Here is a 56,655-nt window from a genome sequence, read left to right as displayed (position 1 = left end):
AAAAAAACTATGAAAAACACACTGGGGACAGCCCGAGCGGCCGGGGCAAAGCCCCTTTGAGCGGAAAAAGCTACCGCCTGTTCTGGCTATTTTTCACAGCCTCTTGTCATTTGCGACTGCAAACATAGTAACTCTGTGGGAGCAGTTTATTTCAGGTTCTTTATCCACTCGGTGAGGTCTTTCAGTAACTGTGGGGATATGGTCTGTTCTATTTCCCGGTATTCGGCGGGGTTGCCTGTCTTGCATTCCTGGAACAGGTGGTTGAGGCCGGGGTATTCAATGAAGCGGTTGTCCTTTCCCTCGTGCAAGGCGTTCTTTATGCCGTCAAGGTTGAGCGGCGAAACCACCTGGCAGTCTTTGTCGCCGCCAGCGGCAAAAACGGGGCAGCGTGTAGCGGCGATGTCGCTAGCCGGGTCATAGTTGACAAACCATGTGAGCCATGGATTGTTCTGCATGAGCACCATGTTGCGGTACTGCTTGGTGTCGGCAGTGCCAGGCATGCCGTTGAGACGCATGATGCAGTTGGCCTGTGCAGTGAGGGCAGTGTCACCCTTCACTCCCACGCCGGCGAGCGAAACGACGAAATCGGCCTTTTCCCATGCGCCCAAGATGAACGCGATGTTGGCACCCTCGCTATGGCCTAAAATGCCGATTTTACCGAACTTTTTCAGCAATTTCAGTTTTTCATATCCAGCTTCGGCGTCGTGGGCAAAATTGAGTGTTGTAGCGCTCTTTACATCTCCGCCGGTTGACTTGCCTGTGCAGCGGTCGTCATATCGCAGCGAGGCGATGCCGTTGCGAGCCAGGTAGTCGGCAATCACGAGGAATGGCTTGTGGTCTAGCAGCTCCTCGTCGCGGTTCTGGAGTCCGCTGCCGGTGATCATGAGCACCACGGGGACATCGGCAGGATTCTTCTTCTCATATCCCACGGGGTAGGTTAGAGTTCCGCTCAGGGTCGCCAGGTCGGCAATGTTGGAAAAAGTCACCTCCTCGGTCTTGTAGGGGAACGGCGCAACCGGAGTTTGCGGGCGGTTGAGCACCTGTGCACCTCGTTTGAGGTCGAGAGGAAACGACTGGCCCATCTGCATGAAAGTGCCTTTGAGCACATCACCGTCGCGGTGTGCGACGTAAGACGCGCCGATTGCGGGTATGGCTATCGACACCGAGTCGTCGCTGCAATGCGACACGCTGGCCTTGATGCCCTTTGCGCCCTGGTCGAGGCTGTCGAAGGAGCATTGCACACCGCCCTGGTCGTCGGAGGAAAGGGTAATGGCCAGGGTGAGCGACGCTGCACCCACAGAGAGTTTCCCGGTCCATGTGCCCATGATTGCCTGCTGGGCCTGGCAGCACAAAACCGCCAGCACGGCAGTGAGGATAGCAAAAAGATGTTTCATAACACACTAATTAATATGGCGCAAATTTAAAGAAAAAATTGAGATTGTGCCAAGTTATGATGTTATAATCTGGCGCAATCTTGGTTTTTTTGTGAGATTGCGCCAGATTATAAGATAATACAAGGGCGATTCCCGGGAGTTCCGGGGATTCCGGATTTTCCGGAAATGCCGGAAATGCCGGGAGTCCGGGGAGTTATCGTTTTGCTGTGAGTTTGTAACCTCCCACGTAGAGCAGGAGCACCACGTTCATGAGCAGTGCGTAGATGATTGCGGGGATGGCGATTTTGTCGTCGCTCATCACGGTTGTGGCGATGAGGATGGCCTGCGCGGCGTTCTGCATGCCCACCTCGATGACGATGGTGCGGCGGCGCTGGCCGTCAAGGCGCAAGCCCCACGACAGCAGCAATGCTCCGCCGATGGCGAGGACGAGAAGCACGAATGTGCTCATTCCCAGCAGGGTGAAATTGTCGATGATGGCTTGCTTGTTCTGCACGAAGAAGATACCAGCCAGGAGCATGAGTGCGGGGAAGGCGCACTTGCTGAGCACGCGGTGGATGGCATCGGCTCCACGGGGCGCAAACTTCTGCACGGCAGCGCCTATGAGCATGGGCAGGAACACTGCCACGATGTTCTGCATGATGAGTTTCATCACGGGCAGTTCAATCACTTGCTCGGCACCGTCGTTGCAGTGAGCCACGGTCATGGCAAGGATGAACGGTATTGTGAACAGGGTGAGCACGCTGCTCACGGCAGTGAGAGTCACGCTCAACGCCACGTCGCCGCCAGCAATCATCGAGAACACGTTAGACGAGCTGCCGCCGGGACAGCATGCGATGAGCACAAGGCCCACGAAGAACAGCGGCTCGAGGTGCAGTGCCGTTGCCAGGCCGAAGGCAATGGCAGGGAGCAGCACCAGCTGGCCTATCATTCCGGCAACCACAGCGCGCGGCTGCTCGGCGAGTTGCTTGAAATCTTTAACTTTGAGTGTGAGGCCCAGTTCGAACATGAGCACACACAGGATGGGAATTACTATAAAAATCATTGGGGATATAAAGAAAAGTAACCGGTGGCCGATGAAGGCCACCGGTGGGTATGTTTGATTGTGGATTAACCTACGCTTGCACCGGGCTTGACGGGACCTGTTGGACCGATGATGACGAGGCGACCGCCTGCGTCCTCGGCACTGAGGATCATGCCCTGCGACTCAACGCCCTTGAGCTTGCGCGGGGGGAAGTTGGCAATGAAGCACACTTGCTTGCCCACGAGTTCCTCGGGCTGGTACCACTTGGCAATGCCGCTCACGATGGTGCGGCCGCCCATGCCGTCCTCAATCTTGAACTCAAGCAGTTTGTCGCTCTTTTTCACCTTGCTGCACTCGAGCACTGTGCCCACTCGGATGTCGAGCTTGGCGAAGTCGTCGATAGTCACAGCGGGAGCCACAGCCTTGGGCTTGAAGTTGTTGATGATGTTCTCCTGCTTGATGCGCTCCAGGCGTTGCATCTGTGCCTCGATAACGCTGTCCTCGATTTTCTCGAAGAGGAGTTCGGGCTTGTTGACAGCCTTGCCGGCTGCGAGGATGTCGATTTCGCCCAGCTTGTTCCAGTCCACGGTGTCCAGTCCCAGCATGTCGCGCAGCTTGGCGGCGCTGAAAGGCAGGAAAGGCTCGAAGGCGATGGCAAGGTTGGCGCATATTTGCAGAGCGATGTTCATGATGGTCTCCACGCGTTCCATGTCGGTCTTGGCAAGTTTCCAGGGCTCGGTGTCGGCCAGATACTTGTTACCGATGCGTGCCAGGTTCATAGCGTCCTTGAGTGCCTCGCGGAACTTGAAGTTCTCGATGTTAGCACCCAGAGTCTCCTTCACGTTCTTGAACTCGGCAAGAGCCTCACGGTCGATGTCCTGCAGCTCGTGTGCGGCGGGAATCACGCCGTCGAAGTACTTGTGTGTGAGCACGAGCGCGCGGTTCACGAAGTTGCCCAGGATAGCCACGAGCTCGTTGTTGTTGCGAGCCTGGAAGTCACGCCATGTGAAGTCGTTGTCCTTGCTCTCGGGGGCGTTGGCAGTGAGCACATAGCGCAGCACGTCCTGCTTGCCGGGGAAGTCCTCGAGATACTCGTGCAGCCACACAGCCCAGTTGCGGCTTGTAGAGATCTTGTCGCCCTCTAGGTTCAGGAACTCGTTGGCAGGCACGTTCTCGGGGAGCTGGTAGCTGCCCTCGGCCATGAGCATGGCGGGGAAGATGAGGCAGTGGAACACGATGTTGTCCTTGCCTATGAAGTGGATGATGCGTGTCTCGGGATCTTTCCAGTAGGTTTCCCATGTGTCGGGGAGAAGTTCCTTGGTGTTGCTGATGTAGCCGATGGGCGCGTCAAACCACACGTAGAGCACTTTGCCGTCGGCACCCTCCACGGGCACGGGGATACCCCAGTTGAGGTCGCGTGTCACAGCGCGGGGCTGCAGGTGGTCGTCGAGCCACGACTTGCACTGGCCGTACACATTGGGCTTCCACTCCTTGTGCTGCTCCAGGATCCACTCGCGCAACTTGGGCTCCCACTTGTCGAGGGGCATGTACCAGTGCTTGGTTTCCTTGAGCACGGGGGTGTTGCCGGTGATGGCGCTCACAGGGTTGATGAGGTCGGTGGCGTTGAGGCTGGTACCGCAAGCCTCGCACTGGTCGCCATAGGCATGCTCATTGCCGCACTTGGGGCAAGTGCCTGTCACATAGCGGTCGGCGAGATATTGGTCGGCCTTCTCGTCATATAGCTGCACGCTGGTCTTCTCGATGAACTCGCCCTTGTCGTAGAGCTTGCGGAAGAAGTCGCTTGCAGTCTTGTGGTGCATGTCGCTTGTGGTGCGGCTATACACGTCGAACGAGATGCCCAAGCCCTCCATAGAGTTCTTGATGATGTTGTGGTAACGGTCCACGATGTCCTGGGGCGTAACGCCCTCTTTCTGGGCCTTGATGGTGATGGGCACGCCGTGCTCATCGCTGCCGCCTATCATAATCACGTCCTCGCCGCGCAGGCGCAGGTAACGGGTGTAGATGTCGGCAGGCACGTAAACGCCAGCGAGATGACCGATGTGCACTGGTCCGTTGGCATAGGGTAACGCTGTGGTAACCAGCGTTCTCTTGAATTTCTTTTCCATATATTTAGCTAAATATTTATTTCAACCTACAAAGTTAGTGATTTTTTTGTAAAGGTTTAAGGGTTTATGGGTTTAAAAGTTTAAAAGTTTAGAAGTTTGTCTTATCGGCTCGCGCTGGGCGTAACAGTCCTCACAGAGTATTGGATTAGGGTTATAGGCCTAAAATGAGGGTGAAAAAGGGTGAAAAAAGACAAAAACAGAAATAAACCGCTGTGTAAGAGAAGATGGCTGTCGCCATTGATGTCATGCGTTTGTGATTTCGCCAGTGGGCTTCGCTCCCCGCAAAATCACAAACACATGACATCACCCTGCCGGGTTTCTCTTCTCTTACACAGCCCAAAAACCCCAAAAAACAACATCAGTATGAATATTGTTGCTAACATTTTTGAAGGTGGGGAGTGCGACCCCTTCGAGGTCGTTTGGAGCGTATTTCTTATTTCCGACGGCCTGTGTCCATCGGTTGCGATGCAATGTGACGACTTTGTTGTCAGGTAATTTCCCGACCGAGGAAATCCGCTGTTTCCTTATTTGTTATTTCCAACCATTTCTCGGAACTTATATATGGAGAATTTTGCTGTGCCGTTTTTAAGAAAAGGATGTTTTAAATAAGACTTTAATTGGCTACGGGTTTTTTGCTTGACACAACCCTCCATGTAATACTCTTGCCGTTTAAGTAAAATATCAAGCGCAGGAACCCCAAAGTATTCTTCTAAAGTTTCCAAGGAGGAAGCGTAAACTTGCCCCTTGTCGCTATATTTAAATATTTCGTGAGCCTTATATAGCTGTTCTTCAAATGTTCTGCCAGTTATCTTCTCCATACTCTTTTCCATATAATAACACTTTAGTGTGTTAAGGATTGCATGAGCATCTTCTAATTTAAAATCCATGAAAAACTGATTTTTATGTTGATAATTATTACAAGTTAGAGATTTTTTATAAAAGTTTAAAAAGGGGCTTGGCTCACTTGTAGAATGTGATCCAGTTAGTGCAGTAGCGGCACTTTTCGATGCGGGGATGTATCTCGTGCGTTGTGCCCTTGTCGTCGCGCCACCATGAGTGGTTCCAGCCGCTGCCCATGTCGAGGTAGAGAGCGTGGGTGACGCCGTAGTTCACTAGTCGTCGCACAAACTCGTCATACTCCACGCTGCCGCGAGAGTCCACGATGCACAGGCGGCCGTCTTTCTCGCACAATGCGCGATACTCGTTGTTGCCTCCGCGCCACAGCGGGGTGATTGCCTTGCCGTCGCGCACCACCACAGCCTGGCCAAATCCCATGCCGCCCTGTGCTGCCGCGCTGTCGAGTGCCACGCTGTAATCGCCCATGACAAATCTCCACGTGCCGCTGGCCCAGGTGAACGCGCCGCTGTTGTCCTTGCACACTGCACCCTTGTGCCGCACACCGCTGCTCACGTGGTCGCCGTCGATGTTGCTGTGGGCAAACTTTTCAAGCAATTTGCTCGTGAAAGCAGCCTCGGCGCAGAAGATGACCTCTTGCTGCGACTGCTGCGGCATGGTGCCGCACACCAGGTCGATGCGTGAAAACTGGGGGTAGTAGGCGATGACCTCGCTAGTCGAGTCGATGTAAACAGTGTTCATTGTCTTGCTGCTTTCTTTGCTGGTGCGGCAGGCGCTCAACACTGTGAGCAATGCTGCCAGGCACAATGTGATGATGCGCATGGGGTGGGGTTATTTCTTGTCGTCGGCAAACTTGTTAGGGAAGTTGATGGGTACCCTGGGGCGGCGCATGGCGCGGATCACAAGCCACAGGCCCAGCAGGATGAAGGGGATGCTCAACAGCTGTCCCTGGTCAACGCCCCATGTCGAGCGCATGGCGATTTCCCATTCTACCTGCACGTTCTTCACATATTCCACGAGGAATCGCGAACCGAAGATGCCCAGCATGAACACGCCCAGGATGAGGCCTTCGCGCTCTTGCGCGTTGCGTTTCCAGTAGAGCCACATGCACACTGCGAAGGTGACGAGGTAGCATGTCGCCTCGTAGAGCTGGGTGGGGTGGCAAGGCACGGTGAAGATGGGTTCGGCCCCGTGCATGAAAGCACCTACGTTGTCAATGAAACGGAATCCCCAAGGAAGGCTTGTGGGACCGCCATAGATCTCGTGGTTGAACAGGTTGCCCATGCGTATGAGCGCTGCCACGAGGCCGATGGGCACTGCCAGGCGGTCGAGCGTCCACAGCAACGGTTTCTTCACCACGAAGCGGCTATATGCAATCATCGCCAGGATGATGCCAAGCGTGCCGCCGTGGCTGGCAAGACCGCCCTCCCACACCTTGACGATGTCGATGAGATTGTGTTTGTAATGGTCCCACTCGTAGAAGAACACATGTCCCAGGCGCGCGCCCACGATGGTGGCGATCACAACGTAGAAAAACAGTGAGCCCACCCATTTCTCGGGGGCACCCTCGTGCTTGAAGATGCGTGACATTATCTCGTAACCCACAAGAAAACCTATGGCAAACATCAGGCCATACCAGCGCACGGTGATGAAGCCGTCAAACAGGTTGGGGTTGGCTGTCCAAGTGATAAAATTGAGCATAACTACTTCTTTGTTTTATATATTTGACGGCAAAGTTACTACAAAAGCACAAATAAAAGAAAATATATTAAAGCAAAAAATTTGTGTGTTTCGTGTTTTGGTGCTAAATTTGCATAGAAAATATGCTGAATCGAGAAAAGATATGTCCGCGGTGCGGCAAGAAGGTCGCTGTGTCGAGCGAGGAGCTTTCGCTGCACGATGGTGTTGTGGTGTGTCCGCAATGCCTTGCCGTGTTTGACGACAACGGTGTGCGTCAGGCTCCCCAGCCAGGCAGGGTGCGCGTGGCGTCGCCGCAGCCGCAAGAACCCGTGTCCGACGAGATTCACTATTGCCACCACTGCGGCAAGCCGCTAGTGAGCGATGCCAACTTTTGCCCTTATTGCGGCAAGAGGGTGAGGGGTGCAGATCCCGCTCCTGTCGAGGAACGCCAGGAAGAACGCGTTGAAGAAAACCTTCCCGCTCCCCAACCGCAGCAGCCCGATGCCATAGCCGACGATGCACCCGCCGCCCAAGAACCTGCCGTGAAGTGGACGCCGGTTTACACCAACTACCGCTACCGCGAGCCCAAGTGGGGCGAGGGGCCGGCAAGCATCAGGGCACGCCTGGCCGGCTATGCCGTCATTGCAGCTCAGCTGGCACTGCTGGCGTTTATCGTCTATAAGGCAATGCTCATCAGCGATTAAGAACATATTGAGTGAGAATAACTAATTAACTATAAAGACAAACATGGACAACAACAGATATTGCGTGATAATGTGCGGTGGCGTGGGCAGCCGTTTCTGGCCCTACAGCCGCGCAAATATGCCCAAGCAATTCATTGACTTCTTCGGCACAGGACGCAGCCTGCTGCAGATGAGCGTGGATCGCATAAAAGGCATAGTCCCCGACGAGAATATAATAATGATGACCAACGAGCAGTATGCCGGCATCATCGCCCAGCAGCTGCCCCAGCTCAAGTCTGATCAGATACTGCTCGAACCCGCCCGTCGCAACACCGCCCCCTGCATCGCATGGGCCGCGTGGCACATCAAGGCACTCAACCCGCAGGCACAGATCATGGTGGCGCCCAGCGACCACCTCATCCTCAAGACCGACGAGTATCGCGACTGCGTGAACAAGGCATTTGAGTTCATTGAGAGCAACGATTCGCTGCTCACCATGGGCATCAAGCCCAATCGCCCCGAGACCGGATATGGATATATCCAGGCAGGAAAAAACATCCATGGCGACTTCAACGCTGTGAAAACCTTCACCGAGAAACCCAACGAGGACCTGGCTCGCGTGTTCCTGAAGTCGGGCGACTTCTATTGGAACTCGGGCATGTTCTTCTGGAGCGTAGATACCATTATCAACGCCATGCGCAACAATGCCCCCGACATCGCCTCCATCTTTGATGGCGGCGCGCAGCTCATGGCTACCGATGCCGAGCGTGACTTCATCGAGACCAACTATCCGCTGTGCCGCAACATCTCTATTGACTATGCAGTGATGGAAAAGGCTCCCAATGTGTGTGTCGAGTGCGTCGATTTCGGCTGGAGCGACCTGGGCACATGGGGATCGCTCTATGACCATAGCGAGAAAAACGAGCAAGGTAACGCCACGCAAGGCGGCAAGGCGTTGCTATTCAACAGTCGCGACAACATTGTTGCCGTGAAGGGCGACAAACTGGTCGTGGCATCGGGGCTCAACGACTATATCGTTGCCGACACCGGCGACGCGCTGCTCATCGTACCTAAAAACGAAGAGCAAAAGATACGCAACTACGTGAACGAAGTGAAGGCCCAATTCGGCGACAAGTTCATCTAAGGTGGGTTCTATTAATTCTGAGAAAAGTTTATTAATTATTTCGGTCGCTTTTGATCCTGTTTTTGGTATCTCCGACGGTCTCAACCATCGGTTACGATGCAGTGTAACAACTCCGTCGTTATCATAAAATCTACTCAAAACATCTCTCAAAATCGCCTCGACATAATTAATAGAACCCACCTTAAAGCGTGCCAGACACAAGAAAAACAGCGATGACGAATCATGCCTAGTACATGACTCGTCATCGCTATTTTTTGTCCTAGCCGGCGTGTAGGTTATTGCGGGAGTTGCGTTGGCTGCTCTGCATCTTCTTGTGGTTGTGGTGCAGTTGTTGCTGCGGGCGTTGCCGCAAGCACTGATTTCGCCGCCGTGGTTATTATAGTGGTGGCTTGTTGCAGCTGTTGTTCCATGTTGTCGGCTCTGACTTGGGCGTTGTAGGCATCCACCATGTTGCCCACGAGAAACAAGTCGATGAACCAACCTATCATGCATCCGTTTCCGGTGATGAGTTTGATTATGCCCCACACGGGTTTGTGAAGATAAAAAAAGTGAGCACCAAATCCGCCCAGGAAGAACCACAGCATGTAGGCCGTAAATTTAGATTTTTCTTCTCTCATTTTGCAGTTGAAGATGATTTGTTATTCAAAGTTGTCCTCGCGAATGGGGATTTGTCGGTTGATGCTCTGTTCCAGGGAGATGAGCGTCTCGGTAGCCATTACGCCGGGGATGTGTTGTATCTTGTCGTTGAGCAGTTCCATGAGGTGCTGGTTGTCGCGGGCATAGAGTTTGATGAGCATCGTGTAGGACCCGGTGGTGAAATGACACTCAACCACTTCCTTGATTTTCTCGAGCTCGGGAACCACGTCGCGGTACATCGACCCCTTTTGCAGCTGGATTCCGATGTAGGTGCATGTTGCATATCCTAGTGCTTTGGGGTTAGCGTGATAGCCCGACCCGGTGATCACGCCTGTCTCCACCATGCGCTGGATGCGCTGGTGTATTGCAGCGCGAGACACCTCGCACGCCACTGCCACATCCTTCGACGGGATGCGGGCATTCTGCATCACTATCTCTAGTATCTTCTTGTCAAGTTTGTCTATTTTTTCCATGTCACAACATTTAATTATTGCAAAGATAGCAAATTTTTTGAAAAAACACAGCAAAATCAACAATATTCTTGAAAAAAAGTTTGAATTTCGTCGTTATGATAGCAACTTTGTGGCAAAATGCTAGTTGCCTGCATTGTGTTCGCATAGAACTCGGGGGAAGATTCGCGATAGCACACCAGCTAGTTGCCATGGCTTTTTGGTAGGACATGCTTTGCTGCAACAATTTTGATGCGGTTGCTTCGCAACGTTTCAAGGTGGCGGTCTTCAACCGCGATTTTGTTACACTTTACACCCCCGCCGAAAGGAGTGAAACGACCGGTGGTGTTCAGATATTACCCTGTTGGACAACAAATTAACAACTACTTTAACATGCTAAACTCTTGAATTATTCTAATTACTTTAATTTCTTTCAGTCTAGAAATCTGCGTCATCTGTGAAGTCCGCGCGAGGAGTTCCATTAGTGATGTCGCAATGTGGCGGTATATTGGTATATTAATCATTCTCGATGCCCAGGGCATTCCAGAACGATCGAGGCAGAGCCACGTTTTCGAGTTCAACGCATCCCTGGAACATGGGAGCAATGATTTCGGGCGTGAAACCTGCGCCGCCGCATCCTATCTCGGTTACCAGGAAATGTCTCTCGGGGTGAACAGCGGCATAGGCCCTGAACCTCTCGGCGGCCTGTGCTATCGCTATGAGATGGTTGTTGCCTGTGGGGATGGCATAAGACTGCCCCATCATTCCCTCGTTTTGCCCTGCGATGGCACCGAAGTTCATCACAGCCTTGCGTCCGCAGTAACCCTGGTGCATGCCATTGACATCAGTGCCGAACACATACACCTCGTTGCTCTTAATCGCCTCGATGTGTCGCGGAGTCTCACGGTTGGTATAGTAGTTGGCCGACATGCGACGCTTGCTGTTGACGCGTTCTTCCATAGACATCTTGCGGTAATCGGCGCTGTTGATTTCGGAATAAAACGCCATCTTGGCCGAACGCTCGCGGTCCCATGTGCTGTTAGACCCACACTCGGTGTGAGCAAACTTTATCACATTGGTGATGTGCAGGTCGTGAGTTACTGTGGTCACATCGTGCTCCGAACCCATGTAAGAGAACGTCCACCCCTTCTCGGTGAGGTCCTTGATGAGAGCGCTCACCGATTGCAGGTTCCAGTCGCAAGAGGAGTTTTCCATTCCGTCGGTGATAATAGTGACAACAGCAGTTGCGTCGGGTTTGTCCTTGACCTTATTATATAAATGTGTGAGCGAAGAGCCGACGGCATCATAGAGCGGCGTGCAGCCGCAGGGATGATAGTTGCTAAACGTGCCCACCTGCTCGATGGGAACATCGTCAATGAGCGTTCGCACGGGATTGTGGTGTTCGCCGGGTGAGTCAAAAACCACAATGCTCACATAGTGGGTCTGCGTCTCGGCATACTGCTTTTGAGCCTGCCGGATGGTCTCAAGCGTCTCGTTGATGCCCGAGATGGTTGCCTCGCACAGATGGCACATGGATCCGCTCTCATCAACAATGAGCAGGTTGTGTATTTCACTCTTGATGTCGCCTTCGCGAGTGGGTATAGCCAAGGTTTGTGAGGTGCCGTCTTTACGTGTATTTTCCATTTTCTTGTGTGTTTTAAATAAGTTCCTAAACATTGAAATTTATAATAAAGTTACGTGTTGTGTGATTTTTACACCGCAAAATTATATAAAAATTTCCAATCTACCAAATTTTAGGTGTATTTTTTACACAAATATATGATTTTTTTATTATTGCCTGGGGATAAGATATTGATTCGTTTCTTTTATTAGATTGTGGTACAATTATTTATGGTTATATCGCAAGAAAGGGTGTGAAAATTCCATTGAGGGTGTTTTTGCCAAGTTATAGCAGCAGCGTTACAGTTCAAAGGCAGTGTCGTCAACTTTGCAACCTTCGGGGATGTCGATCGTCTCCAGTGTGTCCTGGTTGCCGGCAAAGGCTTTTTTGCCTATTTGCATGATGTTGAACGACAACTTTATTGAGCGCAACTTGCGCGGTTGCTTTTTTTTGTTTTTTTCTTCTTGTAAAATTTGCACAATTAAAAACTTTGTGCGAAATTTGCAAATATTACTTAATAAAACCATTTAACAACCCGAAAAAACCATACATGAAGTTACCTAAGCTTAACTTATCGCGACGCGGTAAAATCACTGCCTACGTCATGTCAGGTGTTATTGTGGGGCTCGGCATCATGCTGTGCTACACAATGCGGGCCCACACCTATCTGGGCGACGACCCCAGCGCGTGTGTCAACTGCCACATCATGGCGCCTTACTATGCCACATGGCAACACAGTTCGCACGGGCGCGACGCCACGTGCAACGACTGCCACGTGCCGCATTCCAGCGTTGTCGCCAAGTATGCGTTCAAGGCGCAAGACGGCATAGGGCATGTGTTGGCCTATGTCACTCACAGCGAGCACCAGGTGCCCATGGCCAAGGACCACAGCGCCGAGGTCATCATGGACAACTGCATACGCTGCCACACCCAGCTCAACCAGGAATTTGTGTCAACCGGACGCATCGATTTCATGCAGGCTAGGCGCGGCGAGGGAAAAGCATGCTGGGACTGCCACCGCGATGTGCCTCACGGCAAAACAAGCCTCTCGGGAACGCCCGGGGCGTTAGTTCCCTATCCCAACGCGCCGCAACCCAAGTGGCTCAAACAATCAATGTCAAAATAAATAAACACTACTCGATATGGCTGAAAACAACAAACTTAAACCCTGGCAAGGATGGGCGCTCTTTGGTGGCGCTATGGTTGCCGTGTTCGGACTGGGACTCCTGTGCTCGTCGCTCATGCATCGCGACGGCGAGGTGGCCAGCATCTTCAACAACCGCAAGGTGAAAATGGACAAGGAGATTGAATCGCGCAACGACTTGTTTGAGAGCGATTTCCCCTTGGAGTATGAAACTTGGCTCGCAACTGCCGACTCTTCGTTTAACAGCGAATTTTGTGGACAAAAGAAGGTTGATGTCCTTGAAGAACGCCCCGACATGGTGATTCTGTGGGCCGGCTATGCCTTCTCGTGGGACTACACCACTCCGCGCGGCCACATGCATGCCATTGACGACATGCGCGAGACCCTGCGCACGTTTGCTCCCATGACCGAGGCCGACAAGCAGCAGCCCGGCACTTGCTGGACTTGCAAGAGCCCCGACGTGCCTCGCCTGATGGCCGAAGTGGGCGAAGAAAACTTCTACAGCGCACCCTGGAGCAAGTGGGGCGACCAGGTCATGAACCCCATTGGCTGCTCTGACTGCCACGATCCTGCTACCATGGATCTGCACATCAGCCGTCCTGCCCTCAAGAACGCTTATGCCGCTATGGGCAAGGACATCACCAAGGCAACCCACCAGGAAATGCGCTCGCTCGTGTGTGCACAGTGCCATGTGGAATACTACTTTGCCGGCGACAAGAAAGTGGCTACCTTCCCATGGGAGAAGGGTATGACGCTGGAAGCTGCCGAGGCCTACTATGATTCAATCGGATTCACCGACTATACTCATGCATTGAGCAAGGCTCCTATCCTCAAAGCCCAGCACCCCGGCTACGAGATGTCGCTCCAGGGCATCCACGGACAGCGCGGTGTGTCGTGTGCCGACTGCCACATGCCTTACAAGAGCGAGGGTGGCGTGAAGTTCAGCGACCACAAGGTGATGTCGCCGCTGGCCAACATCGACCGCACTTGCCAAGTGTGTCACCGCGAGGATGCCGAGACCCTGCGCGCCAACGTTTACGAGCGTCAGCGCAAGTGCACCGAGATTCGCAACAAGACCGAGCACGAGCTGGCTGTAGCGCACATCGAGGCTAAATTTGCCTGGGACAAGGGCGCTACCGATGCCGAGATGCAAGAGGCTCTCCAGTACCTGCGCAAGGGACAATGGCGCTGGGACTATGCTGTGGCTTCACATGGCGCGTCGTTCCACGCTCCCCAGGAGGTAACACGCCTGCTTGCCGACGGTCTTGACTATGCCCACAAGGCTCGCTTCGCCATTGCTCGCGTGCTCGCCAAGCACGGCTACACCGATGCAGTGCCCATGCCCGACATCACTACAAAGGAGAAGGCACAGAAGTACATAGGCCTCGACATGGCACAAAAGAACGCCGACAAGAAGAAATTCCTCGACACTGTGGTTCCCGCTTGGGTCAAGACCGCTGTGGCTAAGGGAAGACTGAAAGCTGAAAGTTAATAGCATACCCTATAAAGTTAATAGCATACCCTATCATGTGGATTAAACCGTGGAAACTAACTGAAGGGTTCATCATAGGCAGCGGGCTGGTACTTACCGGCCTGCTGCTTCAGCTCACTGTGGGCCCTATCGACTGGAGCACCTTTGCCTGGCCAGTCAACCTCATCGTGCTGGTGGCGTTCCTCGCCATTGTCCTCGCTGCCCACCTGCTGCGCAAGCGGGTGTATGTGTGCCAGTGGCTTGGCAGCCACGATGCTGCCATTACATCAATATCGTGGGCAGTGGCGCTAACGCTCATCATGGGGCTTACCCGCCAGTCGGCAGGCGTTAACCCTCACGGGGACCGCTCGCTGCTTGAGGTGGTGGGCATCACGCAATGCCTCACCTGGTGGCCGTTTGCACTCATCTACACATGGCTCACGCTGTCGCTCGCCCTGGCAGTGTTCAGACGTGCTAGCGTGCTCACCCTGCGCAACATCCCGTTCATGGTCATGCACACCGGGCTCCTCATCGTGCTGCTGTGCGGCACACTGGGCAGCGCCGACATGCAGCGGCTCAAGATGATGACTCGCCAGGGAGTGCCCGAGTGGCGCGCCACCGACGACAAAGGGAACCTGATTGAGCTTGACGTGGCCATAGACCTGAAAAGCTTCACCATAGACGAGTATCCTCCCAAGCTCATGATGGCCGACATTGCCACCGGCGACGCTCTGCCCAAGGGCAAGCCGCAGCACATCATGCTCGACTCGGTGGGCGCGCAAGGCGACCTCATGGGGTGGAACGTGAAGGTCATCAAGTCGTTCACTCACGCTGCCGCCATGATCGACAGCACCGCGGTGAACTATGTCGAGTGGCATTCGTTTGGCGCCACAACGGCAGCGCTTGTAGAGGTGACCAAGGGCAACACTCGCATCACCGACTGGGTGAGCTGCGGTAATTTCATGTTCCCCAGCAAGGAACTCAAACTCGACTCGGCAGTGTGCCTGTTCATGCCCGAACCCGAACCGTTGCGATATGCCTCGGCGGTCAACGTATATACACAAGCGGGCACCAACCTCACCGACACTATCACTGTCAACCGCCCGCTCACGGTAGAGAAATGGAAAATCTACCAGCTCGACTATGACCGCGAGATGGGACGTTGGAGCGAGACCAGCGTCTTTGAGCTCGTCACCGACCCGTGGCTCTATGTCGTATATGCCGGCATAGGCCTTCTGCTGCTGGGCGCCGTGCTCATGTTCATGATACCTGCCACACCTAACACCTCTAAATAATAACCGCTATGGACTGGAGTAATTTTATCATCTTTGCACTCATTTCAGTGGTGCTGTGGATTGCCGGAGCCGTGGCAGCATGGCGTGATCGCCGTGGGCTGGCACTGGCCGTGACCGCTGCCGGACTGGCGGTGTTCTTTGCCTTCATCGTGGGCATGTGGGTGTCGCTCGAGCGTCCGCCGCTGCGCACCATGGGCGAGACGCGCCTGTGGTACTCGTTCTTCCTGCCGCTGGTGGGATGCATCGTGTATAGCCGCTGGCGTTACAAGTGGATCCTGTCATTCTCCACAATGATGGCGATAGTGTTTGTGTGCGTCAACCTGTTCAAGCCCGAGATACACAACAAGACGCTCATGCCGGCGTTGCAGAGTCCCTGGTTTGCGCCGCATGTCATCGTTTACATGTTTGCCTACGCGCTGCTCGGAGCTGCCGCTGTGATGGCGATATACCTGCTGCTGTTCAAGCGCGGCAAGGAAGTCACTGCCACAGAGACCTCGCTCACCGACAACCTGGTGCGCGCCGGACTCGCGTTCATGACCGTGGGCATGCTCTTCGGCGCCCTGTGGGCCAAGGAAGCCTGGGGCCACTACTGGGCATGGGATCCCAAGGAAACATGGGCGGCAATCTCATGGTGGGCCTATCTGGTATATGTTCACTTCCGCTTGCGTTACCCCGCGCGGCTCAAGGCCGCATTCGTCATGCTCGTCGTCTCGTTCGTCCTCCTGCAAATGTGCTGGTGGGGCATCAACTACCTCCCCGCAGCCCAAGGTGCAAGCGTGCACACCTACAACTTGCAATGACACAGCCTTAAATTTCTTCATTATATCCTCGAGAGTGAAATCTGCACGGGGTGTCAGCAAAAACTATTGCTATAAAGTTACTTGTGTGGAATTATTGTGTTAACTTTGCACAACTAAAAAACTTAACAACGATGAAAATAGTAGTGCTTGACGGGTATCCGGGCAATCCTGGGGACTTGTCGTGGGATGAACTTAAGGCCGTGGGCGAATGCTCTGTGTATAACCGATGTGCGCCTGGCGAGATCGTGCCGCGTTGTGCCGATGCCGACGCTGTGCTGGTCAACAAGGTGGCCATTACACGTGAGGTCATAGCGCAGCTGCCCCGGCTCAAATACCTGGGCGAGATGGGCACAGGGTATAACAACATAGATGTGGATGCCGCCCATGAGCGCGGAATCGTGGTGACCAATGTGCCCGCCTACAGCACACGCTCGGTGGCGCAGATGGCGATTGCGCACCTTCTCAACATCGCTTGCCGCACTGGCCACTACACCCGGCAGGTGCGCGCCGGCAGGTGGAGCGACAGCAAGGACTTCTGCTACAGCGACACGCCGCTGGTGGAGCTTGCTGGCAAGCAGATGGGGATCGTGGGCATGGGACAGATAGGCTCGGCTGTGGCAATGATTGCCCAGAGCCTGGGCATGACTGTCATGGCTCACACGTCGAAGGCGCAAGAGGCTCTGCCTAGCGGAGTGACCAAGGCGACCGACCTCGACCAGCTCTTCGCCACGAGCGACGTGGTGTCGCTGCACTGCCCGCTCACGGCCGACAATGCACGCATGGTGGATGCACGGCGGCTGGCTCTCATGAAACCCAGCGCAATTCTCATCAACACTGCCCGGGGCATGCTCATCGACGAGCAAGCGCTTGCCGACGCGCTCAACCGCGGAACCATCATGGCTGCCGCCCTCGATGTGATGATCAACGAGCCGCCGGCACACGACAACCCGCTGCTCACGGCACGCAACTGCTTCTTCACCCCTCACGTGGGATGGGCCACTCACGAGGCTCGCGAGCGAATGATGCGAGTGATCATCGACAACGTGGCGGCATGGACCGCAGGACATCCTGTCAACACCGTGTGACACGGTTGGGACGCAGTTTATCATTGTCAAAAATTAGTCATCGTAGCGAAAGCGTATCGTCATCGTCATCGTTTTTTCTTTCGTTTTTCGTCAAAAATCACTAACTTTGCACTCGTGAAGTTATCTCGACTGCTTTACATAGTACTCGTGGTTGCGGTGGGCATGATGCTCTACTCGTGTGCCAACATCGGTTCGCCTGAAGGCGGACCCATGGACTTTGCACCCCCGCGCTTTGTCAAGTCATCGCCGGCACAAGGCGCCGTCAATGTCAAGGGCAACAAGGTGGAAATCACATTCGACGAGATTGTGGTCATCAAGGACCAGATGAAAAAAGTGAGTATCTCGCCCGTGCAGAAAGACGCTCCCCTCATCAGGGCTAACGGCAAGAAGGTGACCATCGAGTTCCGCGACGAGATGATACCCAACACAACCTATTGCATCGACTTCTCTAACTCTATCGAGGACAACAACGAGGGCAATCCGCTCGACGGATTCTCATTTGCCTTCTCCACTGGCGATGAAATTGACTCGCTGCAAGTGTCGGGCCTGCTGCTTCGCGCACGCGACCTAGAACCCATGCAGCACGTGCTGGTGGGACTTCACAGCAACCTCGATGACACGGCGTTCACTAGCATGCCCTTCGAGCGCCTGTGCCGCACCAACGACCGCGGGCAGTTCACCCTGCGCAACCTCAAGCCTGGCAAGTACCACGTGTTCGGCCTCAACGACATGGACGGCGACTACCGCATGGCACGCACCGAGAATATTGCGTTCCTCGACGAGATTATCGTCCCTGCCGTGAGCACCTATGAGTCGATGGACACCGTGTTCACATTTGACCACAAGGTTGACACCGTGAAGCAGGGCACACACACCCTGTTCACGCCTAACGACGTGCTGCTCACCATGTTCAACGAGAACTACCGCGCAGCCTATCTCAAGACAACAAGCCGTCCGTCGCCTTCCAGGCTGCACGTTCTCTTTGCTGCACCCGCCAGCGAGCTCCCAGGATTCAGGGTGCTCAAGCCCGAGCGCCACGAGCAAGACTGGTATGTGCTCGAGCACACCTCGCGCAATGACTCGCTGTTCTACTGGATCACTGACTCGGCGCTCATCAAGAGCGACAGCATCGTGGTGGAAATGAAATACATGCGCACCGACGAAGCCGACAGCCTGGTAGAAAAGACCGACACCGTCACCTTCGCTTACCGCAAGACTGGCACAGAACTCAAGCAAGAGGCCAAGGAGAAAAAAGAACGCGAGGCACTGGCCAAGCGCATATCGTCGATACGCGACAAGCAAGCCAAGGGCAAGGAACTCGACGAAGATGAACAGAAGCTGCTTGCCCAGGAAGACAACCCCGTCGTCCCCAAGATTGAGATAAACGCTCCCAAGCGAGGCCAAATCGAGGTCTATGACACCGTGTCGCTCATTTTCCCCACCCCGGTAGCAAGCATCGACCCGCACGGAGTGCACCTCTCGGTGATGCAAGACTCCACATGGATAGAGATGAGCGATGTGCCCGCATTGTGCCCTGTGGCGCAAGGCGACGTGCTCAACTACATGCTGCCCATGACATTTGAACCCGAAAAGTCCTACCGCCTGTGCATAGACTCGCTGGCAGTCACGTCAATCTACGGCCTGCACAACGACTCCACTGGCATCGATTTCACGGTGAAAGGTCTGGGGGAATATGGCAACCTCGTCGTCAACGTCAACTCGGGCGACAAAGCATTCGTAGAGCTTCTCGACAACCAGGACCACATCGTGCGCACAGTCCCCGTGAAGGGTGGCTCTGTCGCATTCGACGACCTGCTGCCAGGCACTTACTACCTGCGTCTGATCCTTGATGCCAACGGCAACGGGCAGTGGGACACAGGCAACTACGCCCTGCACTTGCAGCCCGAGGAAGTCTATTACTACCCCAAGCGACTCAAAGTGCGCAAGAATTGGGACATGGAAGAAACCTGGGACATCTATGCTGCCGCCCTCGACTTGCAGAAACCCGACGAGATCGTCAAGAACCGCCCCGAGGAAAGCAAGAACAAACTTGTCAAGGCGGCAAACAGGAACAAGAAGAAAAAGAACGGCAACAACGATGATGACGAAGACGAGTTCAACTCCAACTCATTCGGCAACAACATTTACAGCGGCAACAAGTACCAAGACTATCAGAACAACAACCGCCGCCGCTGATACCGGGAATAGCACAAGTTACGCAGACTGTGATTTGTTGTCTTACTTCCCGCGCAGATCTCACTGAACTCACTGATTTTTCATTGAAAATATATATATAGTGGATTTTTTAGACCTCAGGTCTGATTTAACTGAATAAGAAATTATTCAAATTATTTTAATTTCTTTCAGTTATTATTAAATCAGTGGTATCAGTGAGATCTGCGCGGGGATATTACCCAAAATACCATTGCTGTATAGTCATGAATATAAATATTTCTGTTAAATAAAGTTAACGGAATATGTTTTAGTTATTCCAAAACATTGTTGTATAACATATTTACCTTAATTTTGCACTGTGTTTTTCATGGTATTAGATTTAAGGTTAATTAAGATTGGTTGTCGTGAGACAATCAATTTTTTTATATCCTTATAATATACAGTAAGTTACATATTCGCTAGCCTTGCTGGAATTACAATATCCACCCCCGGGAAACGATAAATCACCGAAATTTTGCTGTTTCAAGAAGTTTTATTAAATTTGCAATTGAAAAAGCGTGTGAACTCTTTCATAATGCAAGTATCAAAACTTGTTAAGAAAATCATTTAGTCTAAATTTCCCTAAGTTGTTGGGTCTAGATATGGCATGTGAATGTAGAATCGAGGCTACAAACGACAGCATGAGGGCATTCCGCTACAACGGTATGCCCTCATTTTTTTTTGATAACGTTGTGTGGTATTGAAGAAAATTTCTTAATTTTGCATATATTTTAACCAAAAAAATTCATTTTTATGACCAAGATTTTCAGTTCGCTGCTGGTTGTGCTCGTTGTGGCGATTGCGTTGCCTGTAGTTTGTAATGCCCAGATTGTTGTGACCGACGTTGATGAAGTGTTGGGTGCCGACAGCATACGCCGAGAGTTTGACAGCAGACCCTATTTTGGACTCTACAAAGACAATTATTTCACGGCAGGAACCTCGGTGGGGCCTGCTCCCACGCGCGAGAACAGCGACGTGAAGTTCCAGGTGAGCATCGCACAGCGCCTCACCAGGAGCACGCTGCCGTTCAACACCTATGCGTTCCTGTTCTACTCGCAGAAGACGTTGTGGAACGTGTTTGAGAACTCAATGCCTATGCACGACCTCAACTTCAACCCCGGTATCGGTCTGTCAAAGCTGCTCATCTCCAAGAACCGTGTTATAGGCAAGGCGACCCTGCTGGTTGAGCACGAGTCTAATGGCCGCGACAGTCTTCAGTCGCGCAGCTGGAACAAGGTGTCGCTCAGTGCGGCGTTGTTCCTCGACCCGCATTTTATGGTGCACGGCAAGGTGTGGATCCCCATCGTTGACGGCGAGAACAATAAGGACATTCTCAAGTACAGCGGTATTTTCCAGACAGGCATCCAGGCCGTGAGCACCAATAAGCGCTGGGTGTTTGACCTCACCTATGTCAAGCGCCAGGGTTGGAACCTCAACGGCAATGTGACCATCAACCTGGGTTTCCGCCTGTTCAAGAAACACAACCAGTTCTTGATGCTCCATTACTACAACGGCTACGGCGAGTGCATGCTCGACTACAACCAGTATCACAACCGCCTGCGTGTGGGCTTGCTCATCAGGCCCGAGCTGTTCAGCGACTTCTAAAAAACGGGGATTCCATACAAAAACCGCCAAAAAAATTTGGGGATTCCATCAGCAAGCATACCATTTCTGTGACTTTGCGTTGTGGTTTCGTGTGTTCACATAGTGATGATTGTGCTCACTGTGGCTGTGATTATAGCCATCGGCGTGATTTCGGGCCGCAGTAGCAAGGGATTTGCCACGGCGCGCGGCCAGGCAGGCGCGTGGATTGTCACAGGCGCCATCATCGGCACCCTCGTGGGAGGGCAAGCCACCATAGGCACGGCCGAGATGGGTTACAACTTCGGTTTCTCCGGCATCTGGTTCACATGGGGATCGGCACTAGGGTGCCTGTTGCTGTATTTCATGAGCAAACGGCTCAGGGATAGCGGTTGCAGCACGTTGCTCGAGCTTGTGGGCAAGGAGTTCGGCAAGAAAGCCGAGGTCACTGGTTCGCTGCTCAGCCTGTTCGGCATGTTTTTCAGCATCGTGGCCCAGCAGCTTGCGTGCGCGGCGCTCATCAGGGCCATTGTGCCTTGCTCGCTATTTGTCGCGCTGCTTGCGAGCACCGTGATGATGCTGGTATATGTGGTGGGTGGCGGCATGGTAGGTGCTGGCAAGGGCGGTGTGGCCAAGCTCATATTACTATATGGGGCGTCGATTGTGTGCGGGGCTGTGGTGATGTGGCGCACACACGGGCTCGGCGACATTGACCCGGCGCTGTTCAACCCGTTCAACCGCGGTCTTTCGGTAGATCTCAACTCTGCCCTGTCGATGATACTGGGAGTGGTGGCGACGCAGAGCTATGCCCAGGCAGTGTGGGCCGGTCGCAGCACCGCAGTAGCCCGCAAGGGCGTGTTGCTCAGTGCGGCGCTCATACCGCCCATAGGCGTTGCGTGCACCCTCGTGGGCATGTACATGCACTCTTTGCCTCAGCCCGTACATGCCAGCACGGCATTTCCCGCGTTTGCCTTGCAGTTCCTGCCTCACTGGCTTGGTGGAATTGTAGTGGGCACGCTGCTCATCACCGTCATTGGCGGAGCCACGGGAATAGCCTTGGGCAGCAGCACTATCGTGGTGCGCGACCTCATGCAGCGTCAGCTTGACAAATCGACCACGCTGGTGCGTTGCACTCTCGTGGGTGTGATGGGTCTTGCCCTGGCATGCGCCACGTTGCTCTCGGGGTCGTTTATCAACGACCTGGGTTTTCTCAGCCTGGGTTTGAGGGCTGCAAGCATACTCCTGCCCATGTCTTGCGCGTTCTTCTTGCCTCGCCGCGTGAGAGGCACTTGTGCCGTGGCGTCAATGATAGGCTCGGTGGCCACAATGATCATAGTGCACGTGGCTGGCCCGCACTGGTTGAGTCCCACGCTGTGCGGACTGGCAGCAGGCACCCTGCCCATCGTCTTTTCCATCATGAAAAAGGATTAAGCATTATTTTATAATAGAGTCCCCGCACCGATCTCACTGAACTCACTGATTTTTTCATTGAAAATATATTTTTGTGGATTTTTTAGACCTCAGGGAGGTCGTAACTTTGGTTAACCGCTGGTCGCAGACCTGCGGGCTGCCGGTGGGGTGATGCAAAGTGTAACAAATCGCGGTTGAAGACCGCTACCTCAAAACATGCAAGGTGCTGATGCTTGACCATAAAACCGTGTGTGGAATGCCATCAGAGGGACAGTCCCTCTGATGGCATTTTGTCCTTCGTCTCCGTCGTTTTTGTCTTATGGAGAAAAAACAAAGAACCCCCGGAACTTCGCAGTTCGAGGGGCTTTGATGCTACAAATGTTGCTTTACTTACAGTTTTAAGATTAGATTGTCTGTGGTTATTTTGAGGTTGAATTATTCAAAAAGTTGATTTGTTAAATCAGTCACCAAGACGGTTGTGTCATGATGACGATGCAAAGGTAATATAATAATTTTAATCTGCAATGCCTCTTTAAGTGTTATTTACATTAATTTAAATCATTTAACTATAAAATCGCATTATTTTATACATAAAAATACATAATTACCCCAAATGTAGGGATATATGCATGTATTTTTATGATTATGCTATGCAATAGGCGCTTCGCTACGATGACGGCCGTTGTGGTGTTCTTAGTTTTCTATAGTTTTCTATAGTATTCTATAGTTTTCTATAGTTTCCATAGTTTCTATAGTATTCTATAGTTTCTATAGACTTCTATAGTTTTCTATGGTGTGCTAGTCTCTCTAAAAAAAATCACCTGCCGTCCGGTGGTGGACAGCAGGTGACGGGGATATAATTAATTTGTTTTATTATTTCTTGTATTGCAAATTAATTAGAGTTGGGGACCAGCAGCTACGAGTGCCTTGCCAGCCTCGTTAGTTGTGTACTTGCCGAAGTTCTTGATGAAGCGAGCAGCAAGGTCCTTTGCTTTCTCTTCCCATGTTGCAACGTCAGCATAAGTGTCGCGGGGGTCGAGGATAGCGGGGTTAACGTTGGGCAGAGCAGTGGGAACCTCGAAGTCGAACAGAGGAATCTTCTTGGTCTCTGCCTTGAGGATTGAGCCGTCGAGGATAGCGTCGATGATACCGCGAGTGTCGGGAATTGAGATGCGCTTGCCTGTGCCGTTCCAACCAGTGTTCACGAGATAAGCCTTAGCGCCGCTCTTCTCCATGCGCTTAACGAGCTCCTGAGCATACTTTGTGGGGTGCAGCTCGAGGAATGCCTGGCCGAAGCAAGCAGAGAATGTGGGAGTGGGCTCGGTGATGCCGCGCTCGGTACCTGCGAGCTTAGCAGTGAAACCGCTCAAGAAGTAGTACTGAGTCTGCTCGGGAGTCAGGATTGACACGGGAGGAAGCACGCCGAATGCGTCAGCGCTCAGGAAGATCACGTTCTTGGCAGCGGGAGCCGATGAACCGGGCTGGATGTTATTGATGTGGTGGATGGGATAAGAAACGCGAGTGTTCTCGGTCACGCTCTTGTCGTTGAAGTCGATCTTACCCTCGGCGTCCACTGTCACGTTCTCAAGGAGAGCGTTACGCTTGATAGCGCCGTAGATGTCGGGCTCGTGCTCCTTGCTCAGGCCGATAACCTTAGCGTAGCAGCCACCCTCGAAGTTGAACACGCCGTTGTCGTCCCAGCCGTGCTCGTCGTCACCGATGAGGCGGCGCTTGGGATCGGTTGACAGGGTAGTCTTACCTGTGCCTGACAGACCGAAGAAGATAGCTGTGTTCTCACCGTTCATGTCGCAGTTAGCCGAGCAGTGCATTGAAGCGATGCCCTTGAGGGGGAGGTAGTAGTTCATCATTGAGAACATACCCTTCTTCATCTCACCGCCATACCATGTGTTGATGATAACCTGCTCGCGGCTTGTCACGTTGAAGGCAACACAAGTCTCGCTGTTGAGGCCCAGTTCCTGGTAGTTCTCAACCTTAGCCTTTGAAGCGTTGTAGATGATGAAGTCGGGAGTGAAGTTTTCAAGTTCCTCGGCTGTGGGCTGGATGAACATGTTCTCTACGAAGTGAGCCTGCCAAGCAACCTCAACGATGAAGCGAACTGCCATGCGAGTGTCCTTGTTGGCACCGCAGAATGCGTCAACAACATAAAGATTCTTGTTGCAGAGTTCCTTCTTTGCAATGTCCTTTACCTTTGCCCATACTTCTTCGCTCATGGGGTGGTTGTCGTTCTTGTAACCCTCGGTTGTCCACCAAACGGTGTCCTTTGAGTTTTCGTCCATGACAATGTATTTGTCCTTGGGGCTACGGCCAGTATAGATACCAGTCATAACGTTAACTGCACCAAGCTCGGTGTTTACACCCACCTCGAAGCCTTCGAGGCCAGCCTTGGTCTCCTCTGCAAAGAGAGTCTCATAAGAGGGATTGTGAGCAATCACGGTTGAACCGGTGATGCCATACTGTGTCAAATCTAATGTTGCCATTCTTGTAAATAATATTGTTTTTAGAGTTAAACTTATCGTTATGTGACGCGGATATTCCTATCCACTGCAAAGTTACTTAATATTTGGGATTAAAACAACTAATTGTGGAAAAATTTCTTTAATTTTTCTTTATAATAATTTTTTGGCCACAATTCGCGTCATTTTCCACAATTAGTCGGGGGGGTAAATCATCAATTTCCTGCCGCCTTGATGTCACACCTGCTCGGGGGTGAAACCTATCAGGTCCTTTACGATCTCGCCGCCCATCACTATGCCCGCCGCCGCAGGCACAAAGGCGTTGCTAGCCATCACGTTGTGGTGAGTGCCAGGGTCCTCGCCCGCAGGCGCAGGTTCCACGGGCGTCATCGCCTTCTCGGCGCTATACACGCACTTGAAGTGATTGATGCCCTCGCGCCGCAGCCGCTTGCGCATGATCTTGGCGAGCGGATCCATCGAGGTCTTCGTGCTGTCGGCCACGCGAAAGGCCGTGGGGTCCATCTTGTTGGCCGCTCCCATGCTGCACAGCAGAGGCACACCCAGTCGCGTGCAGCGGCGCACCAGCTCCATCTTGGCGCTCACCGTGTCGATGCAGTCGGCCACATAGTCATACTGCGTCAAGTCGAGCTCATCGGCATTGGCCACCACATAGAACATCTTGTGCTTGGTCACGCGGCACTCCGGGTTGATGGCGAGGATGCGTTCCTCGGCCACATCCACCTTGTCGCGTCCCACATTGGTCATCAGCGCAATCACCTGGCGGTTCACATTGCTCACGCTCACAGCGTCATTGTCGATGAGGTCAACAGCCCCCACCCCACTGCGGGCAAGCACCTCGGCCACATAGCCGCCCACGCCGCCCACGCCGAACACTGCCACCCGGCAGCCTGCCAGACGCTCCATTGCCGCGCTGCCCACCAGCATCTGCGTCCTAGTGAATTGTTTCTGTATCATAATTGCATCAAATTTCTACCACAAAATTACAAAAAAACGCACAAACTGAAAAAAAATGTCATTTCATTGTTGCCATATCAGCATTTTTTCATAACTTTGCACCCGCTAAAAGCCCAGATGGCGGAATAGGTAGACGCGCTGGTCTCAAACACCAGTGGGGTAAAACCCGTGCCGGTTCGATCCCGGCTCTGGGTACCGCAAGAACTTGCAAGCAGTTGTTCTCAACTCTTGCAAGTTCTTTTTTGCATTTATGGGCAACTATTTTGGCGGTGAGGGAGATTTTTGGTATCTTTGTGGGATATTAAACTGAAAACATACTAGATACCTATGGCAGACAACAAGAAAGAACAAGAGAGGAATGAACTGCACCGCACCATTTGGGCTATTGCTGATGAAATGAGGGGCAGTGTGGATGGTTGGGACTTCAAATCCTATATCCTGGGTATGCTCTTTTATAGATATATCAGTGAAAACATTACCAACTATATCAACAAGGGTGAATGGGAAAGTGGCACTACTGACTTCAACTATGCTGACCTTGCTGATGAGATAGCAGAGGATGTAAGGGATGAGATGGTGGCAGTGAAGGGCTTCTTCATTCTGCCAAGCCAACTGTTCTGCAACGTGTGCAAGGCGTGTGATAAGGATGACAACCTCAATGAGACCCTTGAGCACATATTCACTGCCATAGAAGCCTCTGCTAAGGGGACAGAGAGTGAGGATGACTTCAAGGGACTGTTTGCCGACCTTGATGTCAACAGCAACAAGCTTGGTGCAACAGTAGTCAAGAGGAATGAGAAACTTGTGAAACTGCTCCGTGGCATTGGGCAGATGCAGCTTGGTGATTACCAAGACAACACCATTGATGCCTTTGGTGATGCCTATGAGTATCTGATGGCAATGTATGCCTCTAATGCAGGCAAGAGTGGTGGTGAGTTCTATACCCCACAGGAGGTCTCTGAACTGCTCACCAAGTTAGCTACCCTGGGCAAGACTGAGGTCAATAAGGTGTATGATCCTGCTTGTGGCAGTGGCTCACTGCTCCTGAAGGCAGCAAAGATACTTGGCAAGGAGAATGTAAGGCAAGGCTTCTATGGGCAGGAAATCAACCTCACCACCTATAACCTTTGCCGCATTAATATGTTCCTCCATGACATTGATTATGATAAGTTTGACATAGCCTGTGAGGACACATTGCTCACTCCCATGCACTGGGATGATGAGCCATTTGAGGTGATAGTGAGCAACCCACCTTATTCTATTAAGTGGAAAGGTGATGATGACATTACCCTCATCAATGACCCCAGGTATGCCCCTGCTGGTGTGCTTGCCCCCAAGAGCAAGGCAGACCTTGCTTTCATTATGCACTCACTGGCTTGGCTGGCTACCAATGGCACTGCCTCGATAGTATGCTTCCCTGGTGTGATGTATAGAGGTGGGGCTGAGAAGAAGATAAGACAATACCTCATTGACAACAACTATGTGGATGCCATCATCCAGTTGCCCGACAACCTCTTCTTTGGCACAAGCATAGCCACTTGCATAATGGTTCTCAAAAAGGCAAAGAAGGACAACAGCACCCTCTTCATTGATGCAAGCAAGGAGTGTGTCAAGATTACCAACAACAACAAACTCACCCCTGATAACATTGAGCACATTGTGCAGATGTTTGCCGGCAGGGCTGATGTGCAGTATCAATGCAAGTTGGTGGGCAATGACACCATAGCCGGGAATGACTACAACCTCAGTGTATCTTCCTATGTAGAGCAAGAGGACACAAGGGAAAAGATTGACATTGTGGAACTCAACGCAAGGATAGAGAAGATAGTAGCCCATGAGAGCGAACTGAGAACCCAAATAGATGCCATCATTAAACAATTATAGACCCTTATGGCAAAACAACTATACATAGACTTCGACGAATACATACGTCAGGGTGAACCAGAGGCTGCCATAAGTGCAGAGCAATGGAAAACAGCCATGGGGCTGCAAGCAGTAGATGGCATGAAGCCGTCGCAGTATCTCGTTGATGTAGCACGAAGAAATATCGAGGGTGACATCACAATGGATGAGGTGCAAGAGTTGCTACACTCATACTATGCCTGTGCAACCAACAGAGATAAGATTGAGGAGAACGACGAAGAAGCCGACAAGGCATCGGCAAACATCAAGCGGATACTCTCAACAAACACTCTTGCATTTAACACAAACGGATACATTGCTACTCACCGCAGAATATTTGAGGGCGTGTTCAAACACGCAGGTCAGTTGAGACAGTATGACATCTCGAAGAAGGAATGGGTGTTGCATGGCGACACAGTGAACTATCTGAACTGGGAAGATTTGCGTCGTGCCCTTGACTATGATATTCAGCAGGAGAAAGACTTCAGTTACAAAGGACTCAGCGATGACGAGAAGATTAAACACATCTGCCGCTTTACATCAGGATTGTGGCAGATACATCCGTTCTGCGAGGGCAATACACGTGCTACCGCTGTGTTCCTCATCCAGTATCTGCGTTCTATTGGCTATACTGTGACCAACGATATGTTTGCAGAACATTCGTGGTATTTCCGCAATGCTTTGGTACGCGCCAACTACAAGAACTTGGCTCAAGGCATCGACTATGAGCTTGTATATCTGGAGCGCTTCCTACGCAATATGCTGCTCGGCGAACAATGGGTACTGAAAAACCGCTATCTCATCATCAATCCACCAGAAGAGTTTAAGGAGCAGCCACGACTTGATGAGGTGCAACAAATAGAAAAGTTGGGTAAAAATACAGACGTTTTACTTAAAAAGTTGGGTAGAAAAGCCGAGAAGTTTGGTGTAAAGTTGGGTAAAAACAAGATTGCTATTCTCCGGCTTGTGATGACTAACCCATTTGTCAGCACAACCCAAATGGCTAAGGAGTTATCCATAACAACCACAGCCATAGACAACAACATAAAGCAGATGCGTGATATTCTATTAAGACACGTTGGCCCCAAGAAAGGCGGTCATTGGGAAATCTGTGAACAGGAGGACTAAGCTATGAGCAAGATTTCATTCAGGTTCTATAAAGACCATGAGGTGAGGGCAGTGTGGGATGCCACAACTAGCAAATGGTTTTTCTCTGTTCTTGATGTGCTTGGTGCTATCAATGAACAAGAGGACTATGCTAAGACAAGAAACTATTGGAAGTATCTCAAAACCAAATTGAAGAAAGATCAAAATGAAGTGGTTAGTGCCACTAACCAGTTGAAACTTCTTGCTCCTGATGGTAAGAAAAGACTTACTGATACCCTTGATATGAATGGCATTGAGGAACTTGCCAAGCACATCCACAACAGCAAGGCAATGGAGTTCCTTGACTGGCTGACTTACAGTGAAAACACCCTTGATGGCAAGAGTAAGCAGAAGGCTTATGAGTTATGGGAAAGTGGTATCTTAGACACCATAGAGGTGGGAACTACCAAAGGACTCCAGCAGATACATGCCTATATCTTTGGTGGGCTTTATGACTTTGCTGGGCAGATACGCACAGCGACCATCTCCAAGGGGGGCACAATTTTCTGCCGTGCAGAATATCTTCATTACAACTTGGAGCAAATTGAGCAGATGTCTGAAAGCACCTTTGATGAGATTGCAGATAAGTATGTAGAGATGAATGTTGCACATCCGTTCATGGAAGGAAATGGACGCAGCACAAGAATATGGCTTGACTTGATATTGAAGGCACGCTTGAACAAGTGTGTGGATTGGAGCAAAATCAACAAGAATGACTATCTGCAAGCCATGACACAGAGTGTTGCTGACTCAACCTATATCAAGCATTTGCTTACCAATGCTCTAACAGACAACACCAATGACAGAGAACTCTTCATGAAGGGCATTGATTACTCATATTATTATGAACAGGAGGATTAAACTATGAGCAAGATTGAAGAACTGATACAACAATACTGCCCACAAGGTGTAGAGTTTGTCAAGTTGAAAGATATTGGAATCCTTTGGTATAGAGGTGCTGGCATCAAGAAGGATGAAATAACTACTGATGGTATTCCTTGCATTAGATATGGTGAAATACACACCAGATATAGTATTTGGTTTGATGAATGTGTTTCTCATACAGATGAGAACAAACAAGCCACAAAGAAATATGCAGAATGTGGCGACATTCTATTTGCTATAACCAGTGAGGATATTCCCATGATTGGAAATAGTGTGGCATATATTGGCAAAGAAAAGATACTTGTTGGTGGTGATATTGTGGTAATGAGACACAAGCAAAATCCCAAATACTTATCTTATGCTTTATCTACTGTTGATGCAGTTAAACAGAAAGGTAAAGGTAAGGTAAAAAGTAAGGTTGTTCATACAAGTGTCCCTTCACTACAAGAAATAGAAATTCCCCTGCCTCCATTGCCTGTGCAGGAGGAGATAGTAAGGATATTGGATGCCTTTACAGAGCTGCAAGCAGAGCTGCAAGCAGAGCTGCAAGCAAGACAGCTACAATACCAATTTTACAGAGATAATTTACTAAGTTTCAATAACTTAAATAAGGGGGGGGGCAAAATGAAGTAGAATGGAAAAAGCTGGGAGAAGTGGCAGTTAAAATTGCATCTGGAAAGAATAAAAACAAAGGTGTTGTTGGAAATTACCCTGTATATGGTTCAACAGGAGTAATAGCATGGACAAATGCCCCAATCTTCCATAAGGCAATGATACTTGTTGCAAGAGTAGGAGCAAATGCGGGCTTTGTTCATCTTGCAGAAGGAGATTATGATATCACCGATAATACACTTTATATTGATTTAGATAATTCAATCAACATTAGATTTTTATATTATCAACTTGTTTCTATGAATATCAATCAATATGCAAAGGGTGGAGGTCAGCCGCTTATCACAGGTGGATTGTTAAAAGATTTAGAAATCCCCATCCCTTCATTAGAGGAGCAAGAGAGAATAGTTGCTATTCTTGACCGCTTTGACACTCTTGTCAATGACCTCTCTAAGGGTCTCCCGGCTGAGATTGAGGCAAGAAAGCAGCAATATGAGTATTATAGAGATAAACTCTTGGACTTCAAGAGACGATAGATGGCAATAGTTGCGATAGTTGCAATAGTTGCGATAGATGGCAATAGTTGCGATGGATGGCGATAGATAATAGATAACTATAAATGACTATTGAGTCCTAAAGATAACTATAAGATAACTTTTACATTTAGATAGCTTTAAAATAACTTTTAAAATAGAATATAACTATGGATAAGCAAGGTTCTGGTGCTGGGAAGCGTAGGGTGCTGCGGGCTGGTGCTCGGTGGCAGGATTTGAGACTTTACCAGAAGTCGGATGTGCTCTATCAGCTCACTTATATCTTTTGCGAGCGTTTCCTTCCCAAATATGGAGACCGAACTGTGGACCAGATGGTGCAAGCCGCCCGTTCATGCAAGCAGAATATCGTTGAGGGATCGGAAGATGGCAAGACTTCTACCGAGATGGAACTGAAACTGCTCAATGTGGCTCGAGCCAGCAATAATGAACTTAGAGAAGATTATAAGGATTTTATTAATACTCATAACCTCCTGTTGTGGACTCCCGACCATCCTCGCTACCAAAAGATGCAAGACTTTACCCGCCAGCACAACTCCCCCGACGACTATCTGCCCCTTGCATCTAAATGGAGTTGTGAGGAATTTGCTAACACGGCTCTTACTCTCTGTTATCAAGTTGATGCTATGCTCAACCGCTACCTTAATAATTTAGAGAAACGATTTGTCACGGAGGGCGGAATAAAGGAACGCATGTATGCCGCTCGCACTGGCTACCGCAAGGAACAAGACGATAAAATGACAAGCCTCATCAAGGAGAACTGCGAGCTGAAACAACAGCTGGCAACCCTGCAAGCAGCATACGACGACCTGAAACAACGTGCCCTCAATGCCTACAACGAACAAAAGGCAAGAATAGTGGAACTGGAAAACAAACTGAACTTAAACGACAACAGATAATTATAGCATAAACTATGGGATACAATATCATCACAGAACAAGAGGAATATACAGTGGTAAGTGAATACTCCACTGAGTATAAGAAACTTGACAAGTATCAGAGTGAGGCAGCTCTTGAAAAGGACTTTATCAAGGCTCTCACTGAGCAAGGGTATGAGTATCTGCCCATCCACAAGGAAGATGACCTTGTGGAGAACCTGAGGGTGCAGTTGCAGAGGCTCAACAACTATACCTTCACCGATGCTGAATGGGAAAGGTTTTTCAGGGAGAACCTTGCCAACAAGAATGATGATATTGTTGCCAAGACTACCAAGATACAAGAGGACTATATCCAAGTGCTCAAATGTGATAGTGGTGAGAGCAAGAACATCTACCTCATTGACAAGAAAAACATCCACAACAACTTTGTGCAGGTCATCAACCAATATGAAGCCCCCTCCCTGCCTCCCCCTACAGGGGAGGGGCCAAAGTATAGCAACAGGTATGATGTTTCGATTCTGGTCAATGGTCTGCCCCTTGTGCATGTGGAATTGAAACGCAGGGGTGTGCAACTCAAAGAGGCATTCAACCAAATCAACAGGTATCAGAGGGACAGTTTTTGGGCAGGCTGTGGGTTGTATGAATATGTGCAGATTTTCATCATCAGCAATGGAACAAACACCAAATACTACTCCAACACCACCAGGGCAAATCACCTGAAAGAGCAACAGGGTGCCACTAAGGGCAAGACCAAGAAGGCAAGCAACTCATTTGAGTTCTCATCATTCTGGACCGACAGCAATAACAAGCCCATACTTGACCTCATTGACTTCACCAAGACATTCCTGTCAAAGCATACCCTGCTCAATGTGCTCACCAAGTATTGCATCTTCACCACAGAGAAGATGCTGATGGTGATGAGACCATATCAGATAGCAGCAACAGAACGCATTATACAGAGGATAAACATTGCCAACAACTACAAGCAGTGGGGCAAGATAGAAGGTGGCGGATACATTTGGCACACCACAGGCAGTGGCAAGACACTCACCTCATTCAAGACTGCCCAACTGGCTTCAAGGCTTGACTTCATAGACAAGGTGCTCTTTGTGGTGGATAGAAAAGACTTGGACTACCAGACCATGAAGGAGTATAACAGGTTTGAGGAAGGGGCTGCCGACAGCAACTCCTCTACTGCTGTGCTGCAACGTCAGTTGGAGGACAGGGACAAGAGTGGTACTTACCACCATTACAAGATAATCATCACCACCATACAGAAGCTCTCTATCTTTGTGCAGAAGAACAAGGGGCATGAGGTGTTCAACAAGAGGATTGTCTTCATCTTTGATGAGTGCCACAGGAGCAACTTTGGAGATATGCACATTGCCATCACCAAGAACTTCAAGAAATATCACCTGTTTGGCTTCACAGGCACCCCTATCTTTGCTGCCAATGCTGGCACAGGGGGCAATATCAAGTTGAAGACCACCCAACAGGCATTTGGAGACAAACTGCACACCTACACCATTGTGGATGCCATCAATGATGAGAATGTGCTGCCATTCAGAATTGACTATGTAAATACATTAAAACAGAAGGATGGCATTGTGGATAAACAGGTGAGTGCTATTGACAGAGAAAAGGTAATGTCAGCACCTGAAAGGGTGAGTGAGGTGGTGAAATATATCCTTGAGCACTTTGACCAAAAGACCAAGAGGTCATCCTACTACTCATTCCGTGCCACACAGAACATTGGTGAAGTGGCAAGTGCAGGCAAAGGCAAGGAAGTGAAGGAGCAGAAACTATCACAGAAATTGGCTGGCTTCAATGCCATGTTTGCTGTTGCCTCTATCCCTATGGCAAAGGCATACTACAATGAGTTCAAGAAGCAACAAGCCTCACTGCCAGAAGCACAGAGGTTGAAGATTGCCACTATCTACTCCTATGGAGCAAATGAAGAGGAGATTGATGGCATACTTGCAGAGGAGAACCCTGAGAGCACCACAAGTCTTGACCAGCAGTCAAGGGACTTCCTTGAAGGGGCAATCAAGGACTACAACCAAATGTTCAGCACTAACTATGACACCTCAAATGATAAGTTCCAAAACTACTACAAGGACTTGTCATTGAGAATGAAAAACAGGCAGGTGGATTTGCTCATCATTGTGAATATGTTCCTCACAGGCTTTGATGCCACCACACTGAACACTCTCTTTGTGGATAAGAACCTCAAACAGCACGGATTGATACAGGGTTATAGCCGCACCAACAGAATACTTAACTCCATCAAGACCTTTGGCAACATTGTATGTTTCAGAAATCTGCAAAAGGAAACTGATGATGCCATTGCGCTTTTTGGAGACAAGGATGCAAGCAGCATAGTGCTCTTGAAGGACTTCCTCTCTTACTATGAAGGATATGACAACATCAAGGGCAAGCACTGCTTTGGATATAAAGAACTTGTGGAGCAACTGCAAGAAGAGTTCCCTGATGGCAAGCCTGCAATGGGTGAGCAAGCAGAGAGGAGGTTCATTGGGCTGTTTGGTAGCCTGTTGAAGAGCATAAATATCCTGCAATCATTTGACCAGTTTGAGGGCAAGGAACTGCTCACTGATGGAGAGATGCAGGACTATCAAAGCCACTACCTGGATCTGAAGGAAAAATGGAGACCAAAACACCCAACGGATAAGGAGGTGATAAATGATGACCTCATCTTTGAAACAGAACTCATAAGACAGGTAGAAATCAACATAGACTACATATTGATGCTTGTCAAGGAATACCACAACAGCAACTGCAAGAACAAAGAACTGCTGGTGAATATAAGCAAGGCAATAGGAGCAAGTATGCAGTTGAGGAGCAAGAAAGACTTAATTGAAAGCTTCATTGCCCAAGTCAATGCAGAGGAAGATGTGGATGGCGCTTGGGAGCAGTATGTGAAGCAACGGAAGGAAGAAGACCTTGTGAGCATCATCAATGAAGAGAAGTTGAAGCCAGAGGAAACAAGGAAGTTCATAGACAATGCTTTCAGAGATGGTCAAGTGAGAACCACAGGCACTGACATAGACAAGATACTGCCCCCCATGTCAAGATTTGGCGGAGGAGGCAACAGAACCACCAAGAAGCAAACAGTGATAGAAAAAATCACTGCCTTCTTTGAAAGATACTTAGGATTGTAATAAAGCGTTTTTTTACAGGTTCAACGCAGGCGGTGGCGGTGGTAGTGGTGTCGGCTGTGGGTGAAGAAGTGAATCACGCACAGTGCGTTCACGGCAGCGCCTGTCCAGAAGGCGGCTGCATATCCCATGCGCTCGGCTACGAGGCCGCCTAGCACCACGCCCAGGCCTATGCCCAGGTCCCACGAAACGAGTAGGGTGGAGTTGGCTGTGCCTCGCTGGTTGCTAGGCGCCAGATTGATGAACATGTTGATGAATGCAGGCCACAAGTGCCCGTTGCCCAGGCCAATAAGCACTGCCGAGCCATAATAGCCCCACGCGTTGGGCACAGCGACAAAGAGCGTGAACCCCACCACCGAGATTGCCATGCCCAGGGCGGCGTTATACACAATCTTGCCCTTGCGCAGCGAGGAGGCGCCTTCAAGACGCGACACGATGAGGCCTACTGCTAATATCAGGAAATAGGTGCCTGTGCTGCTGGTCATCCCCATTGCTTCCTTGCTGTATATGGCAAGGTAAGTGCTGAGCACGCCGTAGGAGAACCCGAAGCCCATCATGTCGATGAACAGCAGCCACCCGGCAACCAGGAAGAACCGGTCTAGCGAGAGTATGCGTTTGCCCTTGACCAGCGGCCTGGGGCGCATTTTCACGGTGCTATCGACGGCGAGCCCCGCCCCGGCGATGATGAGCGACAGCCAGAACAGATAGGAGAAATCGTGCAGGGTGTTGTAGAGGCTCACGGCAACGATAGGGCCTGTGGCCATGGCAAGGTTGTTGCTCAATCCGTAGTAGCCTATGCCCTCGCTGCGCCGCGATGCAGGCAGCACGTCGATGGCAACGGTGCTGTTGGCGACCGTCACTCCGCCGAAGGGCGCTCCGTGCAGCGTGCGCACTATCGCAAAGAGCATGAGCGTGCCCGCAGCGAGATAACCGGCAAAGAAGATGAAAAACAGGAAATAGATGATGAGCAACACCCTCTTGCGCGGAAAGGAATCAACCAGAAACCCGCACAGCGGACGTGCCAGCAGCGCTGTCACGGCATAGCCGCTGAGAATGGCGCCTATCACATCCTTGGTGGTGTGGAAGGTCTCGCTCATGTAAAGCGGCAGCAATGGCATGAGCAGGTAGAAGGAGAAAAACAGCAAGAAGTTTGCTATGTTCACCTTGATGAAATTACCGTTCCACAGTTTGTCTTGCATAGTCGTTATAAAAGACACTAGATAATCTAGAAAACTAGACTATCTAGAAGTTGTTGAAGTCTGTAATAGATTTACACTTTCTTGCCTTTGAGCGTGGCGCTCGATGCGCTCTCGACGGTGCACATCACCTTGTCGCCCACCTGGGTGTCGCCGGCGGGGAACACGATGACCTTGTTCTGCTGCGTGCGGCCGAACATGTCGTCCCTAGAACGCTTGCTGTAACCCTCCACGAGCACTTCAAACGTCTTGCCCACGTCGGCGCGGTTGCTGCACAGCGACAGCTCGTTCTGCAAGGCAATCATGCGGTTCAGGCGGTCTATCTTCACCTCCTCGGGCACGTTGTCGGGCAGGTTCTTGCTGGCAAAGGTGCCGGGACGCTCGCTATACTTGAACATGAACGCCGAGTCAAAGCCCACCTCGCGCATGAGCGACAGTGTCTCCTGGAAGTCCTCCTCGGTCTCGTCGTGGAAACCGGTGAACATATCGGTCGAGATGCCGCAGTCGGGCATGGCAGCCTTGATCTTGGCGATGCGGCCGAGATACCACTCGCGGGTGTACTTGCGGTTCATGAGTTTGAGTATCTTGTTGCAACCGCTCTGCACGGGCAGGTGGATGTGGTTGCATATGTTGGCGCGGCTAGCCATCACGGCGATGATCTCGTCGCTCAGGTCCTCGGGATTGCTGGTGGTGAAGCGCACACGCATCTCGGGCGCGGCATCGGCAACCATAGCAAGCAGGCCGGCGAGATCGACGGTGGTGCCGTCCTCGTTCTTATACAAATAGGAGTTGACGTTCTGCCCCAGCAGGGTAACCTCTTTGAAACCACGGGCTTGCAGGTCGGCGAGCTCGTTGAGGATGCTCTGTGGCTCACGGCTGCGCTCGCGGCCGCGGGTGTAGGGCACGATGCAATAGGTGCAGAAGTTGTTGCAGCCGCGCATGATGCTCACGAAACCGCTCACCTTGCTGCCGCCCACGCGGGTGGGGATAATGTCGCGATAGGTCTCGGTCTTGGAGAGCTCCACGTTGATGGCCTTCTCGCCGTTCTCGGCCATGCCGGTGAGTGCAGGAAGTTCGAGATAAGAATCGGGACCTGCCACGATGTCCACGTCATAGTCGTTGATGAGTGTTTCTTTGAGACGCTCGGCCATGCAGCCTATAATGCCTATAATCAACCTCTTGGCACGCTTGCGGCGCATGATGTTGAGTTGGTTCAGGCGGTTAAATATCTTCTGCTCGGCATTGTCGCGAATGCTGCAAGTGTTGATGAAAATCGCATCGGCCACGTCAAGGTCCTCGGTGGTGTCATATCCCGCCATCTTCATCACGCTGGCAACGACCTCGCTGTCGGCCACATTCATCTGGCAGCCATAGGTTTCGAGAAACAGCAGTTTGCCGAACTCGCCCTGCGGCGCATCATATTTCAAGTTGAGTTTGTCCATTTTTAAAGTGTTTCAGTTCCAACTTGCAAAGGTACGACTTTTTCACGAAAAACGAAAGACGGAGGGCGAAAAAGCCAATCTCGCATTTCTTTATGCCTAGGAGTGTCAAGACAAAATGCCATCAAAGGGACAGTCCCCGTGATGGCATCCCAAGGAGTGTCAAGACAAAAATGCCATCAAAGGGACAGTCCCCATGATGGCATTTTTTTAATTTCTGTGGTTCGTTTCAAGTGACGATGAAAGTCACCACCTCTTGTCGTTACTTGTCCCAGTCGATGGGGGTGGCTAGTTTTTTCTTGTAGTAGGCTTTGAGGTCGTTCCAGTGGTAGTAGGGTGCCATGTCGGTTTCTACAGGGAGCTGTGCCTCGTGCTCGTTGTAGAGCGCCTTTACCAGGATGTCGCCTGCGGCATTGCGGTAGAATACCATCTGGATGTTGCAGGCCTTGGGGATGATGTCGTAGCTTTGCCACTCGTTGTGGAGGTTGTCGAGGTCGCTCGTGGAGAGGTTGATGTTGTCAATCTCGAGCAGGCATGCCAGCGGCAGGACTACGCTCTCGTGGCCGAATCGCAGGTCGGCACCTCGCTTGCCAGCTGCGATAGCAGCATCGGCTTTCTCTACCATGTCGAGAGCCAGCGCACGTGCAGCAAAGGGCATGCGATTGTCGCTTGCCTGTGAGTTGGCACGGTAGAGATACCACTCGATGTTCTTGAGTCGCCACATCTCGAAGATTTCGTCGCCAGTGAACAGGTGGAAGAGGTCAAGGTTGTCAAACGCATGGTGCCCCTGCAGGCTACCTGCGATATCGAAGATGTCGCGCATGAGGCGTTGCGCTGCCGACAGGTCGAGGTGGTCGGGGTGAGTGTAAATCTGCTTGATGAAACGCTCGGGCTGCACGTGCGCTGCATAGAGGCTATCGCTGATGAGCTTAGTCCTTGCCGACACCTTGTTGGCAAGCGTGTCCTCGCCGTGCCCATAGCCCATGTAGTACATGTCGTGATAGCTGGCATCGGTGGTGATGCGCAGGTTAGGGTTGAGCGATCGCAGCGTGGTGGTGGCGTTCTGCATTGAGAGAATGCACCTGATGACCACAGTGGAGCGTGCGTCGATAACGGCGTCGCCGGCAAACACTGTGGGGAAGTTCTTGAACATGCGCTCGGCGATGTGCTGGTGCTGCTCGGCACCCTTGTCGCTCAGTTCGCCAGCACGGTTGGTCGATGCGGCAAGCACATTTTGCAGCGTGGTGAGCAGGCGCTCGCCTTGCTCGGTGAGCACTCCATCGTGATGTGCCTTGCGCAGCACGTCCACCGGGCGCTGGTAGGCACTGGCACGTGAGAGCCAGCGGCTGCCGTGGCGACCATAGTGGTCGATGTAGAACGCCTCGTAGCCTGCGGGGGCTGGGCTGAGTTGTGGCAGGTTGTCCTCGGGGTAGATGCAATGGTTGCTAGCACTGTGCTGAAGCCGTGCCGCAATCTTCTCTTGCGGGGTGATTGCCATGGCAGCGACACATGCCGCTGCGGCTATGATAAGGGAATATAAGCGTCTCATTATTGTATGATTGAGGGAATATAGGGTTGACGGGAGAGTTTGTCGAGCAAGTAATCGCGCACATCGATCCAGCGGTAGTAGGGTGCCATGTCGGTCTTGACGGGCAGTGTGGCTTCGCGCTCATTGAGCAGCACCTTCACCAGCACATCGTCTTGCGCATTGCGGTAATACACCATCTGCACGTTGCATGCCATGGGAAATACCTCGTAGCTGCGCCAGTGGTCAGAGAGATGCTCGAGGTCGGTGGTCTGGTAATCCATGCCGTTGATGCCCATAAGGCACACGAGCGGCAGCACTACGCTCTCGTGGCCAAATCGCAGGCTGGCACTGTTGCCGCCCTGGTTGATGGCACGGTCGGCGTCCTCAATGAAGCTGCGCACGAGGTTGGCCTCCATGAAGTCAACGCGGCACTTGGTGAGCGGTGTCTCGCCGCTGTATATATACCATCGCACGTTGTTGTAGCTCCACAGCGCTACTGCCTCGTCGAGCGAGAAGAGGTCGTAGAGGTTCACGTTGTCATAGGCATGGTGGCTCTGCATGTTGCACACCACGTCGAAGAGGGCGTTGACAAACTTGAAGTTCTCGATGCTGTCGCGTGTGAACTTCTTGTCGGTGAACAGGCGTTTGAGCACGCCGTCGGTCTTGACATGCTTGTCGCGGTAGGCGTCGAAATACTTGTAGGCCTCCTGCCGGAGCGGTTTCACTGCGGGGTCATCATAGTTCATGTAGTACATCTCGGCCTGGCTGGCGTCGGTGGTGATGCGCAGGTTGGGGTTGAGCGATTTGAGCACGTCAACCTCGTTCTGCATCGAGAGGATGCAGCGAATCACAATGGTTGAGCGTGCGCGCACGGGTGCGTCGCCGGCAAAGATCTCGGGGAAGTTCTTGTACATGCGTGCCGCGATGCGCTGGTGCTGCTCGTGGCCCACGTCGGAGAGTTCGCCGTCGCGTCCGCGAGCGTCTTCGCGCACTTGCCGCAGTATTTCCAGCGTTTCCTTGCCGCGCTTTGTGAGCACACCGTTGCGCTCACCCTTTTCGAGTTGCTCCACTGGGTAGTCATAGGCCCATTGCCCTATGAGCCAGCGGCTGCCGTGGCGTCCGTAGTGGTTCATGAAAAATGGCGTGTATCCGTCGGGGGCTGGTGTGAGTGCGGGAAGCGACTCGTCGGGATAAGCCCAGTAGTTGTTGGCGCAAGCGCGTATGTTGGCCTTGAAGTCTTCCTTCACTCCGGCCTGTGCAGTGAGTGCCATCGTGGCTCCCACGAGCATTGATAATAGTAGTTTATGTCTCATTAATGAAGCGGTTGATGTGTTGTAACTATACAGCAAAGGTTCTTTGCGGACTCCCCGCGCGGATTTCACAGATAACACAGATTTAATAATAACTGAAAGAACTTAAAATAATTAGAGTAATTTCTTGTTCAGATAAATCATGTTATTTTTTTTTCGTGAGATCCGAGAGGTCTGCGCGGGGATATTAGCCAAAACACCATTGCTGAATAGTTACTGAAATGTTTTGTCAGTGCAAATTTACAATAAAAAGCCCAAACACAGAAAAAGTGCGGGCATGATTTTTCCCAAAATCACGCCCGCTTTTTAGAGTATGAGAAAATTTACTTTGTTTCGGAGTCCCCACGCCATAACAAATGGGAAACTCCATGATTTTTGTGCTATAAAGTACTTTTGTTACTTTTAATATCGCAAAAGTAATATATATTTATTTAATTTGCAAGAAAAATTACAAAAAGTGCAAAAATTGACTTTTTAATTAGAAATCCTCACTTTAAAGTCGGTTTGCCGATAACTATCTTTGCTTACCCTTCCCCCGCGCGGATTTCACTCACGTAAAAATTAACAACAGATTTCTCTGATTTAACTGAAAAAAGAAATTGTTTTAATTATTTTAATTTCTGTCAGTTACTAAATCCGTGTATCAATGAGATCCGCGCGGGGTGTCCGCAAATAAGTTATTGCTGTATAGTTACCCACCGTCAATAATTTAGTTAATATCAATTAAAATCCCATAAATTTCGTACCGAAAGGAATAGTTTTTGATATGAAACGTCAAAAATGTGTTGTAATAATTTGGATATTATATCTTTTGAAATTACTTTTGTATTGGTAAAGTCATTTATTATTTATTTTTTACTTATATGAACAACCCAAGAATCACGCTTACAGCACGAGAGATTGAGGTTTTGGATTTATTGTCAAGAGGGTTAAGCAGTAAGGATATTGCTGAAAAATTATTCATCTCGTCAAACACGGTTGAATATCACCGCAAACAACTCTTGCGTAAGACCGAATCAAAGAATGTTGCACAGTTGATAGGGTATGCTTTTCGAAAGAGAATCTTGAGCTAACAATCTCGGATCTATTTAATAAACCCACATCAATAAAAGCAAACTACAATCAAAAAAAATTCATGGGGGATGTGTCAAAATCATGACACATCCCCATTTTTAGTGGTTATCAAGATTCACTAGTTACTTGAAATATTGCTTCATCTTGGCCTTGACGCGCGGAGCGAGCATGATGAGCGTGAACATTGTGCACAATGCCATGCCGGCAAAGGCGAGGTCCATGAAACCTACCAGGGCATCGAGGGGTATCACCGCGGCGATGAGGATGGTGGCGAGGTAGAAGTAGTTATACTTGCTGGCATGCTTCACGCCAAATAAGAAGTTGGTGCACTTCTGTCCGTAGTAGGAGTAAGAGAACATGGTGCTGAATGCAAAGAAGAACACGATTGCCATGAGCAGGTATTGTCCGTAGGGGAGCAGATTGCCGAACGAGTTGAGCGCAATGTACAGTCCCTTCACTCCGTCCACGTGGTAGTTCCCGGCGATGATGATGGGGATAGCGGTGAGCGTGCACACAAAGCCAGAGTCGATGGCTGGACCGAGCATGGCGATGAGGCCCTCGCGCACGGCGTCGTTGTTGCGTGATGCTCCGTGCATCATCGATGCTGTACCCACGCCGGCCTCGTTGACAAATGCGGCACGGCGGGCGCCTGTGAGTGCCACGAGAGTGAATCCGCCTATCTCGCCTTCGGGAGTGAACGCTCCCTGGAATATTGACTTGAACACGCCGGGAAGAAGTTCAATGTTCATCACCATGACCACGGCAACGAGAATGAAGTAGAGCACTACCATCAGCGGGACGATGCGTGACGCGAACTGCGCGATGCGCTTGATGCCGCCGAGCAGCACAAAGCCCACAATGATGATAATGGCCACGCCCATGCCGAAGCGCAATCCCACTGTGTTCTCTATGCCCATGGGCGAGGTGAACACCGTGGTGATGCTCTCCACGAGCTGGTTGGCCTGGGTGAAGCACAGCGTGCCGAAGAGACCGAAGGCGGCAAACGTCATGGCAAGCGGTTTCCACTTCTTGCCCAGGCCCTCGGTGATGATATACATGGGGCCGCCCTGCACTTCGCCGGCGCTGTCCTTGCCTTTATACATGATTGAAAGCGTACCCTCGAAGAACTTGGTGGTCATTCCCACCAGCGCGCTCACCCACATCCAGAAGATGACGCCGGGACCGCCTATCGACAGCGCGATTGCCACGCCGGCAATGTTGCCCATGCCCACGGTGGCAGCGATAGCGCTGAGAAGAGCCTGTACCGAACTGATCTGGCCAGCTTCCTTGCCGCTGTCCTGTGCCTGCTTGTTGCGTAGCGCCTTGATGGCCTTGGGCAGTTTGGTGACCGACACTGCCCCCGAATATATAAAGAGGAAAAGACCGCCGCCTATGAGCAACAGGAATTCCGGATAACCGCACACGTAGTCGCTAGCGTCGATGATCCATTGGCCCAAACTTTCAAGAAAATCGTTCATTTTGTAGCTTTTTTAGTCCAAATAGAGTGCAAAGGTAGTGAAAATTAACGAAAAACGAAAGAAAACCATGCGGTTGTAAACTTTTAACCGCGTTTTTTTGCCGGAATATCATTGATTTCAGTAATATCAGTGTTGTCCAGGAGGTGAATGTGGAAGAATTTTAGTATCTTTGCCATTGATAACTGAAAAGAAAGAAAAACTTATGATACTAGAAGTGTGCTGCGGAGATATCGCGAGTGTGCATGCTGCCAGTGCGGGCGGCGCGCAGCGCGTGGAACTGTGTTCTCGTCTCGACCTTGACGGCCTGACTCCTGCCGAGGAGATGGTGCGCGAGGCACGAATGGTGCCGGGCTTGCGGCTGCATGTGCTCATACGCAGCCGCGAGGGCGACTTTGTGTATAGCCGCGAGGAGGTTGAGGAGATGGCCGGGTCGGTGCAGATGGCGCGCAGGCTGGGTGCCGATGGCGTGGTCATCGGTGCGCTCACCCCGGCGGGCGATGTGGATGTGCCTGCCGTGCAGAGGCTCGTGAGCGAGGCTCGGGGCATGCAGGTGACGTTTCACCGGGCGTTCGACGTGTGCCGCAATCCGCAAGAGGCTCTGGAACAGATCATTGCTCTGGGGTGCCACCGCATCCTCACTTCGGGCCAGGCACCGAGCGCGCTGGAAGGCGTGCCCATGCTCGGCCAGCTGGTGAAGCAGGCTGCCGGACGCATCATCATCATGCCCGGAGCTGGCGTGAACGAGATAAATGCCAAGCACATACTGGACGCAACAGGCGCCCGGGAAATCCACGGGTCGTTGCGCTCGCCGCGAGAGGACGGGGTGCTGGTCACTGATTCAAGAAAAGTTAGTACTATTATGAAGAAGATATTAGTTTGCCTTGTTGCAATGTTAGCGATGTCAGGCAGCTCGCATGCCAGCGAGGTGTCAAAGTATATGGACTTCCTCTACGCCAACATGGCGTTGCCCGACAGCACCGACTATGACCGCGCGTTCTATGAGCGCAACATCGAGAGTTCGTTGCAGGCACGCGAGGAGATGCCCTGGGGCAAGATTGTCCCCGAGCGTGAGTTCATGCACTTTGTCCTGCCCGTGCGCGTGAACAATGAGAACATGGACTCGTGCCGCTGGGTGTTCTACCGCGACCTGCGCGACAGGGTGAAAGACCTGACTATGGCCGATGCAATCCTTGAAGTGAACCACTGGTGCCACGAGCGCGTGACCTACACGCCCAGTGACGGACGCACATCGTCGCCCCTGGCAAGCATACGCACCGCCTATGGCCGTTGCGGTGAGGAATCTACGCTGCTGGTTGCTGCCCTCAGGGCGGTGGGAATCCCTGCCCGCCAGGTTTACACTCCACGCTGGGCACACACCGACGACAATCACGCATGGGTCGAGGCGTGGGCCGACGGCAAGTGGCATTTCCTGGGAGCCTGTGAACCAGAACCCGTGCTTGACCTGGGATGGTTCAACGCTCCGGCATCGCGTGGCATGCTCATGCACACCAAGGCATTCGGCAAGTATGACGGCCCCGAGGAGAAGATGCTTGAAACAGCTTGCTACACCGAGATTAACGAGACACAGAACTATGCCCCCGTGGCTCCCGCAACTGTTGTGGTGACCGACAGGAACGGAAGCGTCGTGGCAGGTGCGCCGGTAGAGTTCAAGATATACAACTATGCCGAGTTCTACACCGTGTCGCGCAAATACACCGACGAGCGAGGCATCGCCACATTGCAGGCTGGCATGGGCGACCTCGTGGTGTGGGGCTGCAAGGATGGTTACTTCGGCTTTGAGCGCTGCCATGTGGCCGACGGCGACACCACCCGTCTGTGCCTTAACATTCCCACCGACTTCAAGGAACCGCTGACATTTGACATCACCATCGTTCCGCCCGTTGAGCGCAACACCTTGCCTCCCGTCACCGACGAGCAACGCAAGCGCAACAATGACCGCCTGGCAAGCGAGGATGCCATGCGCAACGCCTATGTGGCGACGTTCGACACCAGCACGCCGCTGCTCACCGCGTCGCGTGGCAACCATGCCGTGATACGCTCGTTTGTTGAAGCCACAGGCGACACTGCGCTGCTGTGGACACTGTCGGCCAAGGACTTGCGCGATGTGCCCATGGATGTGCTCACCGACCATCACAGCAATGCGCCCGAGCGTGCCAGCCATCTCTCGGTGGAGCTTTACGACAAGTATGTGCGTTGCCCGCGTGTGGCAGGCGAGATGCTCACGCCCTACCGCCGTTACTTCCTTGACAATATCCCCGCCGTGCAGCGCGAGCAGTGGCGCAACAGCCCGCAGCAACTGGTCAAGTGGGTGGCGCAGAACATTGCCATCGACGAGGTGCGCAATCCGCAGCACCTGCGCATGCGCCCCATGGGCGTGTGGAAGCACCGCACCACCGACGCTGTGTCGCGCGACATCCTGTTTGTGGCTCTGGCACGCACCTGCGGCGTGGCGGCACGCATCGATGGCGTGACGGGCAAAGTGCAGTATATGAACGAGAAATGCGAGTGGATTGACGTGGCGTTTGGCAAGGACGATGCCGCACAGGCGCAGCAAGGCACGCTGCGGGCCCACTATAAGGCTCAACCATGGCTCGAGAACCCCAAGTACTACATCCATTTCACCGTGTCGGCGTTGAAAGACGGTTTCCCCTCGCTGCTCAACTATGACGACAACGACACCTACGACAACACCTTCAAGCAAGGCCAACGCCTGGACACTGGCGCTTACGTGATGATAAGCGGCACCCGCCTGGCATCGGGCTCGGTGCTGGCGCGCGTGGTCCTCACCCGTGTGAACGAGAATCAGGAGACTGTCGCCGACCTTGAATTGCGCCAAGCGTCACACGAGCTGCAAGTGATAGGCAACTGCAACAGCGGCCTGCTGCTCGACAAGACCGGCCGCGGGTTCTTTGCCGCTGCAATCATCGCTCCCAGCAACGAACCCACCAACCACATCCTGCGCGACATCTCGCTGCGTCGCGCCGACCTCGAGGCTTGGGGACGCCCCATCGTGCTGATGTTCCGCAACGAGGACGAGGCGCAGCGTTTCCGCAAGGAGGACTTCCCCCAGCTGCCCAGCACCGTGATGTGGTGTGTCGATACCGACGGCGCAGTGGAGAAAGACATACGCGAGCAGATGCATGTGGCACCCGACGCTCCGCTGCCGGTGGTGTTCATAGGCGACACATTCGACCGCGTGGTGTTCTTCTCGCAGGGCTACACCATCAACATGGGAGACCAGCTGATGAATGCTGTCAACAAACTGAAAACAAAATAAATAAGATATGAAAAGGATAATTCTTGCTTGCACGGCACTTGTTTTTTCAGTCATTTCAGTGGCAGGTTTTACTTATTCAATTTTTTTTCTTACTTTTGCACCATGAAACAAATAATACTAACCATTAATGCAAAAAGATTATGATGCAGATCAAACGTTTATCTCTGTTATGCCTTATTATTATTGCTGCAGTTTCGTTCAACTCTTGCTCTGATGATGAACCTGCCACTCCACAGTATATCGACTATGAGTATGGAATTGAAGTTCTGGAAGGATACACTCATATCTATGACATTTCCTGCACTTACACTAACGTTTTCACCAACGAAGTAGAAACAAAAACTGTGGGTAATCTGGGTGAGAGCGTGTTCTCTGGCCGTGGCAAAGAAAAGCCCAAGGCCAAGGAATTCATGCTCAAAGTCGTAGGTAAACTCAAACCTAACGCCAAAGAACTTGTTGAAGAAGCCATCGCAAAGCATAAAAAATTTCCAATCGGCTTCAAGTGCCGCGGCAAGGCGTATGTTTACTCTGATCCTGAATGCACTAACTTTGTAAAGGAACTATTCTCTTTTCATGAAAGTTCAGAGTTAATCGAGATTGATGCCGAGAATCTGAAGTACTACATAGACACTTATCCCACAAAGGAAATCTGCGAGATTCACAAGCCCATTAAATAAGGAATTAGTGGACAAAAATGTGTATTTTTGCAGAAAAATTCAAAACACCTATAATAAAACATGAAAAAGATTGAAATCAATATTCCCTCGACCGAGGCATTGCAGGAGGCTGCACGCGAGTTCATGGCAGCGATGGGCGACTACACCGTCTTTGCTTTCTACGGGCAGATGGGTGCCGGCAAGACTACTTTCATCAACGCACTGTGCCGCGAGCTGGGCGTGGTGGAGGATGTGACCAATTCTCCCTCGTTTGCTATCATCAACGAGTATCGCAGCGACACCACGGCCGAACTCATCTACCACTTCGACTGCTATCGCCTGGAAAACGAGGAGGAAGCAATCGAAATAGGCACCGAGGACTACTTTGACTGCGGTGCTGTGTGCCTCATCGAGTGGCCCGAGCGCATCGAGGGACTGCTGCCCGACGACACCGTGGACGTGAACATCACCGTAAACGACGACGAGAGCCGCACAATGACCCTGACACTGCCAGAATAAAGGTTTAAAAGTTTAAAGGTTTAAATTCGAATTATCGAGTTATCGAATAATCGAATAATCGAAAATCCCCCCCCTTACAACAATGCCTAGATATATCCTGCTGCACGAGACTGCATCGACCAATACTTATCTCAAAAGCGTGGCCTCTGCCTTGCCCTCCGGAACTGTGGTCTATACCCACAACCAGACGGCGGGACGCGGACAGCGAGGCAACTCGTGGGAGGCCGAGCCGGGCAAGAACATCACCATGTCGATGCTCATCAAGAATCCCGCCGTGGCTGTGGCACAGCAGTTCTACATCAGCGAGGCGGTGGCTGTGGCCATTGCCCGAGTGCTCAACCGCTATGTGCCTGGCTTCCGGGTAAAGTGGCCCAACGACATATATCACCGCGACCGCAAGGAGTGCGGCATTCTCATTGAGCACGTGCTGGCTGGCGGAGGAATAGCCCACACCGTGATAGGCGCCGGCATCAACATCAACCAGACCGAGTTTTTGAGCGATGCCCCCAACCCCGTGTCGCTGGCACAGCTCACAGGCAATCAGCACGACGTGGAGGCAGTGATGCGCGAGGTGTGCGAGGAGATAGAGCGCCTGTGCCAGTTCACGCCGCAGTCGTGCCAGCAGTTGCACGAGGAATTCCTGTCGATGCTCTACCGCGGCGACGGCAAGGACTACACATTTGCCTTGCCCGACGGCACCCAGTTCCAGGCCGCGATACACAACGTGCTGCCCGACGGCACCTTGCAGCTGCGCACCCCTGACGGCACCGTGACAAGCTACCTGTTCAAGGAAGTAAAGCACGTGATAGGCAACAACACGCTGTAACCCTGCAAAAACTAGATAAAAGGGACGGTTCTTTTTATCTAGTTTTTGAGAAATTGACATTACTAAACGAATAAAAACGAAGATGAATATAGCAGTATATTGCAGTTCGCGCGACGGACTGCCTCAACACATCGAAGACATCGCCGTGGCCCTGGGACAGTGGCTGGGCAAGAACGGCCACACGCTGGTCTATGGCGGTGTGCATGCCGGACTCATGCACACCGTGGCACAGGCCGCCCACGACAGTGGTGCCCGCGTGGTGGGCGTGGTGCCCGAGTGCTTCAAGCACCGTCTCGACAAGGTGGTCGATGAACCCATCTACACCCATGACCTCAACGACCGCAAGGCCGAGATGTATAGCCGCAGCGACCACTTCGTGGTATTGCCCGGCGGCATAGGAACTATCGACGAGTGGGTAGCCACCCTGTCGCAGATCACCGTGGATCAGTCGCCGCGACGCATCGTGGTGATGAACCTCGACGGCATGTATGACCACACGGTGAAGCAGCTCGAGGCAAGCAGCAAGTCGCTCTTTGCACGCGTGGGCAACATGCTCGATATCTCCATCATCACAACCACTTCGCAACAAATGATAGAAGCACTAGAAACATTATGAAAAGCAAAGTATATACCCTCACCGGCGACAAGGGCACCACATCGCTCGTGGGCGGGCAGCGCGTGGACAAAGACAACATGCGCGTCGAGGCCTACGGCACTGTCGATGAACTCAACTCACACATCGGATTGCTCGCCAGCCTGCTGCGCGGACATTGCGACGAGACCACAGCCGCAACGCTGTTCAAGGTGCAGAACCGCCTGTTCAACCTGGGCGCTTACCTCGCCACCGAGACCGACGATGCCGCGAGTCCGGTGTATGGTTTGAGCGACGACGATATCAAGGGCATCGAGGCACGCATCGACGAGATGGACGCCACATTGCCCCCCATGCGCAGCTTCATCCTGCCAGGCGGGTGCCACAGCGCGGCCCAGGCCGACGTGTGCCGCACCGTGGCAAGACGTGCCGAGCGGCGTGTAATCACGCTGGCGCACAATGCTCCGGTCAACCCGCTCGCACTGCAATATCTGAACCGATTGAGCGACTTTTTCTTCATCTTGTCGCGATATATCAATGTTCAGAATGATTTTAGTGAAATTTTTTGGGACAAGAATGTGTAAATTCAGAATAAAATGTTATCTTTGCGCCCACATTTTTGAATTAACAACTTAAAATTTATATAAAACTATGTATTGGACACTAGAACTTGCTACAAAGCTTGAAGATGCACCATGGCCCGCAACCAAGGACGAGCTCATCGACTATGCAGTGCGCAGCGGTGCACCCCTCGAGGTGATTGAAAACCTACACGAGATTGAGGACGAAGGCGAAAGCTACGAGTCAATCGAAGACATCTGGCCTGACTACCCCAGCACCGACGACGATTTCTTCTTTGACGAAGAAGAGTATTAATACTTCGACAAAGAAGATATTTAAAAAATATAAATCCGCACCCAAAACAATGGATGCGGATTTTTATGTTCGCCCAGCACGAACGTATTCTAACGGGTGCAAGTCCCCAAGCCGCCCTAACAGTGGGAAGGCTACAGCCGAAGGCAAGGGTGTCCACCGCGAGGTGGAATCTGAAGGAAGCCGTAGGCAAACATCTGGCCCGACGTACAGAAACTTGATACCAAGGCTTATGAGAGTGGATAAGTCTGCATAACAAGACAAAGTCCTATAACTGTTCGGAACTCTCGGAGTAAATCAAGCGGGTATAAGGTGGAAAGAATGCGTCCATAACTGGGGAGGTCTCAAGGGCGAGTCCGCACGGATAAGCAGTAACAACGAACCTTGAGAAGTCAGCAGAAGCCATAGTAGCCGATATGGGAAAGGAAATCAACAATCGGTGAAGGGCAGTGCGACCCCTTCGAGGTCGGTTTTTGGGGGGCGTATTCCTTTCCGACGGCCTGCGGCCATCGGTTACGATGCAATGTGACGACTCCGTCGTCAAGACGTTATCCAGACAACATTAACGTCATATTACAGGGCAAACGCATCAAAATTGCACTGCAACTGCGGCCATCGGTTACGATGCAATGGATGGTGTGTCAAAATGCGCTTTGGTAGAGTACAATGCAAAAACAAGAGCAGGTAGGGACGATACTCCTGTATCGTCCGTAGTGTTTTTAGTACGCTTATATTCAAGTAATTGCGCAATGTACTACGCTCGTTCCGAGCGTGCAGACGACACGGGAGTGTCGTCCCTACCTCAACTTGATTTCGCATTTTGACACACCCTCAAGACGCTATCCAGGCAACATTAACGTCAGATTACATGGCAAACGCATCAAAATTGCACTGCAACTGCGGCCATCGGTTACGATGCAATGTGACGACTCCGTCGTCAAGACGCTATCCAGGCAACATTAACGTCAGATTACAGGGCAAACGTATCAGAATTGCACCGCAACTGCGGCGAACATAACAAGGGGCGACTCGCTGTGAGCCGCCCCTTGCCGGGTTATTTAGAATTTAATCTTGTTCAGATATTATTCTTGAGTGCTATCCCACCATACGGGAATTGTCCAAACGTCATCTGCTTGGTTCCAAGCTGCAGGCTTGCCTTCTGAATCGACTAATACTGCACCAGGAACTTGTGAACCGATAGCTTGCAGGTTCTTGCTGTTGTAGTTGAGCTCGTGTGAGCACTGACGCCAGCGACGGAACTGCTTGCCGTCGGGAACAGCCTTCATAGCATCTGCGCTAAGCTTGTGAGCCTCGGGTACGAAGAAGCCGGGGAATACAGCGGGGTTGTAGTCGTAGCGACGATAGTCGTTCCAAACCTCCATTGAGAACATCAAAGCGATGTGCTTCTGGATGAAGATCTTACCAAGTGTGAGGTCGGCCATTGTACCAATACCATTGTTGACATAGTTGTCAATCTCTTCTTTAGTAAAGGGAACAAATGAGGGGCAGTTTGCAAGATTGTTATCCTCAGCAACCCAGCTTGTGAGACGCTCGTTCATGAGTTCCAAGCTTGCGCGAACACCTTCCTGGTAAGCTTCGAATGCACCCTTAGGATCGTTCTGGTTGAAGAGAACCTCAGCCTTGATGAAGCAAGCCTCGGGATATACACCCAGGTAAACGGGAGAAGAAACGCGAGTGAAGAATGTACCTGACTCGGTAGAAGCGTCTGTACCGCCACGGCGATACAGGATATCTACGTTGCCGAAGTATTCCTTACAAGAGCTTGTCTGCTCTACGAAGAGAGTATCGTTCAAGCGATCCTCGTTCTGAGTGTCAATGTAGAACCACTTTTGAGCGTTCCAAGAAGCGCGGATGGGACCGCCTGCCTGGGGAACATTGCTCATGTCAACACCCTTAGAACGACGCCACTTGCCTTCAAACTTAACATCGCTGGGAGTGTCGGCGCTCTTAGCAGAAACTGCCCAGGGGAGAATCTTAGCAGCGCGGGGGTCCTCGATGCCTGCACCGTTGAAGTTAGTGAGGTGCTCCTCAAGACGCTTAGTCACGAAGTAACCAGCGTTCATACCGCAAACTGAGAAGAGACCGTTGTATTCGATGGGTTCAGCCCAACCGAGCACGTCATAGTCGCCGTTAGCGTCGATACAGTGAGCGATAGTGTTGTCAGAGTTTTGCTTCTGAGCATGTTCAAGACAACGAAGAATCTCTTGAGCATCATACTTGCCATCAGTGTACTTGCCAGGACCCTTCTTGTTGAGGTGGTTGAGCCAGCGAGCCTTCAACAGATAAGCAAACTTAATCCACTTCTCAAGGTCACCATTGTTCCAAGAGTCGTTATCAGCGAGTGTGGGAAGATCAGCGGCCTGTGTGCGACCTTGTTCGAGCAACTTGATAGCCTCGTCGATGTCGGCGATACAGCCCATGAAGATAGTCTTACCGTTGTCATACTCGGGAAGAGCGGGCTCAGCAGCAGCCTGAGTGTAAGGCATCTCACCATAAAGGTCGGTCATGAGCATCATACCGTAAGCCTTGAGGAGCTTTGCAGCACCTGCATACTGGTAGTTACCTGCGTCACTTGCCTTCTTGAACATGTCGGGCACGTTAGCATAAGCGCCTACGAACCACCACTGGTAGGGGGTTGTACACAGTGAGTTTGTGGGATAGTGGATTGAAACATTGTAGTAAGTGCTACCATTAGTTGAAGTCCAGTCACCACAAGCGAAACTGTTACGCCAACCAGCGAATACTTGAGCATCGCGAGTATAGAACTGAATGTGTGCAAGGCGCTGGTTGTAGAGCGCAGCTGCATCTGACGGGCTATCGGGGTCAACGTTGATGTCAAGCCAGTCGTTGCATGATGTAAGGGCTAACGAAGCGAGACCTACACCGCACAATATCATTGATTTGAAAAATTTCATATTTGTATATTTTTTTATTTGTGGTTTGAATTAAATAAATCTCACTATTGTGATGGTTTATTAGAATGTCAAGTTAACACCAAATGCGAAGCTTGAAGTAGCGGGGATACCACAGTAGTCGAAACCAACTGAAGAAGAACCACCACGACCAGCACCAGAAGCAGCAACCTCGGGATCACCATCATAGTTAGTGAACAGGAGCAGGTTGGTTGCGCTAGCTGTTACAGAAGCACGCTTGAGGACCTTAGTCTTAGCAAGGAGTTCCTTGGGCAGTTCGTAGCTCAAAGAAATAGAGCGCAGACGCAGGCTGTTAACCTTAGTAATCCAGTTGCGAGTCTCATAGTTGTAAGCACCCTGATAGTAATTCTGAACAATGTTGTAACCACTGATCTGCTTGCCATTGAACTCGTAAGTCTTGTCGTAGCTGGGCTCCCAAGTGAAAGTCTTGTCTTCATAGATGGGCTTCTTGTCAGCATCTGTGCCAGTTTGAACAACACCGCTGATCACGAGAGGCTCGTTACGGAAGTCGCCAGAGAACTTGCTAACACCGCTCATTGTCATCGCATACTTGGTTCCGTTGAATACATCGCCACCTACGCGGAACTCCCACAGCATGTTGAATGTGAAGTTCTTGTAAGTAAGAGTGTTGTTCCAACCACCGCTGAACTTAGCCTCACGGTTACCAACCTGGATTGTAGTGTTGTCGGTAGTGGGGAAGCCGTTCTTGTCAAGGATGAGCTTGCCGTCTTCAGTGCGAGCCCACTTTGTACCAGAGATAGCCATGAAGTTACCGCCAGAGATAGAGCAAGCCTTAGCACCAGCATACTGAACGTCGGTTACATACATGAACTCCATACCCTCGGGCAGACCGTCCATTGTACCACGGTTACCAGCTACGTTGATACCAGTCTCCCATGTGAAGTCCTTGGTCTGGACGGGAGTACCGCTGAGTGAGAACTCAAGACCCTTGTTGTAAACGTTACCTGCGTTGATTGAGCAGAAGATGTAACCAGTTGACTGAGGACCACGGGGGCTCAAGATCTGGTTGTAAGAGTCGTTGGTGTAGTAAGCAGCGTCAAACTTGATGCGGTTCTGGAGGAAGCGCAATTCGAGACCAATCTCAGTAGATTTAGTCATCTCAGGCTTGATGTAGGGGTTACCACGAGTCCAGCTGTTACCTACTGACACGTTGCCGCCGAGGTAAGAGTGAACATCCCACAGATAAGTGTTGGTCTCGTAGGGGCTTGTGTCCTTACCTACCTTAGCCCAAGATGCGCGAATCTTACCAAATGACAGCCATTCGGGCTTAGCCTCACCCATGAGCTCGGTGAATGCGATAGCACCACTCACGCTGGGATAGAAGTAAGAACGGTTCTCGATGGGAAGTGTTGAAGACCAGTCGTTACGGCCTGTAACTGTCAAGAAGATAGCGTTGCGCCAGTCAACACGGAATTCACCGAATGCGGCAACGAGGCGCTTGCGTGAACTGCTGTGTGCAAAGTTCTTGTTATCCTTTGATGTGTTGTCATAAGAGAAGAACTCGGGAACAGCAAAGTTGAATGCCATCTTATAGTCACGAGTAGTGCTGGTGTAGTCGGTAGAAGTACCGAGCATCAAGTTAACGTTGAAGTCACCAAACTGCTTGTTGAAGTTGGTCATCAAGTTAGTGGTGAGGTAACGATACTTCATAACGTTGTCACTCATCATACCATTCTGCCAAGCACGCTTGATAACGCCGTTAGGAGCGATGCGGTTGTGGTTCTCCTGTGTATAGCTATCAACACCCATGCGGTAGTTAACCCACCACCAGTCGGTGATATCAGCCTTAACATTGAAGTTGCCAGTGAAGCGCTCGGTCTGGTCGGTCATGCTGTTCTTGTTGATAATCCAGTAGGGGTTATCACGCTCTTCCCAAGGTTGCAGACGGTCGCCAAACATGCGATAACGTGAGCCATCCTCGTTGAGCCAGTGAGTCATGTCATCGGTGGGTGACCAGTTATCTACTGCGTAGAGAGCACCGGTACCTTCTGAACCATAGAGACCACCGCTGGTGAGGGTGCGTGATGTACGTGAGTCACTGTAAGCAGCATTAGCGCCGAAAGTGAATATCTTATACTTCTGCTCACCGTTGAAACGGAATGTAGTCTTCTTGTAACCTGTGTTGGGAACAACACCTGTCTGATCAAAGAATGAACCAGAGAGGAAGAAGTTGCTATTCTCGGTACCACCCGATACGCTCAGGTTGGTATCCCAAATACCGCCATTCTGATAGAAGTTGCCGATATTGTCATACACGGGCTGGTTAGTGATGCGATCACCCCAAGAGTTGTAAGAGTAATCGTTGAAGACAGTTCTTTGGAACTTGCCCTCGCCGTCATAGATGTCCTCCATGAAACCGCGGCGGAATTCCTTCTGAGTCTTGGGAAGGGTCTTGCACCAAGAGGTGATGTACTTAGCATTGAGGTTAACCTCAACTGAACCCGATTTACCCTTCTTGGTAGTGATGATAACAACACCATTGGCAGCGCGTGAACCGTAAAGAGCGGCAGCAGCAGGACCCTTGAGCACTGACATGTTCTCGATGTCCTCGGGGTTGATATCCATTACACGGTTAGATGATGTGGTTGAAGTAGAACCAGAACCATCAAAACCTGTATTACCAATAATTGAAGAAGAGTTGTCATAGATGATACCATCTACAACGAAGAGAGGCTGGTTGTCCTTGCCCTCGCTGGCAGTAGTACCACCACGCAAGATGATCTGAGCACCAGCACCCGCAGCACCCGAAGACTGAGTCACGTTAACACCGGCAATCTTACCCGAGAGTGAGTTGATGGCGTTAGCGGTCTTGTTCTTCATGAGCTCTTCGGCCTTGAGGTCATCAACGGCGTAACCAAGAGACTTGCGGTCTTTCTTGATACCGAGCGCAGTTACCACAACGTCGTCGAGAACGTTGGATCCGTCACTCAGGGTCACGTCCATAGTAGCACCAGTGACCTTAACCTCCATGGGCTTAGAGCCGATGTAAGAAATCACGAGAGTGCTTCCTGCGGGAGCGTTGATACTGTAACGACCGTCAACATCAGTAGCAGTACCACGGCTGGTACCCTTTACCATAACGGTAGCACCGATGAGAGGCTCACCATTGGCGTCTTTTACGACACCTGACACTTTGTTATTCTGCGCAACAGCGGTAAAGCCCACATTGCTCTGGCTTGACACCAGACCAGCGGGAGCACCACATGCAATAGCTAGCGCAGCTAACAGTACACATTGTTTTTTCATACGCACAATTTTGTGAGTTAGTTTATAAAAATTGGTAGTTTGTCTCTATAATAGTCAGTTGTTTAATAAGCTCAACACGCGCCAAGACATAGTCCGGCACATAATTGAATATGCAAAATTGGTTAAAAATTTTTAGTTGTGCAAGTATTTTTTACATTTTTTTCGGTTTTATGTTTTAAAACACATATTTAAAATTTCACGCACGCACACATTTTTATATATATCACCCGCATCCGGCTGCACTAACACGCCGGTTCCACCCCGTTGCCCATGTAACATTTATTTACAATAACTATTTCCTTAATTCCGCAGCACTTTTGTTAACAATTTTTATAATATCCTGAGCAACAAAAAGTTGCCCAGGATTTGGTCATGTCGGTGATTTCACTTAATTTAGTGCGGCAAATAAAACCAAACGAACCACCAACACGACATCG

43 protein-coding genes, 1 tRNA gene and 1 pseudogene are annotated in these 56,655 nt (G+C 51.3%); 27 read left to right on the top strand and 18 right to left on the bottom strand.

All coding sequences use genetic code 11. The features are described from left to right. Nucleotides 1–146: 146 nt before the first annotated feature. The 6 genes from ACKI3C_RS09640 to lgt all read right to left on the bottom strand — a co-directional run bounded on the left by ACKI3C_RS09640 (nt 147) and on the right by lgt (nt 7,097). Nucleotides 147–1,394, bottom strand: coding sequence for an alpha/beta hydrolase family protein (locus ACKI3C_RS09640; RefSeq protein WP_407404451.1), 1,248 nt, complete (start codon nt 1,392–1,394; stop codon nt 147–149). 193 nt (nt 1,395–1,587) lie between these two features. Beyond that, on the bottom strand, nt 1,588–2,436 hold the full coding sequence (locus tag ACKI3C_RS09635) for a bile acid:sodium symporter family protein (RefSeq protein WP_407404449.1): 849 nt from the start codon (nt 2,434–2,436) through the stop codon (nt 1,588–1,590). Between the two features lie 65 nt (nt 2,437–2,501). Continuing rightward, a complete protein-coding gene (gene metG, locus ACKI3C_RS09630) occupies nt 2,502–4,541 on the bottom strand; it encodes a methionine--tRNA ligase (RefSeq protein WP_407404447.1) in 2,040 nt (679 codons plus the stop codon). A gap of 524 nt (nt 4,542–5,065) precedes the next feature. Continuing rightward, nucleotides 5,066–5,428, bottom strand: coding sequence for a hypothetical protein (locus tag ACKI3C_RS09625; protein WP_407404445.1), 363 nt, complete (start codon nt 5,426–5,428; stop codon nt 5,066–5,068). 73 nt (nt 5,429–5,501) lie between these two features. After that, on the bottom strand, nt 5,502–6,218 hold the full coding sequence (locus ACKI3C_RS09620) for a hypothetical protein (RefSeq protein ID WP_407404443.1): 717 nt from the start codon (nt 6,216–6,218) through the stop codon (nt 5,502–5,504). Nucleotides 6,219–6,227: 9 nt separating this feature from the next. Then, nucleotides 6,228–7,097 (bottom strand): prolipoprotein diacylglyceryl transferase, encoded by an 870-nt coding sequence (lgt, locus tag ACKI3C_RS09615; protein ID WP_407404441.1) that lies wholly within the window; start codon nt 7,095–7,097, stop codon nt 6,228–6,230. Nucleotides 7,098–7,219: 122 nt separating this feature from the next. Here lgt and ACKI3C_RS09610 point away from each other — a divergent pair, with 122 nt between their 5' ends. Beyond that, on the top strand, nt 7,220–7,780 hold the full coding sequence (locus tag ACKI3C_RS09610; protein WP_407404439.1) for a zinc-ribbon domain-containing protein: 561 nt from the start codon (nt 7,220–7,222) through the stop codon (nt 7,778–7,780). A gap of 43 nt (nt 7,781–7,823) precedes the next feature. Continuing rightward, complete coding sequence (locus tag ACKI3C_RS09605; RefSeq protein WP_407404437.1) at nt 7,824–8,903, top strand: mannose-1-phosphate guanylyltransferase; 1,080 nt, start codon at nt 7,824–7,826, stop codon at nt 8,901–8,903. Nucleotides 8,904–9,178: 275 nt separating this feature from the next. Here ACKI3C_RS09605 and ACKI3C_RS09600 read toward each other — a convergent pair whose 3' ends face one another. The 3 genes from ACKI3C_RS09600 to ACKI3C_RS09590 form a co-directional block, all read right to left on the bottom strand. Continuing rightward, entirely contained in the window at nt 9,179–9,520 is a 342-nt protein-coding gene (locus ACKI3C_RS09600) for a TM2 domain-containing protein (RefSeq protein WP_407404435.1), read from the bottom strand. Between the two features lie 21 nt (nt 9,521–9,541). Beyond that, nucleotides 9,542–10,012: an Lrp/AsnC ligand binding domain-containing protein gene (locus ACKI3C_RS09595; protein ID WP_407404433.1), complete on the bottom strand. Its 471-nt coding sequence runs from the start codon at nt 10,010–10,012 to the stop codon at nt 9,542–9,544. Nucleotides 10,013–10,504: 492 nt separating this feature from the next. Next, entirely contained in the window at nt 10,505–11,632 is a 1,128-nt protein-coding gene (locus tag ACKI3C_RS09590) for a hypothetical protein (protein ID WP_407404431.1), read from the bottom strand. 527 nt (nt 11,633–12,159) lie between these two features. On the opposite strand from ACKI3C_RS09590, the gene nrfH reads away from it, so the two are divergent. From nrfH to ACKI3C_RS09550, 8 genes are all read left to right on the top strand, one after another. Beyond that, nucleotides 12,160–12,735 carry a cytochrome c nitrite reductase small subunit gene (nrfH, locus tag ACKI3C_RS09585; protein WP_407404429.1) on the top strand — a complete coding sequence of 192 codons (576 nt, stop codon included), beginning with the start codon at nt 12,160–12,162 and terminating at the stop codon, nt 12,733–12,735. Nucleotides 12,736–12,751: 16 nt separating this feature from the next. Further along, nucleotides 12,752–14,245 (top strand): ammonia-forming cytochrome c nitrite reductase, encoded by a 1,494-nt coding sequence (gene nrfA, locus ACKI3C_RS09580; protein ID WP_407404427.1) that lies wholly within the window; start codon nt 12,752–12,754, stop codon nt 14,243–14,245. A gap of 35 nt (nt 14,246–14,280) precedes the next feature. Next, a complete protein-coding gene (locus ACKI3C_RS09575) occupies nt 14,281–15,519 on the top strand; it encodes a cytochrome c biogenesis protein ResB (RefSeq protein WP_407404425.1) in 1,239 nt (412 codons plus the stop codon). An 8-nt stretch (nt 15,520–15,527) separates the two neighbouring features. After that, on the top strand, nt 15,528–16,319 hold the full coding sequence (gene ccsA, locus ACKI3C_RS09570; RefSeq protein WP_407404423.1) for a cytochrome c biogenesis protein CcsA: 792 nt from the start codon (nt 15,528–15,530) through the stop codon (nt 16,317–16,319). A 131-nt stretch (nt 16,320–16,450) separates the two neighbouring features. After that, nucleotides 16,451–17,404 carry a D-2-hydroxyacid dehydrogenase gene (locus ACKI3C_RS09565; RefSeq protein ID WP_407404421.1) on the top strand — a complete coding sequence of 318 codons (954 nt, stop codon included), beginning with the start codon at nt 16,451–16,453 and terminating at the stop codon, nt 17,402–17,404. 114 nt (nt 17,405–17,518) lie between these two features. Then, nucleotides 17,519–19,600: an Ig-like domain-containing protein gene (locus ACKI3C_RS09560; RefSeq protein ID WP_407404419.1), complete on the top strand. Its 2,082-nt coding sequence runs from the start codon at nt 17,519–17,521 to the stop codon at nt 19,598–19,600. Nucleotides 19,601–20,371: 771 nt separating this feature from the next. After that, complete coding sequence (locus ACKI3C_RS09555; RefSeq protein WP_407404417.1) at nt 20,372–21,223, top strand: phospholipase A; 852 nt, start codon at nt 20,372–20,374, stop codon at nt 21,221–21,223. 105 nt (nt 21,224–21,328) lie between these two features. Beyond that, complete coding sequence (locus ACKI3C_RS09550) at nt 21,329–22,630, top strand: sodium:solute symporter (protein ID WP_407404415.1); 1,302 nt, start codon at nt 21,329–21,331, stop codon at nt 22,628–22,630. An 875-nt stretch (nt 22,631–23,505) separates the two neighbouring features. On the opposite strand, the gene pckA is transcribed toward ACKI3C_RS09550, so the two are convergent. Further along, nucleotides 23,506–25,107, bottom strand: a complete 1,602-nt coding sequence (gene pckA, locus ACKI3C_RS09545) for a phosphoenolpyruvate carboxykinase (ATP) (protein WP_407404413.1) — start codon at nt 25,105–25,107, stop codon at nt 23,506–23,508. Between the two features lie 213 nt (nt 25,108–25,320). Next, entirely contained in the window at nt 25,321–26,055 is a 735-nt protein-coding gene (locus tag ACKI3C_RS09540; RefSeq protein ID WP_407404457.1) for a ThiF family adenylyltransferase, read from the bottom strand. Between the two features lie 114 nt (nt 26,056–26,169). On the opposite strand from ACKI3C_RS09540, the gene ACKI3C_RS09535 reads away from it, so the two are divergent. From ACKI3C_RS09535 to ACKI3C_RS09500, 8 genes are all read left to right on the top strand, one after another. Further along, nucleotides 26,170–26,253, top strand: a tRNA-Leu gene (locus tag ACKI3C_RS09535). A 132-nt stretch (nt 26,254–26,385) separates the two neighbouring features. Further along, the gene (locus tag ACKI3C_RS09530; protein ID WP_407404411.1) at nt 26,386–27,942 is read left to right on the top strand and encodes a type I restriction-modification system subunit M; all 1,557 of its coding nucleotides are present in this window, start codon (nt 26,386–26,388) and stop codon (nt 27,940–27,942) included. Between the two features lie 6 nt (nt 27,943–27,948). Beyond that, nucleotides 27,949–29,088, top strand: a complete 1,140-nt coding sequence (locus ACKI3C_RS09525) for a Fic family protein (RefSeq protein WP_407404409.1) — start codon at nt 27,949–27,951, stop codon at nt 29,086–29,088. 3 nt (nt 29,089–29,091) lie between these two features. Beyond that, nucleotides 29,092–29,967: a protein adenylyltransferase Fic gene (gene fic, locus ACKI3C_RS09520; protein ID WP_407404407.1), complete on the top strand. Its 876-nt coding sequence runs from the start codon at nt 29,092–29,094 to the stop codon at nt 29,965–29,967. Between the two features lie 3 nt (nt 29,968–29,970). Beyond that, nucleotides 29,971–30,624 carry a restriction endonuclease subunit S gene (locus ACKI3C_RS09515; RefSeq protein WP_407404405.1) on the top strand — a complete coding sequence of 218 codons (654 nt, stop codon included), beginning with the start codon at nt 29,971–29,973 and terminating at the stop codon, nt 30,622–30,624. A gap of 20 nt (nt 30,625–30,644) precedes the next feature. Next, nucleotides 30,645–31,139, top strand: coding sequence for a restriction endonuclease subunit S (locus tag ACKI3C_RS09510; RefSeq protein ID WP_407404403.1), 495 nt, complete (start codon nt 30,645–30,647; stop codon nt 31,137–31,139). Between the two features lie 167 nt (nt 31,140–31,306). Beyond that, a complete protein-coding gene (locus tag ACKI3C_RS09505; protein WP_407404401.1) occupies nt 31,307–32,053 on the top strand; it encodes a four helix bundle suffix domain-containing protein in 747 nt (248 codons plus the stop codon). Nucleotides 32,054–32,067: 14 nt separating this feature from the next. After that, nucleotides 32,068–35,211: a type I restriction endonuclease subunit R gene (locus ACKI3C_RS09500; RefSeq protein ID WP_407404399.1), complete on the top strand. Its 3,144-nt coding sequence runs from the start codon at nt 32,068–32,070 to the stop codon at nt 35,209–35,211. A gap of 20 nt (nt 35,212–35,231) precedes the next feature. Here ACKI3C_RS09500 and ACKI3C_RS09495 read toward each other — a convergent pair whose 3' ends face one another. From ACKI3C_RS09495 to ACKI3C_RS09480, 4 genes are all read right to left on the bottom strand, one after another. Beyond that, nucleotides 35,232–36,407, bottom strand: coding sequence for an MFS transporter (locus ACKI3C_RS09495; RefSeq protein WP_407404397.1), 1,176 nt, complete (start codon nt 36,405–36,407; stop codon nt 35,232–35,234). 71 nt (nt 36,408–36,478) lie between these two features. Then, nucleotides 36,479–37,846, bottom strand: a complete 1,368-nt coding sequence (gene miaB / locus ACKI3C_RS09490) for a tRNA (N6-isopentenyl adenosine(37)-C2)-methylthiotransferase MiaB (protein ID WP_407404395.1) — start codon at nt 37,844–37,846, stop codon at nt 36,479–36,481. A gap of 259 nt (nt 37,847–38,105) precedes the next feature. Beyond that, complete coding sequence (locus tag ACKI3C_RS09485) at nt 38,106–39,392, bottom strand: histidine acid phosphatase (RefSeq protein ID WP_407404393.1); 1,287 nt, start codon at nt 39,390–39,392, stop codon at nt 38,106–38,108. Next, on the bottom strand, nt 39,392–40,684 hold the full coding sequence (locus tag ACKI3C_RS09480) for a histidine-type phosphatase (protein WP_407404391.1): 1,293 nt from the start codon (nt 40,682–40,684) through the stop codon (nt 39,392–39,394). The genes ACKI3C_RS09485 and ACKI3C_RS09480 overlap by 1 nt, the downstream gene beginning before the upstream one ends. 860 nt (nt 40,685–41,544) lie before the next feature. Between ACKI3C_RS09480 and ACKI3C_RS09475 the strand changes: the two genes are divergently transcribed. Beyond that, the gene (locus ACKI3C_RS09475) at nt 41,545–41,754 is read left to right on the top strand and encodes a response regulator transcription factor (RefSeq protein ID WP_407404389.1); all 210 of its coding nucleotides are present in this window, start codon (nt 41,545–41,547) and stop codon (nt 41,752–41,754) included. Between the two features lie 123 nt (nt 41,755–41,877). On the opposite strand, the gene ACKI3C_RS09470 is transcribed toward ACKI3C_RS09475, so the two are convergent. Continuing rightward, nucleotides 41,878–43,233 carry an alanine/glycine:cation symporter family protein gene (locus ACKI3C_RS09470; RefSeq protein ID WP_407404387.1) on the bottom strand — a complete coding sequence of 452 codons (1,356 nt, stop codon included), beginning with the start codon at nt 43,231–43,233 and terminating at the stop codon, nt 41,878–41,880. Between the two features lie 202 nt (nt 43,234–43,435). Between ACKI3C_RS09470 and ACKI3C_RS09465 the strand changes: the two are divergent. The 8 genes and pseudogenes from ACKI3C_RS09465 to ACKI3C_RS09430 form a co-directional block, all read left to right on the top strand. Next, nucleotides 43,436–44,023, top strand: a pseudogene (locus tag ACKI3C_RS09465) (copper homeostasis protein CutC); the annotation flags it as partial. A 99-nt stretch (nt 44,024–44,122) separates the two neighbouring features. Further along, nucleotides 44,123–46,531, top strand: coding sequence for a transglutaminase domain-containing protein (locus tag ACKI3C_RS09460; RefSeq protein ID WP_407404455.1), 2,409 nt, complete (start codon nt 44,123–44,125; stop codon nt 46,529–46,531). 140 nt (nt 46,532–46,671) lie between these two features. Further along, nucleotides 46,672–47,208, top strand: coding sequence for a hypothetical protein (locus ACKI3C_RS09455; RefSeq protein WP_407404385.1), 537 nt, complete (start codon nt 46,672–46,674; stop codon nt 47,206–47,208). A 60-nt stretch (nt 47,209–47,268) separates the two neighbouring features. Then, a complete protein-coding gene (gene tsaE, locus ACKI3C_RS09450) occupies nt 47,269–47,706 on the top strand; it encodes a tRNA (adenosine(37)-N6)-threonylcarbamoyltransferase complex ATPase subunit type 1 TsaE (protein WP_407404383.1) in 438 nt (145 codons plus the stop codon). 82 nt (nt 47,707–47,788) lie between these two features. Beyond that, nucleotides 47,789–48,532, top strand: a complete 744-nt coding sequence (locus tag ACKI3C_RS09445; RefSeq protein ID WP_407404381.1) for a biotin--[acetyl-CoA-carboxylase] ligase — start codon at nt 47,789–47,791, stop codon at nt 48,530–48,532. An 82-nt stretch (nt 48,533–48,614) separates the two neighbouring features. Further along, complete coding sequence (locus ACKI3C_RS09440; protein WP_407404379.1) at nt 48,615–49,148, top strand: TIGR00730 family Rossman fold protein; 534 nt, start codon at nt 48,615–48,617, stop codon at nt 49,146–49,148. Continuing rightward, entirely contained in the window at nt 49,142–49,708 is a 567-nt protein-coding gene (locus ACKI3C_RS09435; protein WP_407404453.1) for a cob(I)yrinic acid a,c-diamide adenosyltransferase, read from the top strand. Before ACKI3C_RS09440 ends, ACKI3C_RS09435 begins: the two co-directional genes overlap by 7 nt. A 67-nt stretch (nt 49,709–49,775) precedes the next feature. Continuing rightward, nucleotides 49,776–50,000 (top strand): DUF2795 domain-containing protein, encoded by a 225-nt coding sequence (locus ACKI3C_RS09430; RefSeq protein ID WP_407404377.1) that lies wholly within the window; start codon nt 49,776–49,778, stop codon nt 49,998–50,000. A gap of 1,079 nt (nt 50,001–51,079) precedes the next feature. On the opposite strand, the gene ACKI3C_RS09425 is transcribed toward ACKI3C_RS09430, so the two are convergent. Together ACKI3C_RS09425 and ACKI3C_RS09420 are read right to left on the bottom strand one after the other, a co-directional pair. Then, entirely contained in the window at nt 51,080–52,933 is a 1,854-nt protein-coding gene (locus ACKI3C_RS09425; RefSeq protein WP_407404375.1) for a SusD/RagB family nutrient-binding outer membrane lipoprotein, read from the bottom strand. A gap of 60 nt (nt 52,934–52,993) precedes the next feature. Further along, nucleotides 52,994–56,218: a SusC/RagA family TonB-linked outer membrane protein gene (locus ACKI3C_RS09420; protein ID WP_407404373.1), complete on the bottom strand. Its 3,225-nt coding sequence runs from the start codon at nt 56,216–56,218 to the stop codon at nt 52,994–52,996. Nucleotides 56,219–56,655: the final 437 nt, after the last annotated feature.

It is taken from the genome of Sodaliphilus sp., assembly GCF_045598405.1.
Lineage (GTDB): Bacteria > Bacteroidota > Bacteroidia > Bacteroidales > Muribaculaceae > Sodaliphilus > Sodaliphilus limicaballi.
Note: the sequence above shows the minus strand (reverse complement) of the source record. Positions and strands in the feature narration are given on the sequence as shown.

Excerpts from the sequence above, each read along its gene's own strand:
- ACKI3C_RS09640 (WP_407404451.1), bottom strand. The coding sequence starts at position 1,394 with ATGAAACATCTTTTTGCTATCCTCACTGCCGTGCTGGCGGTTTTGTGC.
- ACKI3C_RS09635 (WP_407404449.1), bottom strand. The coding sequence starts at position 2,436 with ATGATTTTTATAGTAATTCCCATCCTGTGTGTGCTCATGTTCGAACTG.
- metG (WP_407404447.1), bottom strand. The coding sequence starts at position 4,541 with ATGGAAAAGAAATTCAAGAGAACGCTGGTTACCACAGCGTTACCCTAT.
- ACKI3C_RS09625 (WP_407404445.1), bottom strand. The coding sequence starts at position 5,428 with ATGGATTTTAAATTAGAAGATGCTCATGCAATCCTTAACACACTAAAG.
- ACKI3C_RS09620 (WP_407404443.1), bottom strand. The coding sequence starts at position 6,218 with ATGCGCATCATCACATTGTGCCTGGCAGCATTGCTCACAGTGTTGAGC.
- lgt (WP_407404441.1), bottom strand. The coding sequence starts at position 7,097 with ATGCTCAATTTTATCACTTGGACAGCCAACCCCAACCTGTTTGACGGC.
- ACKI3C_RS09610 (WP_407404439.1), top strand. The coding sequence starts at position 7,220 with ATGCTGAATCGAGAAAAGATATGTCCGCGGTGCGGCAAGAAGGTCGCT.
- ACKI3C_RS09605 (WP_407404437.1), top strand. The coding sequence starts at position 7,824 with ATGGACAACAACAGATATTGCGTGATAATGTGCGGTGGCGTGGGCAGC.
- ACKI3C_RS09600 (WP_407404435.1), bottom strand. The coding sequence starts at position 9,520 with ATGAGAGAAGAAAAATCTAAATTTACGGCCTACATGCTGTGGTTCTTC.
- ACKI3C_RS09595 (WP_407404433.1), bottom strand. The coding sequence starts at position 10,012 with ATGGAAAAAATAGACAAACTTGACAAGAAGATACTAGAGATAGTGATG.
- ACKI3C_RS09590 (WP_407404431.1), bottom strand. The coding sequence starts at position 11,632 with ATGGAAAATACACGTAAAGACGGCACCTCACAAACCTTGGCTATACCC.
- nrfH (WP_407404429.1), top strand. The coding sequence starts at position 12,160 with ATGAAGTTACCTAAGCTTAACTTATCGCGACGCGGTAAAATCACTGCC.
- nrfA (WP_407404427.1), top strand. The coding sequence starts at position 12,752 with ATGGCTGAAAACAACAAACTTAAACCCTGGCAAGGATGGGCGCTCTTT.
- ACKI3C_RS09575 (WP_407404425.1), top strand. The coding sequence starts at position 14,281 with ATGTGGATTAAACCGTGGAAACTAACTGAAGGGTTCATCATAGGCAGC.
- ccsA (WP_407404423.1), top strand. The coding sequence starts at position 15,528 with ATGGACTGGAGTAATTTTATCATCTTTGCACTCATTTCAGTGGTGCTG.
- ACKI3C_RS09565 (WP_407404421.1), top strand. The coding sequence starts at position 16,451 with ATGAAAATAGTAGTGCTTGACGGGTATCCGGGCAATCCTGGGGACTTG.
- ACKI3C_RS09555 (WP_407404417.1), top strand. The coding sequence starts at position 20,372 with ATGACCAAGATTTTCAGTTCGCTGCTGGTTGTGCTCGTTGTGGCGATT.
- ACKI3C_RS09550 (WP_407404415.1), top strand. The coding sequence starts at position 21,329 with ATGATTGTGCTCACTGTGGCTGTGATTATAGCCATCGGCGTGATTTCG.
- pckA (WP_407404413.1), bottom strand. The coding sequence starts at position 25,107 with ATGGCAACATTAGATTTGACACAGTATGGCATCACCGGTTCAACCGTG.
- ACKI3C_RS09530 (WP_407404411.1), top strand. The coding sequence starts at position 26,386 with ATGGCAGACAACAAGAAAGAACAAGAGAGGAATGAACTGCACCGCACC.
- ACKI3C_RS09525 (WP_407404409.1), top strand. The coding sequence starts at position 27,949 with ATGGCAAAACAACTATACATAGACTTCGACGAATACATACGTCAGGGT.
- fic (WP_407404407.1), top strand. The coding sequence starts at position 29,092 with ATGAGCAAGATTTCATTCAGGTTCTATAAAGACCATGAGGTGAGGGCA.
- ACKI3C_RS09515 (WP_407404405.1), top strand. The coding sequence starts at position 29,971 with ATGAGCAAGATTGAAGAACTGATACAACAATACTGCCCACAAGGTGTA.
- ACKI3C_RS09505 (WP_407404401.1), top strand. The coding sequence starts at position 31,307 with ATGGATAAGCAAGGTTCTGGTGCTGGGAAGCGTAGGGTGCTGCGGGCT.
- ACKI3C_RS09500 (WP_407404399.1), top strand. The coding sequence starts at position 32,068 with ATGGGATACAATATCATCACAGAACAAGAGGAATATACAGTGGTAAGT.
- ACKI3C_RS09495 (WP_407404397.1), bottom strand. The coding sequence starts at position 36,407 with ATGCAAGACAAACTGTGGAACGGTAATTTCATCAAGGTGAACATAGCA.
- miaB (WP_407404395.1), bottom strand. The coding sequence starts at position 37,846 with ATGGACAAACTCAACTTGAAATATGATGCGCCGCAGGGCGAGTTCGGC.
- ACKI3C_RS09485 (WP_407404393.1), bottom strand. The coding sequence starts at position 39,392 with ATGAGACGCTTATATTCCCTTATCATAGCCGCAGCGGCATGTGTCGCT.
- ACKI3C_RS09480 (WP_407404391.1), bottom strand. The coding sequence starts at position 40,684 with ATGAGACATAAACTACTATTATCAATGCTCGTGGGAGCCACGATGGCA.
- ACKI3C_RS09475 (WP_407404389.1), top strand. The coding sequence starts at position 41,545 with ATGAACAACCCAAGAATCACGCTTACAGCACGAGAGATTGAGGTTTTG.
- ACKI3C_RS09470 (WP_407404387.1), bottom strand. The coding sequence starts at position 43,233 with ATGAACGATTTTCTTGAAAGTTTGGGCCAATGGATCATCGACGCTAGC.
- ACKI3C_RS09460 (WP_407404455.1), top strand. The coding sequence starts at position 44,123 with ATGTTAGCGATGTCAGGCAGCTCGCATGCCAGCGAGGTGTCAAAGTAT.
- ACKI3C_RS09455 (WP_407404385.1), top strand. The coding sequence starts at position 46,672 with ATGATGCAGATCAAACGTTTATCTCTGTTATGCCTTATTATTATTGCT.
- tsaE (WP_407404383.1), top strand. The coding sequence starts at position 47,269 with ATGAAAAAGATTGAAATCAATATTCCCTCGACCGAGGCATTGCAGGAG.
- ACKI3C_RS09445 (WP_407404381.1), top strand. The coding sequence starts at position 47,789 with ATGCCTAGATATATCCTGCTGCACGAGACTGCATCGACCAATACTTAT.
- ACKI3C_RS09440 (WP_407404379.1), top strand. The coding sequence starts at position 48,615 with ATGAATATAGCAGTATATTGCAGTTCGCGCGACGGACTGCCTCAACAC.
- ACKI3C_RS09430 (WP_407404377.1), top strand. The coding sequence starts at position 49,776 with ATGTATTGGACACTAGAACTTGCTACAAAGCTTGAAGATGCACCATGG.
- ACKI3C_RS09425 (WP_407404375.1), bottom strand. The coding sequence starts at position 52,933 with ATGAAATTTTTCAAATCAATGATATTGTGCGGTGTAGGTCTCGCTTCG.
- ACKI3C_RS09420 (WP_407404373.1), bottom strand. The coding sequence starts at position 56,218 with ATGAAAAAACAATGTGTACTGTTAGCTGCGCTAGCTATTGCATGTGGT.